Source organism: Mesorhizobium sp. AR10 (assembly GCF_024746795.1).
In the GTDB taxonomy this organism is placed as follows: Bacteria; Pseudomonadota; Alphaproteobacteria; order Rhizobiales; family Rhizobiaceae; genus Mesorhizobium.
Genome location: NZ_CP080524.1, coordinates 5,882,102 through 5,938,880, shown reverse-complemented (window position 1 = coordinate 5,938,880; position 56,779 = coordinate 5,882,102). Strand labels below are relative to the sequence as shown.

Genomic DNA, 56,779 nt, shown 5'->3' with positions numbered 1-56,779 from the left:
TCGAGGAAGCCCGGATTCTGCAGCCGCCCGTCCTTGCCGTAGATGTACTCTTCGTTGAGCGCCCAGCCGATGCCTTGCGCGGCACCCCCCTGGTACTGCCCTTCGACATAGGTCGGGTGCACCGCCTTGCCGGCGTCCTGGACGACGGTATAGCGCAGCACCCTCGTGGCGCCGGTCTCGGGATCGACCTCGATATCGCAGATATGGGTTGCGAAGGACACACCCGCGCCGTCGGCGACGAGCTCGCTATGGCCGGCGATCGGCCCGCCGGTCTTCCCCGACGCGGCCGCGATCTCCTTGAGGGACAGCGCAGCAAGGTTGCCGTACTTCTCGCCCCTGGCAATCGCGTGGCCCTTTTCCCAGACCACGTCGTCGACCGGGATGTCCCACGTCTGCGCGGCACGTTCCCGCAGGATCTTGATGGCGTTGCGGGCGGCCGAGATCGTCGCCATCGAGGACGAGAATGTGCCGCGGCTGCCGTCCGTCATGTCGTTGTAGCCGAGGCTGGAAGTATCGGCCACCACCGCCTTGACCTGCTCGTAGGCGATGCCAAGTTCTTCCGCCGCCACCAGCGACAGCGACGCGCGGGAACCACCCACGTCGACCGTTCCGACGGCAAGCGAGACCGAACCGTCCATGCCGATGTTGAGGTCCGTACAGGTCTGGCCGCCGAAGTTGAACCAGAAGCCGCAGGCCATGCCACGGCCCTGGTTTTTGCCGAGCGGTGCCTTCATGTGCGGATGGTTCTTCGCCGCTTCCAGCGTCGGGCCGATGCCGATCGGGCCGTATACCGGGCCGTAGGACGATCTGGTGCCTTCCTGGGCGGCGTTCCTGATCCGGAACTCGACCGGATCCATGCCGATCTCCTTGGCCAGCTCGTCGACGGCACTCTCCACCGCAAACGCCGCCATCGGCGCCGATGGCGCGCGATAGGCGGCGGTCTTCGGCCGGTTGACCAACACTTCGTAGCCGACCGTCTTGACGTTATCGAGCTTGTAGCAGGCAAATGCGGTCATGGCGCCAATCTCGGCCCACATGCCGGCATAGGGGCCGCAGGAATAGCGCAGCGTCGCCTCAGCCGCGGTGATCGTGCCGTCCTTGCGGGCGCCGATCCTGACGTCGATTGATGTGGCACTTGTCGGCCCCGAGGCGCGGAACACCTCGTCGCGGGTCATGACCAGCTTCACCGGCCGGCCGGCCTTGCGCGACAGCGCCAAAGCGACCGGCTCGGCCCAGACATGGGTCTTGCCGCCGAACCCGCCGCCGATCTCCGACGAGGTGACGCGCAGCTTCGAAGCTTCCATGCCCAGCAGCTGGGCGCAATGCTGGCGGTACACGAAATGCCCCTGCGTGCAGACCCAAAGGTCGGCGGTGCCGTCGGAACTGACGTTCGCCACGCAGGCATGCGGCTCGATATAGCCCTGGTGCGTCTGCTCGGTCTTGAAGGAGCGCTCGACGACGTAATCGGCATGGCCGAAACCCTCATGTACATCGCCATGGCCGTACTGCGTGCGCTTGGTAACGTTGGACGGCTTGACGGGCTTTTCCTCCAGGCCCTCGGTGAAGATGGTGTCGTTGAGCACGGGAGCGGAGTGCTTCATCGCCTCGTCGACATCGGTGACATGCGGCAGCACTTCGTAGTCGACCTCGATGAGCTTCAGCGCCTGCCTCGCCGTGCGGGCGTCGACCGCGGCCACCGCGGCAACCGCATGGCCGTCATAGAGCGCCTTCTTGCGCGCCATGCAATTGTCGAGGATGTCGTACATGGCGGCATCGCCATCGGTGAGGTCGGGCAGGTCGGCCGCGGTGATCACCGCCTTCACGCCGGCGAGCTTCTCCGCCTTCGAGGTGTCGATCTTCCTGATCGTGGCGTGCGCATGCGGGCTGCGCAGGACGCGCCCGACCAGCTGGCCGGCCATGTTGAAGTCCGCGCCGTAGCGGGCGCGGCCCGTCACCTTGTCGACGCCGTCGGGTCGGATGGGGCGCGTGCCGACGGATGTGAAACTGCGTCCCGAGTAACGCGGATCGAAATTCATGCGTGCGCTCCCTTCATCACGTTTGCCGCATCCTGGACGGCACGCACGATCTTGTCATAGCCGGTGCAGCGGCAGAGGTTCCCGGCAAGGCCGAAGCGGATTTCTTCCTCTGTCGGGTCGGGGTTCTTGGCCAGAAGGTCCTTCGCCGCAATCAGGAAGCCCGGGGTGCAGATGCCGCATTGCAGGGCCGCGTGCTCGAGGAACTTCTGTTGCAGCGGATGCAGCCTGTCGCCATGCGCCATGCCCTCGATTGTCTCGACGCGCCGGCCTTCAGCCTCCGCACCGAGCACGAGGCACGAGCACACCAGCCGGTCGTCGAGGATGATGCTGCAGGCGCCGCAGTCGCCGGTGCCGCAGCCTTCCTTCGCGCCCGTCAGCCCGAGGCGGTCGCGCAGCACATCGAGCAGCGTCTCGTCCGGTTGGCAAAGGTACTCGACGTTGTCGCCGTTGATTGTCGTTGAGACTGCCACACCAGCCATCATTTGCCTCCTGCACGTGCATAAGCGGTCGTAGCGGCCCGCCTGGCCAGCACACCCGCAACTTTTCTTCTGAACTCGACGGTGCCCCGCTTGTCGTCGATGGGGCGGCAGGCCCCAAAGCAGACCTTGGCGAGCCGCTCCAGGGCGGCTTCATCAAGCGTCCTGCCGATAAGGGCCTCGGCGGCCTCTTCCACCAGCAGCACCGTCGCCGCCACGGCGCCCAGCGCCACGCGGGCCGCTTTGACGACGCCGTGCTCGTCGAGCGTCAGGTTCACGCTGGCGCTGACCACCGCGATATCCATCTCCGTACGTGGAATGAAGCGCAGATAGGCATCGCCCGAGCGCGGTGCGCGCTTGTCGAGCAGGATCGCCTCGATGATCTCGCCCTTGACCAAGGACGTCTTGCCCGGCCCGGTCGGCACGCTCCCGACGGGAATCGTGCGCTTGCCTCCAGGACCGACGATCACTGCCCTGGCGCCGGCCGCGACCAACGCCGGCACGCTGTCGGCCGCCGGCGACGCGTTGCACAGATTGCCGACGATTGTGCAGCGTCCCTGGACCTGTTTGGAACCTATCAGCTTGGCCGCCTCGACGACGCCGGGCCATGCCTCCTTCAGGGTTTTGTTCTCTCCCAGTACGGCGCAGGGGACCGCGGCACCGATGCTGAAGCCCTCCGCCGTTTCCCTGATTTCGCTGAACCCGTCGATCGCCTTGATGTCGACGATCAGGTCGGGTTCGATGAAGCCGCCTTTCATCCTCACCAGCAGGTCGCTGCCTCCTGCGAGAATGGCGGCCGTGCCGTCTGAGCCGGCCAACTGGCCAACGGCATCTTCGATTGAAAGCGGACGTATGTAACGCATCGTCTCCCCTTGGATATCGCAATCTCAGCGACCGTTATAAACTGTCTCCTCATAATGGCCATCCGCTTCCTCGGTAGCGGCGATTGGGCCAGGCGCCCAACCTGGCTCCAGAATGGCAGCGACTGGCGCAAGGCGGCCAACGCAGCGCCGCAGTCGAGTGTCTGCTTGGGCCAACGGCAAGCAATGTCGTTGCGACCAAGTTGGGGGAGCGCCGGCGGAATGGCAGCTTCTGGCCAGATCGTCCCGGAACCAAACCGTCCGCGCGGGGGATCGAATGAACGTCCCTTATTGGCTTTAGGCCGGAAACTAACAGAATTTTGAGACATGTCGGCTAAAGTGCCTACTCCCTATGAAGGCTGTGGCGATGAACCTGCGCTGGCCGGGTCTTTTCAAATTGATGCTGATCCTGGCCTGCATGCTGGTGTTTCTGGCAGGCGGGCACTTTGTCGCGTCGGCTCTGATTGCAAGCCAGCAGGAAAGGCAGCTTGAAGACCTCACGCATGTCGCGCTGCGCAGATCGCAGACCGCCATCGATTTCGGGGCCGAGGCGATCGTTGAACTTGCGGCCAAGGGAGCCATGCATTGCGACCCCGGCTCGTTGCAAACGGTGCGCCTGCGTGTCTACGAGCATGGTGCGGTCAAAGATATCCGCGCCGTCGACGGCAACGGCACGGTGCTATGTTCAGCCTATTCCGAGACACTGGAATTCGACAATGGTTGGGCGACGCGCGATACGATGCAGCGGGCGGCTGACCCGACGCTCAGGGTTTTCAAGGTCGAGCAATTCTTTGGCGTCGCGCTGGGGGTGATGAAAGATGTCGATGCCAAGAACGGCATCGTGGCCATTCTCAGCATCGGCAATTCGCTGTTCGACATCATGCCTGCAGAGCTGCGGGATCGCAGCCAGGTGATGCTGGAGCTTGGCGATGGCCAAGTCATTGCGGACTCTCGTACTGACCCCCAACAGGCTCTGGCTGGCGATGTGATGACCATCTCGGTCGCCTCGGACCGCTATCCAATCCGCACAACATTGCGTGTCGAGCGCCAGGCGCTCGCGGGTTGGGACCAGCAGCCTTATCTCCCTATCCTGGCAATCGCCGCCGTGCTTGGCCTCGCCTTCAGCGCCATGCTGGCGCGTCTCATGGGCCGTCCGCCGAACCCGATTCAGGACATCGACCGGGCTATCGCCGCAAATGAATTCCGACCTTATCTACAGCCTATCTTCGATCTCGAAAGTCGCATGATCGTCGGCGCCGAGATCCTTGCCCGCTGGGTGAAGAGCGACGGCACGGTGCTTCCACCGTCACGCTTCATCGAGCTTGCCGAGGAAGTGGACCGCATCGAACCGATCACCTGGCAGTTGCTAAGTGCTGCCCTGCGCGACCTCCAGCAGACGCTCAAGCAGGACAAGGCTTTCAGGCTCTCGCTCAACATTGCCCCACGCCATTTCATGAAGTCGGATTTCATCGGCAATCTGCGCCGGCTGGTCAACGATGCCGGCGTGGCGACACGCCAGATAACGTTGGAGATCACCGAGCGCGAGGCTTTCGTCAATCTCGACGATGCGGCACGTGTCGTGGCGGAAGTTCGATACTTCGGCTTCAAGGTCGCCATCGACGACGTCGGCATCGGCCACAGCGGGCTCTCGCAGATCCAGCGCCTCGGCGCCAACACACTGAAGATCGACAAGTTCTTTGTCGACTGCATCGGCAAGGACGCCTCGGCGGCGGTGGTTGTGGAAATGCTGGCGCGCATGGCTGTCGGCATATCGATGGACGTCGTTGCCGAGGGCATCGAATTCGAAGAGCAGGCGCAAGCCTTGCTCAAATGTGGTATCACCCGCGGGCAAGGCTACCTTGTGTCTCCGCCGCTGCCAGCCCCGGCGTTCCTTGACATGTTTGCAAAACGCAACGCACTGGCAACTAACGGGCGGCCTGCCGCCAAGATCGCCTAAAGCACACCCAGGCATTGCTCCGCTTCACGTCCGAATTGCACGAAGAACAAACGCTTCGAGCGGTCGGCGGTTCAATCGAAAACTGAACCGCTCCGCACCGATCCCGGTCAGTTGGATTTGAGCAACTGGCCCCGAATCTCGCCACCCGGATGCATCATTGTGTGGATGTTGACGTATAGCCGCCCATCCTTCAAATACTGGATGCCCTGGTCATCGATTGGCGCGGACCCCGTGATTGGGCTCTTGTCCGGGGTTTGGAACGGGATGAGGATACCGGCGTTGGTGCCCGCTGCCGCAGGGCCATGTATATGCGCGCCCATCGCCATCCCACTAAGACCGGAATACTCGACCGTCCACGATAGGCGTTTTGTATCGGTGTCGAACCGGACCACGGCGTGGCCTTTGGCGCCGCTGTCATTGGTCGGGCTTTCCTGGCTGCCGGCAAGATCGGCCTGATAGGTGATCGTTTCAGCTTGCGCGGCCGCCGCGATCGTCAGTCCACTCGTCAGCACCAAGCAAGCAAAAACTGCATGTTTCAGTCGCATGAGCCTCCCTTTCGATCACTTCCGATTTGGCGATGGAACAACATAACCTAGCACCCGGTTCCGTTGCACGCGATGTCGGCATGCGGCTGTTGAACATGGCGCATAAAATCAGTTCGGAAAGAGCAGACGTCCCTGGCAGGTGAATTTTCCATCAACCGCCGCCGCCTGTCTCAACGCATAGATGGCGGCGGCGGTGACATCCAGCGGCGATTTTCGAGATGTATGACTATCGATAGCGTCCGGAATGTCGCGAGATCCGGCGAATGTCCGTTGTGGCGACTGCGTCCATTTCTTCCGACAGATATCCCAACTAGGCGACCAGGCCGGGTCTAATTTGGTTTACTTCTTCGATCGGGACGGGACGCCCCGTGAGGAAGCCCTGCATGGAATGAACGCCTATGCGCTGCAGCAACATCTGCTGCTCTTCGGTCTCGACGCCTTCTGCGAGCACGGCATGGTCGAGATTTCGTAGAAGTCCAACCATGTCCTGCAACAGGCTTAGGCCACGAGATGTCTGGCAATCGTGGAGGAAACTGCGATCGATCTTGACCACGTCGAATTTGAAACGGCGGAGCCATGTAAGGCCCGCAAATCCCGTTCCGAAGTCATCCAGCCAGATCTGAACGCCCAGGGTTCGCAGCCGCTCCATGTTTCTTACGGCTTGCGCCTCCAAAAAGATGTCACTGCCCTCGGTGATCTCGATGGCCAGTTTCTGTGGCGCAAGGCCATGCCGACCGAGGATCTCGGTGACCCGCAATGAAAAATTGGGGGCCTTGAGCTGAAGAACCGATACGTTCGCTGTAACGACCGAGCCCAATCCGTATTCCACCATGTCACTGCAGGCTCGATCAATTAACCACGTACCCAGTTCCACTATCGCACCGGTATGCTCGGCAACGGGTATGAATACGGACGGACTGATCATGGTGCCGTCGAAGTCGCACACGCGCATAAGCGTCTCATGACCGAGCACCCGTCCAGACGCCAGGTCACAAATTGGCTGATAGGCGACAGAAATGAGTTGGTTGGAAACTGCCAGCTTCAGCAGTTCTGAAAGATTTTCGCTGGAGCGGTCTCGGTCGGTAGCATGCGGGTCGTAAATTGTGAACGTGGCCCGACCCGCAAACTTGGACGCATAGAGTGCGCGGTCAGCTTCCTGCAGTAGGATTCGAAGTTCTATGCTCTGATCGGCGCGCGTCAACGAGGCTCCGGCGCTGATCGTGACAATGTTGAGCTTGTCGCCCCGATCAGGGTGGTAGATATGCAAATCCTCTATAGCGCGACAAAACTGCTGCGTTACCTCATGAAGATGAGGCCGTCCGGTGACCCGGCAGAGGACAACGAATTCTTCGCCGCCGTAGCGGGCCGCAATGGCATTGTTCGAAGCCGCCGTCTCGGAAAGGACGTGGGCGAGTTTGATCAGGCAATCATCGCCGGCCTGATGACCAAGTCCGTCATTGAATCTCTTGAAGTAGTCGACGTCGATCAGAATGAGACCAATCTCGTCGTCGTCTGCCGCCCAGTCGTTGCGCAAATCCGAGAATTCTCGAATGATCGCCCGCCGATTTTTCATTCCCGTGAGCGGATCCGTATCCGCTATTTCCGTCAGCTTTTGCCCCTTTTTAATGGCAGCCTGCTCCTGAATTTGTGCTCGAAGTGCGTGCAGGAAAGTTTGGTACCGCTCCAAGCTAAGTCGCCAGGAAAGATAAAGCGACAACACCAGGCAGTTCGCGAAATAGGCCGACAGCACGATCCGGCCCGCGATGTCGGTATGAAGGAAGAAAAGCGCGCCGCATATGAAGCTTACGGTCACCGTCGCCGATGAGATAGCTGAAAGCCAGAAACGGAAGTTGAAGAATAAATTCGCACCAAGAATAAATACTGTGCCAAAAACCATGAAGTGGGACAGCGCCGCCTGATGGTTTGTCCCGAGAGCGGCCACAAGCCATCCGACTGCGCCGGCTACAATCGCGAGCGCTGCCACGAGATGCAAAGTGGCAAGAGCGAAGCCTCGTCGGGCGATAAACTCGACAAGTCCCAGGGAGGCTATCCCTAGGGTTACGCGGGTCAAAACAAGCCGATCGGCGATATCCGGAAAAAGAAACCAATCGAAGAGGCCATATGCGACATAACTAAATACAGCAGCCCCGATACCCAATCGCACGAGCCTGCGATTTTCATCGACATCCTTCTGTAGGAACATTGCTAAAAGTGTCGGATCGGCCGAATGCCACCGCGGGCGCCCAATCGCTGCGACCACCTTCTGGGCAACGTCCTCGGTCAGTTGCATTGCAAGCTCCTTTGCGATCCACGGTAGTGAATGGAATAGCCGAGGTCGCTAACGGTCGGAGGATGAACGCATCTCTGTCCGCAACAAAAGCCGAATGTCGCTAACCGACGGTAAACAGGGCAGTTCGATTTTGCGCGGTCAGGGTGGAAGGCCACGCGATTGACTAAATTTTTATGAAAATATTTCGCATCATTCAGCGACGCATCTATAGTTGTTTGCCGTGGACCAGAGGGTTACGGCATGCCGCTCAACGCAGAATTGCAACTCGACGAATACAGCCTCGTCACTACGAGGCTGATGAAGAAGTATGCCGCGACATCTGACGAGACTGTCGATGCCGACGAGCTGAGGGACAGGACGGCCCAGCTCGCATTGGTGCTGGATCTCGCTTATCAAGCTTTTGTGCGGCACAAACCGCCCGGGTCAATCGTCGGTCGTTTGGCTGGGAGACTCCATAAGCTTCGTAGACAGGTTGCCCCCGCGGTCTGGCAAAAACTCATTCCTTTGGCTCAGCAACATCGTGTCGCCGAATACTTGATCCAAGATCCGTTCACGCGCTGGTCGGTCGAAAAGCCGCGCGGGTATTCGGGTGACGCAAGCCTGCTGGACATTTACTACAAGCACCCCATTGCCGACGAGATCGTAGCTTCGTCGACCGCGCTTGGCCGGCAGATTTACGCCTACACCACTGAAGCAGCCAGTTCGGTGGCGGGGCGCGAGCGGCGGGACGTACTAGCCAGGACGGTGGACGAAACGGCCAGTAGGGTGGAGAGAGCGGAGGTACTGGCGATCGCCTGCGGCCATCTGCGAGAAGCCGAACGCTCCGAAGCGTTAGCCAACCGTCAACTGCAACGTTGGATCGGCCTCGACCAGGATCCCGTCAGCGTAACCACGGTGAACCACGACTTTGCCGGCACGGCAGTAACAGCGCTCGACGGCTCGGTACGCGGCATTCTTCGCCGCGCCTACGCGCTTGGTACATTTGATCTCGTCTACGCATCGGGGCTTTACGACTACCTGCCGCGTGCCATCGGCGTCCGCCTGCTTCAAAGAGCCATGGAACTGGTCAAGCCTGGTGGCGAATTCCTGTTTGCCAATTTCAGCGATGAAATCACGACAGATGGCTACATGGAGACCTTCATGGATTGGCCACTCATTCTACGTTCGGCTGACGATATGTGGGACATCATCAATGCCGCCATTGGCAGGGGTTCCCTCGAAGTCCAAGTATCTTATGGATCGAACCGGAATATCGTTTACGGGAAAATCCGGAAGACCGATTTTTGAGGCGCGGGCGAAAACCAAGCGGAGGCGACTTCGCATCCGACGTTCGAGGGCACGCACGAACAGTATATTGCCAACGTCCCGGAGGAACGTGGCCGCGCATTTCGAGCGAAGGTTGGGAGGAGGATTGGCGGGTTGTGCGCTTGCCCGGCAAGGTGGACACGCAACGGCCCGGCGGCTACTGGGACAGTTGCTCAACTCCAATTCAGCCCTGTAGGTCCGCAGCAACCCGTTCGAGTACCTTGCGGGGTTCGTTGACGATCACTTCACCGTGGCTAACGACCACGCGTGCGAGGCCTGGTTCGTTCGCCCATTGGCGAAAAGCTCCGGCGAGCGCTCTTCGATCTTTCACAAACACCCACTACCAATATGCGGCATTCTTGGACCATTGACGCCGAAGCCTAGCACGCGTGCCATAATGTGAGCGCCAATCCCGTGCGGATGGCGCACATTGGCGAGGATGTCATTGATCACGAGGGTCGTACCACCTGTACGACGCACGAGCAGGGCAGCCTCCTTCTCGGCTACACCCGGCACTGTCTCCATGCGAACGGAGGGATCATTTAGAATATCTCCCGTGCCGTCGACTTTGACGACTTTCTCAACGGCGTCCACCGCACCAGGAGCACAGACAACCTTGGCCTTGGGATAGCGATGCTTCCAAGGCTTGATGTCGAGCCGGTGAGCTGAGCCTGGTACGATAAGGAAGGTGGGGTCGCCAAGGGCTTCGATTTCTCGCATTTCGGGCTCGGCGAGAGGGATGGCGCTCCAGATCGCAGTGCGTCGTCCTCTTAGCCTGACCACGGTCATTCGCCGGGGAAAGTTGCCAAGCGGCATTCGGATTTCGCCCGCAACAGTTAGAAGGCCCTCGTCTAGCCTTTCCAGCCGACCGTGCGGCGCGACCTTCCAATCATCATTGAATTTTGGCATGCGAACATTCTCGATTGGTTCGCATTCAACAATAGTTCAGCTCTAATTTCGTTCCGCTAAAGGCAGAAGCCTGAACGCGACCGATGCGTCTTGCGATCCTGGCCGGGATCAGCCATTTCGGCTGACATCTCGCTAGCCTTGTACAAAGCACTGGGCATTTTGACGTCTGGCTTACCGTTCAAACACGTTTCCATCGGGCGCACAGTACGCCCGACGTTGAGGAGCCAAATGCCACGGTGAAGGAACCGTCGGCAATCCTGCGAGAAACGTCAAAAGCGCAGACGCTTCCGACAAGCCTTGAATTTTCCAGGCGTATCAAGTGCGCCTCACGGAAAACGAGGCCAGCATCCATTTCCGGGCTTCCGGATTGCTACAGGTGTTCAAGGCCTCATCGGCAGGTATAGCCGCCATCGATGGGAAGCGAAATGCCGGTGATCATCGAGGCCGCGTCGCTGAGCAGGAACACGATCGGGCCAGCGATTTCGTCCTCCGTTGCCCATCGGCCGAGCGGCATCTGCTTCAGGAAAGGCTCGGCGACATGCGGCTGGCTCCAATGGCCGGATGAGATTGGTGTCATGACCACCGTCGGGTTGACGCTGTTGACGCGAATTCCGTATTTGCCCAACTCCAAGGCCGAACAGCGCGTGATGTTTTCGAGCGCCGCCTTCGAGGAGCCGTAGGAGATGTGCCCCTCGAGCGCGACCAGCGCCGCCTGGCTGGAGACATTGACGATCGCCCCGCCCTTGCCGATGCGGACCATTTGCTGCGTGGCATATTTGGTGACCAACAGCGCACCACGCGCATTGATGGTGATGACCTTGTCGAAGATGGCGATGTCGGTATCCATTGGCGTTGCGATCTCGCCGCCGAAACCGCCGCAATTGACCACTCCCCAGAGCTCGAGCCCTTCGAGCGCGCCGCGGATCTCGTCCTCCGACGCAAGGTCGAAGGTTACGGTGCGGCACCCCGTCTCCTTTGCGATGGCGTCGAGCGCCTCTTGCGAGCGACCGGCTGCGATCACATTGGCGTTGGCCCGCACCAGATGCCGCACGGTGGCGCCACCGATGCCGCCGCTGCCGCCCGTCACCAGAATATTTCGTCCGTGAAAATCCGTCATGGTTACCTCTTCGTGGTGTTCTTCAAGTTCGTGTCAGGCGGGCTCGGTGGCTGCCGCCGAATCGGAAATTCGTTGACCTGCCTTGTTGAAGAGATGGCAGGCGCGGGTTGGCAACGAGATCGCGATACGATCTCCTGCGCGTGCCATGCGGCCGCCGCTGTCGCGGATGACCAGGTTCTCTTCGCCGTCGCGCACATGAATGAACGTGTCGCTGCCCAACAGTTCGACCACGCTTGCCTTGACGACAAAAGCATCGGCCTGCCCCTCGGCGGACAGCACGATGTGTTCAGGCCGAATGCCGACTGTCACTTCGACGCCCGCGCGCGATGCCTTCGAAACCGGCATTGTGAGCGAAAGCCCGAGATCCAGGCTAACCGTCACCTGATTGCCTTGAACCTTGTCGACACAGCCTTTCAAGAAATTCATGGCCGGCGAACCGATGAAGCCGGCAACGAACAAGTTGGCTGGCTGGTGGTAGAGATCGAGCGGCGTGCCGACCTGTTCGATGCGCCCGCTGTTCATGACCACGATGCGGTCGGCAAGCGTCATGGCCTCGACCTGGTCGTGGGTGACGTAGACCATGGTGGACGCCAGCTCGGCCTTCAGCCGCGCGATCTCCACGCGCATGCCGACGCGCAGCGCCGCATCGAGATTGGAGAGCGGCTCATCGAGCAGGAAGAGTTTCGGCTTGCGTGTCATGGCGCGGCCGATCGCGACGCGCTGGCGCTGCCCGCCAGAAAGCTCTCGCGGCTTGCGCTTCAGATAGGAGCCAAGCCGCAATTTTTCGGCAGCGCGACCTACACGTTCGACGATCTCGGCAGCAGGCGTCCGTGCGATTTTCAGGCCGAAGCCGATGTTGCGGCCGACATCCATGTGGGGATAGAGCGCGTAGGACTGGAACACCATGGCCACGCCCCTTTCCGGCGGCTCGGCATCGCTCATATCGACGCCATCGACCAGGATCCGGCCGGAGCTGATGGGTTCCAGCCCGGCGATGATCCGAAGCAGTGTGGACTTGCCACAGCCTGACGGCCCAACCAGCACGCAGAATTCGCCGTCCTCGATTGTCAGCGACAGTTCCGGAATGACCGTGGTGTTGCCGAAGGCCTTGGTGACTTTGTCGATCGAAAGCGTCGCCATTGATCTAGCCTTTTACGGCGCCGGCGAGCAGGCCACGCACGAAGGCGCGCTGCACCAGCACATAGAGGAGGATGAGGGGAAGCGCGATCAGCGTCAGGATTGCGAAGAGGGCACCGGGGTTGGCCATATAGAGGCCGGAATACTGCATCGGCACGATGGTGAGTGTCTTCATCTCGCTTTTGGTGAGGACGATGAGAGCGAGGAAGAACTCGTTCCACGTCACGATGAACTGCCAGATCGTGACGAAGACCAGGGCCGGTCGCACGAGCGGCAAGGCCACGTGCCAATAGGTTTGCCAGGCGTTGCAGCCATCTACCCGCGCCGCTTCGAAGAGTTCGTGCGGGGCATCTTCCATGAAGGACTTGAGGATGACCATGGCAAACGGCACGCCGAGCGCCGCATAGGGCAGGATGAGGCCGATATAGGTGTTCACCCAGCCGAAGTTCTGGAGGAGGATGGCGAGCGGCAGGACCATGGAGGCGAGGGGCACCATCAAGGTCGTCAGCAGCGTCGTGTAGAGGAAGATCGAGCCCTTCAGCCTCAGGATTGCGCAGGCGAAGGCAAAGAGCGAGGAGACCGCGACCACGATCACCACCGTCGCGACGGTTATGATCAGGCTGTTCAGAAAGATGGACCCCAGCGGATTGTCGCGAACCACGGTGACGAAGTTGTCGAAGGTCACGGGCCAGGTGAACAGCTCGGCGTCGAAGGCCTGCGCCGGGGTGCGCAGACCGATCGAGAGCATGTAGATCTGAGGGACCATCCAGAAGCCGAGCACGATGAAGAGAACGGCATGGATGACCATGCTGCGGATCCGGGTGCGGGCGAGCGGCATCATCACGGGCGCTGCCTTCCCGCAGGAGTCAGGCGGGCACCCAGCGCGGCGATCTGGATCAGCGAGAGGGTGAGCGCGATGACCAGCACGATCACGGAGAGTGCGGCTCCGCTGCCGGTGTCGCCCAGCACGAAGCTCTGCTTGAAGATGAAGGTGCCGAAGACTTCGCTGGCCCGGTTCGGGCCACCGCCGGTCATCAGGTGCACGATGGGGAATGTCTGCAACGTGCCGATGACGCCCAGAAGCAGCAGGGATTTCGTTGCCGGTGCCAGCATCGGCACGATGACATGCACGGCAAGCCGCCAGCCCTTCGCACCGTCGATGCGGGCGGCATCGAGCACTTCGCTGGGCAGGTTGGCAATGCCAGCGATGTACATCAGCATCGAAAAACCGGTCCATTGCCAGATGTTGACGATGATCAGCGCATAGATCGCGGTCTTTGGGTCGCCGATCGGCGACGTCACCATGACGATGCCGACATCCTTTAGATACTCCTGGGCGATGCCATAGTAGGGCGCGTAAATTTGCACCCACACCAGGCTGATGACCGAAACCGAGGTCACCACCGGCAAGAAGAACATGGTGCGAAAGAAGCCGCGGAGGGCATGCGTATGGCGCTCGATGAAATAGGCGAGCAGCCCACCGATCAGCATCTGCACCGGTATGGTGATGACGCCCCACAGAAACATGTTGGCCACCACGGTCCAGAAGGTCGGATCGCCGAGAACCGTTATGTAGTTGGCAAGCCCGGCAAAGGCCGCTCCGCCACTTGTTCCAACATAGAGGCTCTGCCCGGCAACCCACAGAATCGGATAGGCAATGAAGACGACAAACAGAAGGGTCGCCGGAAGCACGAATAGATAGAGCCTCGAAGCTCTGGATGCCGATCGCCGTTTGACCGCCGCGATGGCGGATCCGGCTCGCATAGCCTCTGTGCTCATGATGCTCGCCACTTCAGACTGAAAAGGACCGGGCGCGCTTCGGCGCCCGGTCGTTCGTCTCAGTTTACTTTACAGCAAGTGCCTTGTCGGTCGCCGCCTGAACGGTGGCGAGCGCTGCTTCCGGTTCGATGCTGCCGGCTGCGACGCCGGCAAGCGCATTGTCGAGCGCCTCGGCGACTGCCGGCGAGGCAAAGCGCTGGTTTTCCGCCTTGGGCAGATCCGCCATGAAGCGGGCCGACATCTCCTTCACATGATCGGTGATGTCACCCTTCGGAGAATTTCCCTCGAAGGCCGGAAGGTCGTTGAGGTCGTTCAACGCCTCCTGCAGGCCGACGCCGTTGGTGAGTTCGGCCAGAAAGGTCCAGGCTTCGGGGTTCTTGGCACCGTTCTTGGTCAGGCCGTAGCCGATGTCGATGCCGCCGACGGGCGGACTTGCGGAATTGCCGTCCTTGACGGGAGGCATATAGAAGAAATCGAAGCCTTCCATGTTCTGGACATACTCGGACAGCGGCGGCGGGAACTTGCTTTCCTGCATCCACCAGGAGCCGAGCGCCATCATGCCGACCTTGCCCTGTGCAAAGAGCTGAGCGCCAGTCGGATAGGCATGCGCCCCGAGGGCTCCCTGCTGGAAGATGCCGTCGTCGAAGAGACCCTTCCAGGCCTTCATGGCCGCGACGAGTTCCGGCGCCGTCCACGGCGTATCACCGGCCTGGGCCTTGTCGACGATACCCGGCGAGAACTGGTTGGCGAGCATCAGGAAAACGTTTTCGTTCTGCCAGCCGTCGGCCGCGCCCTGGAACATCGGGATATAGCCGTTGTCTGTCAGTGCCTTGGCCGCCGCCTTCAACTCGTCATAGGTCTTCGGCGCTGAAAGTTTGAGCTTTTCGAAGATCTTGCGGTTGTACCAGATGCACAGGACCTGGGACTCCTGCGGAATGATGTAATAGTTCTCGTCGCCCTTCGGATTGCCCATCAACATCTGCTTGCGGTTGACGGGGAAGACCTTTTCCGCCCACGTGTCGCCCCACTGCTTGGCGGCACGTTCGTTCACCGCTTCAAGATGTTCGCGATACTGCTGGGTGAGCGAACCCGGCTGCAGGCCGATCACATCAGGCAGGCTCCCGGACGCCGCCGCCGCCTTCAGGGCGGTGATGTATTCGGGCGAGTAGTTGTAGTAGGTATACTTGACCTTGATGTCCGGATGGACCTTCTCGAAGGCGGCGATAGACTTGTCCATCGTACTCTGGATGAACCAGGACCAAACCGTTACCTCTTTCTGCTCGGCATTCGCCGAAGCAGAATAAAGAGCGGCGGCGAGGATCGACGTCGCAAGAAACAGCAGCTTCTTCATCATATTCCTCCCATTTTCTCCCACTTAGTGCGCGTCGCAAGCCTCCTACTGGCGGGCGCAGTGACCCGTTGGTGGGTCACGTTCCAAACAGAGCGGCCGGTCATGCTTCCGCCACTCATCAGTTCCGGCGTCAGGCGGCCTTGGCGGCCGCGACCGTCAACACGTCTTCTGTGACCACCCGATCGTCCGCGAGCGAGCGGTTCGGCGTCAGCCCAAGCTTCTGCAGGTCTCCGTGATAAGCGCGCACCGCTTCCTCCGGGCCGATCGTGCCGTCGGCAACCGCCCGCATCAAAACGATGAGGTGAAGTGGCGCTTCGGCGAGGTTTATCTTGCGGCCGAAGAGCGCCAGACGAGCGCCATAGCGTTCCGACTGGGCGACGAGCTCGAACGTGTCGCGCGTGGTGCCGGCACCGCCGCCGAGCACGCCGACGATCAGCTCGGAGTCGAAATTGACGAGTTCCTCCAGCGCTTTCGGCCCGTTATAGGGTGTCTTCAGGAAAAGCGGACGTTCGGCCTGGGGCACGCTCGCCAGCGACTTGATGATGTGGTCGTTAACGAATTCGCCGGTCTGCTCGCGGCTAAGACCGATGTCGACGCTCGGATTGAAGACCTCGTAGAAATATTTGAAGTTGGTCCGGGCAGCCTCCGCGCGGAATTCGGCAAAGGCATTCAGCGTGCGGATGTCGAGTTCGACATCGTTGCTGAAGGAAACCGAATAGAGGGCAAGGTCCGTGCCGCGCTTCGGATAGCTGGCAATGGCGCGCGCGAGATTGGTATCGCGGAAGGGCACTGACGGCTGCTGGGTATAGACGCCGTGGCGCACGGCGCCCCAGCACATTGTTTCCAGATTGCCGCGGATCGCAGGCTTCATCTCGCTGCCGAAGAAGGCGCCGCGCTCATCGAGAAGATCAAGGTTGGACTGCGACACCAGCATGAGGTCGACGACGTCCTGTTTGATGATCTCCTCGATCTGGGCGATGAATTCCTGGCGGCTGCGGCGGCGCGGCGGCTTGACCGAATAGTCGAACCCCGTAGCGGTCACGCCGGCGCCGACGTCGCTATCCTTGGCATCGGCAATGATGAAATCAGTCGGTTTGTAGCGGCCCGTGCGAATGTTCGCCAGCTTCCTGTCGAGTCTCGTTACCATAGGTGTTCCTCGGTAGAAATGTTGTACGGCTCTGCTGCCGGCGCTCTTCCTTCGCCGTTCCAAGCTCGATGCCATATGCGGATATTTCTCATAATCTGTCAATAGCTGTCTAAATCTTTCTAATTTTGCTTCAGCACGAGCCATCTGGCAGCACAACACCCATCTATGCGCCGCTGATCGAGAATCAAACTCGGAATAACATTATGTTTTTACAAGGAAAATTTAGTATGCGCATATCGTATGGAGCAATTTGAGCATTTGCACAAAATTTCTTGCTGCAATGCCAAAAGAAAGGGTTTTCCGCACCATTTTCGCGCAATCTTGGCACGGGACGAGCAAAAATCGCATTGACGATTTGGAAGATAATGATAGCAATTGGCAGCGTCGGTGAGGAGGATCGCGGCCTTGAGTGATGGTTTCGCCACGTCGTGCGCAGAACGCTATTCCGCCCTGATCGATCCACGGTCCGGTCCGCTTGGCACGGACGCCCTTTCGTCGGCGGGCCTCTTCTTGTGCGGCATCAGCGCATGCGTCGATGCACGGATCGAGATGCACCAGATCCAGCCGCTTCTGGACGCACCTGCCGATACCCCCGCGGCGCAACTTGCCAACCTCCTTCTTTCTCGAGCGGCGCGCGGTGTGGGCGGCGAGGTACGGTTCGACTGGCCGGAAGGACCGGCCTGGCTGCGCGAACGGCTGCCGGCGCGCTATGCACTGGGCGGAACCGGTCCTCAGGCGGCCTGGGTGCTCGCGCAACTTGGCGTTCGCTCCCTGGTCGCGCTAGAGGATCGCTATGCGGCAATGCTGCAGAAGATCCCGGCCGGCGTTCTGCTGGCGGAGGGGGGCACGCTCAGGACGGCGGACACGGTGTCGACCGCTGGCCCGCATATCCCCGAAATCTTCATCTTCGAATTCACAGCCGGCCGCGCGATCGGCGCCGTCGTGCCGACCCGTTCCTCTCGTGTCATCATCCGCTTTTGCGATCGCGGCATTCAGCACGACAAGGATTTCGAGATCATGTCGCGCCGGCTGGCGTCGTCGGCCGCCGCCGGGCTTCTTTCCGGACTGAACGACGAGGCGGTGGAGAATGTCGGCGCCGCCAGCCGGCACGTCTTTGCCCTCAGCCGCGACTGGAAGGCGGCCGGCCTCAGAACGATCCATTTCGAGTTGGCGGGCTATGCGACACAGCAGGCCGTCGAGGAGCTTCTTTCCCACGCCCGCGGCGCGATCACCTCTCTCGGAATGAGCCACTCCGAACTGCTCGCCATGAACCCGTCCGCCCATCACCCCATGGAGGCTCTTGTGACGCTCGGCGAACGGCTCGATCTCGAGCGGGTCTGCGTACACGCCGATACATGGGCCGCCGCTGTGACCCTGAACGATCCGAAGGAAGAGGAACGGGCGCTGATGGCAGGCTGCGCGATTGCCAGCGCCAGGGCGGCGAATGGAGAACCCGCACGAACCATCGCGATCGCGCCGATGGCCGAGTTCCATCCGCTCCCCTTCGAAACGCCTGTCCGCGGGGGTCGCTGGACCTTCGTTGCCTGTGCGTCTCCCTATGTGGAGAAGCCCGTGACGACGCTCGGCCTGGGCGACAGCTTCACCGCCGGCTGCCTGCTCATTCTCGGACGCAACCGCCACGCCGACGCCACCCTCCAACACGCCTGAAGGACAAATTCCATGTTTCTCGAACGGTTCCGCCTCGACGGCAAAACGGCCTTCATCACCGGCGGTGGCCGCGGCATCGGTCTGTCGACGGCTGAAGCGCTCGCCGAGGCCGGCGCTCGGGTCATCATATCGGACATGGATCCGCAGGTGCTGGAGGCAGGACGTGACGAGCTGAAGCGGAAGGGCCACGATGTCGAGGCGGTGCAGCTCGACGTAACCGATTCCAAGGCGGTTGCCGCGGCAGCGCGATCCGCCAACGAGCGCTGCGGCGCGGTCGATATCCTGATCGCCAATGCCGGGATCGCCTGGCCCGACACTGGCGGCGAGGAGATGAGCGACGAGGTATGGCTGAAGGTGGTCGACGTCGACCTGAACGGCGCCTATTGGTCCTGCCGGGAATTCGCAAGACCCATGCTCGAACGCGGACGCGGCTCGATCGTCACACTCGGGTCCATGTCCGGGCTGATCTCCAACAAGCCGCAACGCCAGGTGCACTACAATTCGGCGAAGGCAGCCGTCCACCACATGACACGCTGCCTTGCCGGAGAATGGGCCGAACGCGGCGTAAGGGTAAACTGTGTCGCGCCGACCTATGTCGATACCGTCATGTCGCGCGGCGGCTTCACCGACGACAGACTGATGCCGGTGTGGATGGAGATGACGCCGATGAAGCGCGTTGCGCGCCCGGACGAGATCGCCGCGCCCATCCTCTTCCTCGCCTCGGATGCCGCGAGCGCCATGACCGGCGCGGTCGTGGTTGTGGATTGCGGTTATACGATTTGGTAGAGATTGACTGATTTGGCCTGAAATCTGTCGACCTCGCTGTCGGCTACCAACCGGGTGAAGCATGGAGTCTCCAAGCAAGCGCGTCGATATCGTCCCTGCCAAGCGGCAGGCGCTTATTTTGGAGCACCTGCGCATTAGCGGCGCGGCCAGCATCCAGGAACTCGCAGACACGATCGGCGGATCGCAATCGACGGTAAGGCGCGATCTCGAACACCTGATGGAAAAGGGCTATCTCGAGCGCACCCATGGTGGGGCGCACCTGCTGCAGCCGATGCGCGCTACCTTCGAACGCGAAATGACCGTCAATGCAGAGCTGCAGCACGCCGAGAAGGTTGCGATCGGCCGCGAGGCCGCGCTGCGGCTCAGCGCTCGCGACAGTGTCATCTTCGACAGTTCCTCGACCGTCATGGAGGTGGTGCGTGCCGCCGCCGAACGGGACTTGCCGCTGACCGTGGTGACGAACAGTCTCGACATCGCCGACTTCGCGGCCGACATCAAATCCTGGCGCATCATCCTGCCGGGCGGCACCGTCCGCCCCGGCTACCGGCACCTTGCCGGCGAGCCGGGCGAGAGCTTCATCAAGACGCTCCATGCCGACCTCTGCATGACAGGTGCTTCGGCTGTGACGGGCACGCTGCTGACGGAAACGTCGCTGGAGGTGGCGTCGCTCAAGCGCGCCATGATCTCGTCTGCCCGCAAGACAATCCTGCTCGTCGACAGCTCGAAGTTCACCGCACCAGGTTTCTGTACGCTTTCCGATATTTCAGAGATCGACGAGGTGATCACCGACGAGGGCATCTCCCGAGACGCACTTTCATCGTTGCGCTCCGCCGAACGAAAAGTGACGGTGGTTAGCGTCAGCACTTTGTCGGCTTCAGGGCGTTTCAAATTGTGATGCCCGACGCCGGACGTTTCGTTAATTCGAGTGCGTCCGATGCCGGAGGGCTTGAACGGACTCACTTCTACGCTGGCGGAGACGCCTCTTAGAGTTAGGAGCATTCAGGCTTGGCCGGCCAGCGCCGACAGGCTGCCGAGAAGCTTCGTTTTGTCCTTGCCTATCATTAACACGCCGCTGTCCGGGGCCAACAGCGCCGAGAACGGCAACATGGCGGCGCCGATCGGCGAGGCCTCGGGGCCGAATTGTCCCGACACGATTTCCGGCGCCACGATGCCGATGGCGCTGATCCGGTTGAACTGGGTCTGCACCCTTGCCAGCAGCTCGAGATGGATCGGCCGCGGCAGGATGCTGTCGAGAACGATCGCCTCGATGTCGATGACGGAGGTAATGGCGATGATGGCCTCGACCAGCGCGTTGGCGCAATCGTCGATCCATTCGACCAACGGCTCGCGCGCACCCGGCGGCAGCGGATCCAGTTCCCGCACGCGATTGATCTCGATGCCACGCGATTTGAGATGATTGACCAGCACATAGATGGAGGCGCGATGCAGCAGGCTCTGATAGCGCGCCGGCTTGGCCGCCACGGAATCGAGGCTTGAAGGCGAGACCGGCAACGGACCAAGCGCGGCGCTGTTGCCGTGCGGTCCGGTATGGACCTTGCCGCCCTGCACAAGCCCACCGCCGACAAAAGTGTCGATCGAGATATGCATGAAGTCGCGGAACCGCGCGCCGGCCCCCTGGATGAGTTCAGCCAGCGCTGCCGACGACGCGTCGTTTTCCACGAAGACTGGCGTCTTCGGCCTTGTAGTGAAGAATGTCCTCAGGTCGATTGCCTCCCAGCGGCTGCCAAGATCGTGGGGGAAGCCGAGCTCCTCGCTCCAGCCGCCGAGGAAATAGGGCGAAGCGATGCCGACGCCGACAATGCTGGCATCGCCAAGCCCGGCCACCACCTTGTCGAAGCTGGCGAGCGACATATTTCCGGCCCTGAGCACCAGATCGGGATCCGGAAACCGGTATTCGTGCGACTCGCGGGCGCGGACCTCACCGGCGAAGTCGACAAGCACGGCTTCCAGCGCACGCCGGCCGATCTTGATGCCGATGCTGTAGATCCGCTCCGGCGTAAGCCTGTAGAGAGTGGACGGAGATCCGCGTTGCCCGAACCTTTTTCCCACTTGCTTTACAAATCCAGACGACTCCAGCCCGTCGACAATGGTGGCGACAGCGGCCGGTGTCAGATTTGCGGCGCGCGCCAAGTCGGACTTGGAAGCCTCCTTCAGCCGGCGGATGGCATCAAGCACGAAACGCTCATTGTAATGCCGAACTTTGACAGAATTGCTGCCTTTTCCAGACAAAACCGGCGCCTCCATCTATTTCTCGCGGAGCTACTCTGGTCGCCTGCAGCTGTGAAGCTGCTGCGATCGTGGCACTCCGTCTGCGCCCTTGCGCGACGCGACAGTGCCTCTCGGGGCCATCGAAGTCAATTTTCTTGTTGCAGCTTGTGCCTATTTAATATAGCAAATTGAATAAATAACTAAGACCAGGGAGGGAAGGTGCTGGACTTGGGCGCATATGGCGAAGCCGGTGCTGCGGTGAAGAGGGATGTGGCAGTCCCTGTTGCCCTGGTTCAGGCGACGAAGGCCTTCGGCGGCACAATTGCCCTCAAGGACGCGTCCTTCGAATTGCGCTCCGGCGAGGTGCTGGCGCTGCTTGGCGAAAACGGCGCCGGCAAGAGCACCTGCGTGAAGCTGCTGGCCGGCGTTCATTCACCTACCGGCGGTTATGTCGAGGTCGACGGCAAGCCTGCGCACTTCCATTCGCCGCACGACGCCCAGGCCGCCGGTATCGCGGTCATGCACCAGCATCCCGGCCTGTTCCCGGATCTTTCGGTGGCGGAAAACATCTATCTCGGTCATATGCCACGCGACCGCTTCGGTGGCATCGACAACGCCGCCATGCTTGCTGGCGCTGGCAAGGTACTGGCCACGGTCGGCCTCGACGTCTCCGCCGAAACGCGATTGGGAACGCTGCGGACGTCCGAACAGCAGTTGGTCGAAATCGCCCGCGCCCTGTCGCTAGACGCGCGGGTGCTGATCATGGACGAACCCACGGCGGCGCTGTCGCAGCGCGAGGTCGAGCGGCTGTTCACTGTCGTTGCCGATCTCAGGCTGCACGGTGTGGCGATGATGTTCGTCGGCCATCGCATGGACGAAATCTTCCGCATCGCCGACCGCATCGCGGTGCTGCGCGACGGGCGCCTCATCGGCGTCAAGCCAAAGGCCGAGCTTGGTCGCGCCGCTGCCATCAGCATGATGGTCGGCCGCGAAGTGACCGACCTCTATCCGGAACGAAGCCACGCCATCGGCGCGATGGTGCTGGAGGCGAGGGGACTATCGCGCGTCGGCGGCTTTTCCGACATCGATCTCAAGCTCCACGCCGGAGAGGTGCTCGGGCTTGGCGGCCTGGTCGGCAGTGGGCGGACCGAGATTGCGCGCGTGCTGTTCGGCATCGACCAGCCGGATGCCGGCGAAATCCTGATCGACGGCAATGCCGTGCGCTTCGCGTCGGCGCGCAAAGCCATGGATGCGCGCATCGCCTACGTCTCTGAAGACCGCATGGGCCAGAGCCTGGTGATGGATTTTTCCATCCTCGACAATGCGGTGCTGCCGGTTCTCGACAAGGCCGCGCCCTCCGGCTTCTACGGCACGGATCGCGCAATCGATCTGGTTGCGGACTGGCTGAAGCGCATGAAGCTGCGCTTTTCCGGTTATGGGCAGCCGGTCAAGGAATTATCCGGCGGCAATCAGCAGAAGGTGGTGCTGGCCAAATGGCTGCGCACCGAGCCGCGCGTCCTCATCCTCGACGAGCCGACGCAAGGCATCGATGTCGGCACCAAGGCGGAAGTGCACGCGATGATCGCCGACCTTGCTGCACAAGGCATGGCAAACCTCCTGATCTCCTCCGAGATGCCAGAGCTCATCGGCATGTGCGATCGTATCATCGTCCTTCGCGAAGGCCACCGGACGGCCGAATTCGCCAGGGGTGAAGCCACCCAGGAAAAGGTGCTCGAAGCGGCGACGAAGACCGACGAGCGCGTCGATCCGGCAGCGCAGGCGGAGCGTGCTGCCATCATGGAGCAGAAAAAAGGACCGCTCGATTTCCTGAAGCGACGAGAGTTCGGGCTGCTCGCCGCGATTCTGGCGGTGGCCATTCCGGTCACCATCATCAACCCGCGCATGGTGAGCGCGGCAAACTTGACCGCCGTCTCGATGGACGCAGCCCTGCTGGTGGTCGCGGCACTCGCCCAGATGCTGGTGCTGATCACCCGCAACATCGACCTTTCGATCGCCGCCGTGATCGGTCTTTCGGCCTATATGGCGGCCAGCATGGTTCAGGCCTATCCCTCGCTCGACATCGGCATCGGCCTGGCGACCGCTTGTGCGGTCGGCGGCGTCGCCGGTCTGATCAACGGCCTTGTCGTCACCAGGGGAAAGATCCCGGCCATCGTCGTCACGCTGGCCTCGATGTCGATCTTTCGCGGTTTCAATTCGATCTGGGCGGCCGGCGACCAGGTCAGCGCCGACGAGGTCACGCAAGCCTGGCTCGATATGACCGGCCTGAAGATCGCAGGCGTGCCGCTGATCGTCGTCATCGCCATCGTCATTCTGTGCGCCGGCTACGTGCTGCTCTATCGCACGGCGATCGGGCGCGAGCTGTTCGCCACCGGCTCCAATCCGGATGGGGCGCGTCTCATCGGCATCCCTGTCGACCGGCGCATCCTGCTTGCCTTTGGCGTGGCCGGCCTGCTCGGCGGCCTGTGCGGGGCGCTCTGGGCATCCCGCTACGCTACCATCGATGCTCGCGTCGCGCTCGGCTTCGAACTCACCGTGATCGCTTCGGCGGTGGTCGGCGGCGTCGCCATCCGCGGCGGTTCGGGCACGCTGCTCGGCATCATTCTCGGCGCGCTCACCCTGCTGGTCATCAAGAACGGGCTGACGCTGGTGCGCGTCGATCCGCTGTGGCTGCAGGGCGTCTACGGCCTGGTGATCCTGGTCGCCATCGGTATCGACACCTTCATCGTGCGGCGCGCGGAACATGCGAGACAGGCGAGGGCGAGATGAGAAAGTTCCTGCGCTCCATCGACTTCTGGGACCTGCTGCTGGCGGGCTCTTGCCTGGCCATCTTCCTCTACGCGGCGATCTTCGTGCCGAATTTCGTGTCCGGCTTCAATCTCTCGCAACTGGCCGCGAGTGCCTCGGAAAAGGCGTTGCTGATCCTGCCGATGACGCTGCTCATCATCACCCGCGAGATCGACCTGTCGATCGCCTCGGTGTTGGCGCTGACGTCCGTGGTCTTTGGCCTGCTCGTCCAGGCCGGTGTGCCGACGCTGGCGGCAATCCCGCTGACGCTCGTCGCCGGCGGCGTGCTCGGCGCCTTCAATGGCTATCTGGTTTCGGGTCTGGGGCTACAGTCGCTGGTGGTGACGCTCGGCACCATGGCGCTCTATCGCGGTATTGGCTACATCCTGCTCGGCACCGGTTCGGTCAACATCCTGCCGCCTGCGGTCGTCGATTTCGGCATCAACAACTTGCCGGGCACCCAGATACCGTGGACCATCGTGCCCTTCCTGGTGCTGGCGCCGATCTTCGCAGTCGTTCTGCAAAAGACGCCGACCGGCAAGCGCATCTATGCACTCGGCGGCAGCCCCGAAGTGGCGCGCTATTCCGGCATCGACACGCGTCGGATGGTGCTGAAACTGTTCGTCGTCTCGGGCGGCGTCGCGGCAATCGCCGGCATCGTCTATACCGCGCGCCTCTCCAATGCCCGTGCCAACAATGCGCTCGGCATGGAGCTCGACGTCATCACCATCGTGCTGCTTGGCGGCGTCAGCGTCTTTGGCGGCAAGGGCCGCCTGACCGGCGTCATGCTGGCGCTGGTCCTGATCGCCATCATCCGCAACGTGCTGGCGCTCAACCAGATCGGCGGCGATGCGCAGGGCATGATCATCGGCATGCTGCTGATCGGCTCTCTGCTCGTCGGCAATTACTGGCGCTCCACACAGGAGCTGCTCAGCAGATCCCGCGCAATGCGCGAGACAAAGGGGTGATCTCGGGCCCCTTCCTTCAAGCCCGATCTTTAAACGGAGGAGTCACAATGAAAGCGTTTAGATTAGCCCTGCTCGCATCCGCGGTTCTGCTCGCGCCAACGTCGCTGGCCTTCAGCCAGGAGTGCGCCAAGGAACCCGTAACGGTCGGTTTCCTGCCCAAGCTAGACACGGACCCCTACTTCAAGGTGGCTTTTGGAGGCGCCGAAGAGGCGGCGAAGGAAATTGGCGGCACCGCTACCCAGGTCGCCCCATCGCAGGCGACGGCCGAGGCGCAGATCGAATTCATCAACAGCCTCGTGTCGCAGAAGGTCGGGGTCATCGCAATTGCCGGCAATGACGCCAATGCCGTCGCGCCTGCGCTGAAGCGCGCCGTTCAGCAGGGCGTCAGGGTGATCTCGTATGACTCCGACGTGGCGGCCGATGCCCGCGCGGTGTTCGTGAACCAGGTGAAGGGCGACAGTCTTGCCGAAATGATGCTGGAAAGCGCATTCAACCTCAGTGGCGGTGAAGGCGAATTCGCAATCCTGTCGTCGACGCCCACGGCGACCAACCAGAACGCCTGGATCGACTTCATGAAGGCGAAGATGGCGGCCGAGCCGAAGTTCTCCAAGATGAAGCTGGTGCAGGTCGCCTATGGCGAAGAGAGCGAACAGATCAACCAGCAACAGGCGTTGGCGCTGGTGCAGGCGTTTCCGGATCTCAAGGTGATCATCGTTCCAGCAGGCATTGGCCTTCCGGCGGCCGCGCGTGCACTTGAGGAGGCGGGCATGATCGGCAAGGTCAAGCTGACCGGCCTCGCGCCGGCCACTTTGATCTCGAAATACATCAAGGACGGCGCCGCGCAGGATATCTGGTGGAATGTCACCGATCTTGGCTATCTTACCTATCAGACTGCCCAGGCGCTTGCGCAGTGCAAGATCACCGGCAAGGAAGGTGAAAAGTTCACGGCAGGCAGGCTCGGCGAATACACGATAGGGACCGGCGGCGAATTGATCCTCGGGCCGGCGAAAATTGTGACCCCCGAAAATCTGGCCGAGTTCAAGTTCTGATCCGACGATCTTGAACCTTGGGGGCGCTGGTTTTGCCTGGCGCCCCTATCTCAGCTCTCTCAATCCCGGTCGATCGGACAGTGCAGGTGCGACGATGAACGTGTTGCTTGCAGGTGAAACCTTTGCGGCGACGACCTCGGTCGCCGTCGGCGGCGATGTGTTGACAAGTGCGACCTCGACGAATGGCGCGACGGCCTTCAACGCCGCACTGGCCGCAGAGGGCATCGCTGTCACGCAGATCGGCGGTGATCGCTGCGCCGCGGAGTTTCCCTATGACCTCGATGCGCTTGCCCGGTATCAGGCGGTGGTGATCTCCGATGTCGGCGCGCTGACATTGCTGGTCACGCCTGATGCCCGCGCCGGGCATGTCGGCGTCAACCGCCTCGAGGTGTTGAAAGCCTATGTCGAAAGCGGTGGCGGGCTGATGTTGGCCGGCGGCTATATGGGCTTTCAGGGCATGTTTGGGACGGCGCGGTTCCACGACACCCCGGTCGAAGACGTCCTGCCGGTGCGCTGTTTGCCGTTTTGCGACGGCATGGAGGTGCCGCAAGGCCTGCAGGCCTCCATCCTGCAGCCGTCCCACCCGATCTTTGCCGGGATGGAGGAAGCGTTGCCGGCGATCCTCGGCATGAACAAGCTGGATTTCAGGCGCGACGGTTCATCCCGGCTGCTTGCGACCTGTCATTACCGCGGCACGGACTGGCCGCTCCTTGCTGTTCGCAACCATGGCCGCGGCCGCACGGTGGCCTGGGCGACCGATATCGGCCCGCACTGGCTCTCGCAGGATTTTCTCGCATGGCCGCTCTACGGCAAGCTGATGGCGAACATGATCCGTTGGCTCGCCGGCAGCGAATAGAAGGCTCTGGAATACCGGGTTCAACCAGTGCCGTTGCCCGGCGCCCTGACCTTGTCACTCAGGATCGTCGTCCAAAAGGATTCTCTGCGCTGCGCCGTCGAGGTCGTCATACTGACCGGACCGCAGGGTCCACATGAAGGCCGCAAGTCCGGCGAGCCCCATCAAGAGTGCGACCGGCACCAGAATCGTCAGGTAGCTCATGGTCCAGAACCTATCGGCTGCAGGTCTGGATGAATGGATGCGGCTTGCCTGGCCGGTAGGTTTCCAGCGGAGGCATGACCTAAGCGCATCGCATTGGCCACCACCAACACGGACGAGAGCGACATTGCGGCTGCCGCCACGAGCGGAGTGATATAGCCGCAAACGGCAAAAGGGACCGCAATGGCGTTGTAGCCGACTGCCAAGGCGAAATTCTGCCGGATCAGTTTTCCTGCATTGCGCGAAATCTCGTAGGCGTCCGCGACGCTCGCAAGGCTTTCTTTCAGGAACACGAAGTCGGCTGCATTGCGGCCCACATCGGCCGCCGTTGCGGGGGCCATGGAGACATGCGCGGCCGCGAGAGCTGGCGCGTCGTTCAGTCCGTCTCCAACCATCAGCACCTTGGACTGGGCGGTGGTGAGACCCGCGATCCGCTCAACCTTGTCGGATGGAAGCATTTCCGCGGTGAAGTCATCGATGCCGAGCTTCGAAGCCAGATCGGCCACGGCAGATCTGCGGTCACCGGACAGGATCCCGACACCGAGGCCTCGCTGGCGCAATCGATCGATCGTCGAACGCGCGCCTCTTCGCATGGTGTCTTCAAATACCAGCCGCGCCAGCTGCTGCCCGTTCTGGACAAGCAGCGACACCGAGAACCAACCGTCCATGCCTTCCGGTATTTTGCGGCCAAGCGCCCAGTCCGGCCGGCCCAGGCGATAGACGGTGGTTCCCATCCTGGCTTCGAGGCCTCGGCCGGGGTATTCCGCGAGATTCTTCATCGGAGAGGTTCCAACAGAGCCTGGCGATGCGGCAGCCAGAATTGCGACGGACATCGGATGCCTTGAGGCCGACGCCATTTTGGCCGCAAGCGCCAGCGCACTGGGGTCAACATCAGTCCTATTGACGAGAAATGGCCGGCCGAGCGTCAGCGTGCCAGTCTTGTCGAACAGCACAGTGTCGACTTCGGCGAGGCGCTCGAGAGCAGAGCCATCCCTGACCATCACGCCTTTTTCGAAGAGGCGCCGGGCGGCGACGACCTGCACGATCGGAACGGCAAGACCGAGCGCGCACGGGCAGGTTATTATCAGCACGGCGATGGCAATCGAAACCGACGCGTGCCAGTCCCTCGTGATGAACAGCCACCCCAGAAAGGACAGCAGCGCGATGGTATGCACGACTGGCGAATAGAGCGCCGAGGCACGATCCGCCAGTCTGCGATAGCGTGCTCTGCCGCCCTCGGCGGCTTCCATCATTCTGATCATTTCCGCCAGAAATGAATCCTTTGCCTCGGCTGAAGCTCTTATCGTCAGCGGCCCCGTCAGATTGAGAAGCCCGGCCTGGACCAGGGTTCCCGGAATGGCGGGCCTGGGCGCCGATTCTCCGGTGACGACAGAACAATCGAGTTCCGAAGCACCTTCCATGATGATCCCGTCGACAGGGACTCTGTCGCCGGCGGCAATGAGGATGGAGGTCCCCGGCCTGATCTCGGCAATCGGCACATAGCGCCGGCCGTCGGCATCCACGATGATCGCACCCCTTGGCGCGAGGCTCGCAAGCCCTGCCACGGCGGAACGGGCCTTTTCTCGCATCACATGGTCGAGCGTGCGGCCGATGAGCAGAAAGAACAAAAGCGATGTCGCCGCGTCGAAATAGGCATGCGGCCCGCCATGAATCGTATCGTAGAAGCTGAGCCCGAACGCCATCAACACGCCGATGGAAATCGGCACATCCATGTTTGTCCTGCCGTTTCGCAAGGCGGCCCATGCCGAGAAAAAGAATATCCGCCCCGAATAGACAATTGCGGGCACGGCGAGCGCTGCGGAAATCCAGTGGAACGCCTGACGGGTTCCGCCCTCGGCTCCGGACCAGACCGAAACCGACAGCAGCATGATGTTCATGGCGCAGAAGCCCGCGACCGCGAGCGCCTTGATGAGCCGGGAATATTCGGGACTGCGCTGGTCGGCGTCCGTGGTGAAGACATGCGACTGATAACCCGCAGCTTTTAGCGCGCCAATGAGATCGGGCGCCTTGTCGGCGCGCGGGCGCCATTTCACGATGGTCCGTTTCATCGATAGGTTTGCCCGGGCATATTCGACCTCGGGCAAGGCTGACAAAGCGCGTTCGACCGTGGCCATGCAGGAGGCGCAGTGGATTTCGGGCACCGACAGGTCGGTTTGAAAAAGGCCGCCACCGAGGTCGCGGCTCAGAAGGACAAGCTCGTCGCGCGGGCTGGAAACCCGACCTGCCGGGCCGATCTCCAGAGCGGCCTCGGCCCCGGGCGCGCAGCAGCTCATGACCGCTACTCCTTCAGCCCCGGCTCAACCGATATCGTCCGGTAGGCATGCCATGTGGCATGTCCCAGCAGAGGAAAGGTGACAATCAATCCGACCAGGCCGGTTCCAAGGCCAACAAGGGTCAGCAGCAGCACGATTGTACCCCAGGTGATCATCACCGGGCGATTGTTCCAGACGAGCGAAATACTGGTGCCCATTGCGGTAAACGCATCCGTTTTCTGGTCAAGGAGCATGGGAACCGAAAAGGCACTGATGGCGAAGGAGAATGCGGCGAACACCCCGCCAACCGCTGTACCGACAGCCAACATTGCCCAGCCGATGGTGGTTGTGAAAAGCATTGGCGCAATGTGGTCGAAACCGAGAAACGGTCGCCAGCCGAAGAACAGGGCGTAGATGATGACTGCGGCACGCATCCACAACAGCGCCAGGCCGAGCATGATGAAGCCGACGAAGAGAATCTGGCCGCCGGAGGCCGGCCGCACGAAGATCATCCTGGCAAGAGAGATGGCCTTGCCCTGTTCCAACGACCGGCTTTTTTCATAGAGGCCGACCGCAATGAGCGGGCCGACCACCATGAAGGCCGCGGTTGCAGGAAACAGGATGTAGTCGAGCTGAAACAGGAAAAGCCCGCCGACGATCAGCGCGGACACTGCAAAGACGGCCACCCCATAGGCGAGACTGGGGGCCGGCGTCGACATCAGGTCGTGCCAGCCGGCGCGCAGCCAACCGAACGCGGCATTGGCCGGGAGACCACGGTTGCGCGATCCGACGCGGACGAATTCTTCGTCATTGGCTAGATGGAGATCACTCATTTCCATGATCCTTCGTGTCGTTTCGCCACGCCACGTATCTCGAACTTCAGCAAGACGAACTGGCCGCAGCGTAGCTGTTCGTTGCGGGGTCGCCGGGTTCCTTCAAATGCGGCACGCAATCCGCTCGCGACGCGAAGGACACGTACACCAGATGGACATTGGCGGCGGCGACCAGCGCCAATCCGGCCGTGACCAAAATGAGCGCGACAGTTCGCGATCGCGATTTCGACGTCAGGGCGGGATCCAGGCTCACTGGGGCGTCTCCCGGAGAGAAAGCACATAGAGGGCGAGTATCTTGCGCTGGGTCGCGGAGAGGCGCTGTTCCCAATGAGGCATGGTGCCTTGCCGGCCGCCATAGGTTGTCGTGGTGACGGATTGGAGGTCGCCGCCATAGATCCAGTTGCTGTCGGTCAGGTCAGGCGCGCCGAGGTCGTGTTTGCCCTTGGCATCGTCGCCGTGACAGGCAATGCAATTCTGTTTGAACACGTCCTGTCCGGCAGCAATGCTTTGCGGATCGGCATCATGGCCGTCGGCGGTGCCGCCGAGAGACCGCACATAAGCGACCACGTCGGCCAGTTGCTTGCTGTCGATCACCCCATCGCGGCCAAAGGCCAACATCTGAGCGGTGCGCGTATCGGGATGGGTCGAATTGATGCCGACGCGCAGTGTTTCAACGATCGTTTCCGGATCACCGCCCCAGAGCCAGACGCCGGCGGTGAGGTTGGGAAATCCGGGACCGCCCGTGGCTTTGGTCCCATGGCAAGCCGCACAATTGTCGCCAAACAGCGTGTGGCCGGTTTCGCGGACGATCGTCATCATCGAAGGATCGGCCTGAATTGCCGCAAAATCCATTTGATCGATCTTTTGGGTCCAGTTGGAACGCTGTACCGTCGCGTCCTGGACCAGGCGGTCAACACTGGTTTTCTGGTCAATTCCAAGCAAACCCTTGGTGTAGGTGCTGCCCAGCGGCCAGGCGGGCATGAGGACCCAGTAGCACACGGCAAAGAGGGTGGTGATGGCCAGGAAGAAGAACACAATACGCGGAACCGGCGTGTAAAGCTCCTTGATGCCATTCCACTCGTGACCGGTCGTGGCCTGTCCCGTGACGGGATCGCGCTCGCCTATTTCCATGGCTTGTCGTCTCCGTCGAGAATGCTGTCTTTCGCCCTTTCAAACCGCTTCCTGTTCGACGGCCAGAACGTGTAGACGAGGACGCCTACGGCCATCGCAATAAGGTAGAAAAGGCCCCAGCTTTTGGCGAAGGCGACGACGGCGTCGTGTTCCCAGCTCATTGCGTGGCCTCCGGCTGCGCGGCAACCTCCGCCTTGGCGGCGGTGGTCAGGTGACCAAGGATCTGCAGATAGGCGACCAGCGCATCCATTTCGGTAATGGTCGCCGGATTGCCGTCAAAGGCCCTGACCTGCGTTGCTTCCCCGTAACGTTCGGTAACGCCGGCGGCGAAATCACCGTCCGGCGCGGCCTGGCCGAGCGCATCCTGGGTCGCATTGGCGACCATGTCGTCGGTGTAGGGAACGCCGACGTCCCTGAGAGCAGCCAGATGCTCGCCGAGGTCGTCGATGCGCAGTGGGTTATCGCGCAGCCAGCCAAATTTGGGCATGACCGACTCCGGAACAACCGCTCGCGGGTTGATGAGGTGAGCGACCTGCCAGGCGTCGGAATATTTGCCGCCAATGCGGGCCAGATCCGGCCCCGTGCGCTTTGATCCCCACAGCATCGGATGATCATATTTCGATTCAACGGCGAGCGAATAGGGTCCGTACCGTTCGACTTCGTCGCGCAATGTGCGGATCATTTGAGAATGGCAGGCGTAGCAACCCTCGCGGATGTAGATGTCGCGCCCAGCTTGCTCCAGCGGGGTGTAGACCCTCATGTCCGGCGCGTTCTCGACCGTATCGTCGATCGTGAACAGCGGGGCGATTTCGACGAAGCCGCCGATGCTGGAGACCACGACGATGGCAAGCACGAAGCCGATGGCGCTGCGTTCGATCTTGCGGTGGAATTCTGGCATGATCCTCACTCCGCCGGCTGGGCGACAGGCGCCAGTTTGCGTTCTGGCGCGTCCTCGCCCGGTTGCAGTGCTGCTTGCGAATGGCCGCGGATCGTCATCCAGATATTGTAGGAGCCGGTGATGGCGCCGAGTAGAAACAGCAGCCCGCCGAAGGCGCGAGCAATGTAATAGGGATGCATCGCCACCATGGATTCAATGAAGGAATAGGTAAGCGTTCCGTTCTCGTTGTATGTCCGCCACATCAAGCCTTGCAGGATGCCGGAATTCCACATCGCAAAGACGTAGATGACGGTTCCCGAGATCGCCAACCAGAAATGCACCTCGACCAGTTTGGCCGAATACATCCGTTCACGCTTCCACAATGCCGGGACCAGAGTGTAGATCGAGCCGAAGGTGATCAACGCCACCCAACCCAGGGCGCCCGCATGAACGTGGCCGACGGTCCAGTCAGTGTAGTGGGAAAGCGCGTTGACCGGACGGATCGCCATGAACGACCCTTCAAAGGTGGTCAGGCCGTAAAAGACCGCCGCCGCCATCATGAAACGCAGCGTGGCGTCGTCGCGCACCTTGTGCCAGGCGCCGTTCAGCGTCGCGAGCGCGTTTCCGGCCGAGGCCCAGGATGGCACCAGGAGGACCAGCGAAAACGTCATCCCCAGCGTTTGCACCCATTGGGGCAGGGCGGTGTAGTGCAGGTGGTGTGACCCCGCCCACATGTACATGAAGGTAATGCCCCAGAAGCTGATGATCGACAGCCGGTAGGAATAGATCGGCCGACCCGCCCGCTTGGGCAGGTAGTAGTACATCATCCCCAGGAAGCCGGAGGTGAGGAAGAAGGCGACGGCGTTGTGGCCGTACCACCACTGCGTCATCGCGTCCTGGACGCCGGAGAATGCCGAATAGCTCTTGGCGTGGCCGAACGACACGGGCATGGCCAGATTGTTGACGATATGGAGGATCGCCACGACCAGGATGAAGGCCATGTAGTACCAGTTGGCGACGTAGATATGCGGCTCCTTGCGGCGAGCCAGCGTGCGAATGTAGATCGCGAAATACACCACCCAGACGAGGACCAGCCAGATATCGGCGTACCATTCCGGCTCCGCATATTCCTTCGATTGTGTGACACCCATGAAATAGCCGGTCGCGGCCATGACGCAGAACAAATTGTAGCCGAGCAGGACGAACCAGGGGCTGAACTGGTCGGGGAGCCGGGCGCGCGAGGTCCGCTGCAGCACATGGAAAGACGTGGCGATAAGCGCATTGCCGCCGAAGCCGAAGATCACTCCGCTCGTATGAACCGGCCGTAGGCGCCCAAAGCTTGCCCAGGCCGCGTCGAAGGTCAGATCTGGCCAGGCAAGCAGGCTCGCGACCCAGACGCCGAAGAACATACCGACCATCGCCCAGATCATGGTGAGGATGACGCCCACCTTGCTCGGGTCGTCATAATAGTGATCCAGACGTTCGGCAGAGGGTTCGGGGGCATAGAGTGCCGAAAGCATGGGAAAGATCATCGCAACGCTTGCAACAACGACGATAAAGCCATGCACGCCCATCGGATCGCCGCGACCGGCTGCAGCCATGGCCAGTCCGACCATAGCCATAAGGGTCAGCACGACGATTGAAAGTTGGCGTTCGCCGGATGTGAGTTGAGCGAGCATGTGCGTCCACCGTCAGGTGCCCGTCAGGGCGAAATCGTCCCCGATTTTCGCATGGGTGCGCAGCGGTTGGTTTGATCTGGCGCAAACGCGAGCCTGATTTCACCAGAAGAGGTTGTCGTTTCGAGCGGGCGTTCTGGCGGGAGTTTGCCGGTCCGGGGCCGGCTCAGTCGTCCTCGGCTGTCGCAATGTTGGTTGCCGATGAACTGGGAATTGGAAGGCGAAAGAACATCGCCAGCTTCAGGCTTTTCGCAATGCGTTCGGCTCGATCGACAAATACCGCAGCCGTCTGCGGGGCAAAGAGCGCCGCCGCGGTCTCGCCAAACAGCCCCAGCCAGATGTCGAAATCGGCTTCGGTCACGTCTTTCAGCTTCAGATGTGCAGGCACCGGGCGTCCGTGATAGTCGCCCGTCTTGAGAATGACGGAACACCAGAAGTCGGTCATTTTCTCGAGGTGCGGCTCCCAATCGCCGGTGATCTCACGCGCGAAGATCGGCCCGAGCCGTTCGTTTTTCCGTAGTCTGGAATAGAACTCGCGGACCAGCGCACCAATGCTTGCCCGGTCAACTCCCGGATCGGCCAACGGCCGCTCGGCGGCCGGGCGCGCCTGATCGATGGCAGATGTGTTCATGTTGATCCTTTCGGCGATCGTGCCCATTCCCTGACTTCGAAGTCGGCGGCCAAGCTCAGGAAAATCCGAGGCGCTGAAGGGCGGCTCGCATGACGGTGAGGCGTTCACGGACGAGGCGGAAACCCAGATTGTCTGGTGGCGTGCCGACCGCGCAACCGCCACTTTTCCCGTCCCGGATGAAGTTCGACATATATGTGCGGTGGTAGCCCTCCACGACATGCACCCCGCAATTTTCAATCGAACTCACGATGCTGGCGCCGTCGGCAGCTACCGTTGCATGGACGTAGCAGGTCGATGTCCACTCCCAGACATTGCCCGCAACGTCCGCCAACCCCATTGAGTTGATACCAAACGCCCCTTGAACCCTTGGCTCGGGATCGGATTTCCGCCCAAGCGAAGCCTCGGTGCGATACCGGGCGAGCCAGCGCATCGCCGGATTGTTGGGGTCGCCGGCGCCGCCCTCGATGTCGCTGCGGAACCGCTCGGCGGCGGCGTAGGCCCATTCCGCATCTGTCGGCAGCCGCCATGTCGCGCCCGTCTGGGCCGAGAGCCAGCCCGCATAGGCCTCGGCGTCGATGTGGCTTACGCCGGTGACAGGAAAATTGCCGCTATCCAGGCTGTCAGCCGCCCTGCAGCTGCCGGCCGTCACGCACCGTCCGTATTCCGCTGCACTCACCTGGTGCTTCATGATTTTCAGCGCAGCACCGACCGTTGTCAGGATCCGCGGCGCCGCGGCAGGATGGCCTTCCCCGAGGAATTCACCTGGCTGAGGATGGTCGAACGATCCGGGCGCAAGGGTCACGAGTTCTGGGCTCGCCACGAGCCGGCCAGCCACAGAGAACCTGTCAATCGCACTGGTCGCGCCCATGACGATCAGCACGGCAGTTGCGATACTCCCGAGGGCTACGAGTGGGTTGAAAGACATGGCATTTCGTCCGGGCGTACGTAACCTTGCGCAGAGGGCGCAAGGTCACGTCAATGTTCAGGATCGGATCCTCGTCACTGCGTCGCAATGGCCCTTGGGGCTTCGACCTGCGTCATCAGGTCGTCATCCCAGGTTCCGTCGACCGTAAAATGTGCGGTCGCGCCGAGTTCCACGGCCTCGATCAGATTGTGGTTCACATAGGCGTAGATGCCCGGCTGCAGGAATGTATAGAGGGCCGAGCCGGCAGAGCCGCCACGAATGAACCAGGTTTCCAGGTCCTTTGCGGGAGGGTTGGCGAACTTGCCCTGTTCCCAGACATAATCGCCGTGGCCGCCGATCAGATGCGGCCGCGTATCGCGATTGGCCTGCGAATGGACGATCAGGACAGTCTCGCCGACCTTCGCCTTCATGGCGTTCTCGCCGGTCAGCGATCCTGCCTTGCCATTGAATACGACGTGGGTCGGAATCAACCCGCGCATGACCTTCATCATGTCATCGAAATTGTCGCCGGCCGTTTCGTACTTCTTGAATTTCCCCTGCTCGTCGCGGGGGACGTAAAAGTCGTTTTCGCCGATGTAGTAGATTCGGTCATAGCGGATAGGTTTGCCCTTGTCGTCGCGGAGGCCGTCGCGCGGCAGCACCATCACCGCACCGCTCATGCCGGACACGACGTGCCACGGGATCATCGGTCCGCCGGGGGCGCAGTGGTAGACGAACGTCCCCGTGCGCGTTGCCTTGAAGCGGAGTGTTACCTGCTCGCCTGGATTGATAAGTGTCAATTCGCCGCCGCCGAGAGCGCCGGTGGCAGCGTGGAAGTCGATGTTGTGCGCAAGCGTATTGGTGTCGGGATTGACGAGTGTGAGCTCGAGATAGTCGCCTTCATGGACAACCATCAGGGGGCCGGGGATCGAGCCGTTGTAGGTCATCGCATTGAGCTGCGTCCCATCGGCATCGATGACAACGGGCTTTTCCTCGACTGTCATCGTGAACTCGACGACTTTCGGACCGCCTTTGGCCACCTGGTCGTGAGCATGGACGAACGGCGGTGCAACGAGGGTGACCTTTTCGCGCGGCAGTCCAGCAACTTCCTTCGCGCTGGCCACAGCCGGCATTGCGACCATCGTTGCCGCTGCGGCGGCGGTAAGGACAGATCCCAACAGAGCTTCACGTCGCGTAAGCATTTCAATCTCCTTGTGCGTCAACCACTTGATGCCCCGAGAGTAGCCTGCTTGCGGGGTCCGTCTTTGCGCTGGCGCAAACCGCAAACATTTCCATGCGACTGCAGCGTTTGCGGAGTGTGAGCGGATCGTGTTCCCGAGCGCTCCATATGAAATAGGCCGGACTGGACCTCCCCCGGTCCGTCCGGCCGTTTTCCCTCCGGCGATCGCCAATCGGAGGGTATCTATGTCGAAAGGTGTCAGTTGGAAGCGGCTTTGGTCACCTCGCCGAACAGCCCAGCGAAAACTGTCTTGGCCTTGCCGGTCTGTTTGACGGCTTGTGCCGCATCCAGGTTCACAGGCTTGCCGACGACGATCAGCGCCACCATGCCCATGCCGTAGTGCGGGGCGCACTTCACGCCATAGACGCCTTCCTGGGTCACGGTCACGGTTATCTCCGCGTTCGGCTTTCCCTTGAAAGCTTCAGCACCGTCCGGCAGCATTCCCTTGACGCTTTCGGCATTGTGGGACTTGTCGGTGGGCACAAACTTGATCGTGTCGCCGGGCACCGCGCGTATGTAGGCGGGCTCGAAGACCATCGAACCCTTCTCACCCTTGTTGAGCATCTGCACGAGGTGTTCTTCAGCGTTTGCTGCGCCGGCCAGAGACAGCAATGCGATGGCAGCGGCGATCAGGGGCAATTTCATGGGATAGTCCTTTCCTGGGTTCATCACGGCATCAACCGTTGCGGCTTTCTACGTCACGGGAGGGCGTTGCCATTTGCGCTGGCGCAAACTGGCGCACGAAATATCGAAGGCGATGAGGGTGAAGGAGTTGAGCCGTCCCCTAGTCTTCGCGCAGCGAGCGCGCACGCTTTCTCAATTCTGTTCGGGATCGAACGGAAAAAATGCGCTAAGTGACAAACGTTCAGTTACGTTGGCTGAGCTTGGCGGCATCCTTTCAGCTCAGCGGTAACGAATTTCATGCCAGCGCGGGCCATTACCGGTATCAAAGGACGCTTTCTGCAAGCGGTGCTGTCTCGCCGCTTCGAAGGACGCAATGGTTATTTGCTGGCGATTTTCATGGTCGCAGCCGCTGTCCTCCTTCGACTTCTGTTGGAAGGACTGCTCGCGGACCGAGCGACATTTACCCTCTTTACGCCTGCTATCCTCGTCGCATCGATCGCTGGCGGTATCTGGCCTGGGCTATTGTCCGTAGCACTTTCGTTAGGCGGAGCGTTCTGGCTGGACAGTCTACAGTCCGACCGTGCCCAAAATCCGGTTGAGCTCGTCGTATTCGCCCTTGTCGGCCTGGCGATCGCCTGGATGGGCGAAATGCTGCATCACGCCAGCAAGGCAATCGATCGGGCTGAAAGCGCGCTCGACAGCCGGGAGGCCCATCTTCGCTCCATTCTTGATACGGTGATCGACGCAACAGTCGTCATCGAAAAGGACGGCACCATCGTTTCCTTCAACGCTGCCGCGGTACGGCAATTCGGCTATGCCGAAGCAGAGGTCGTCGGAGAGAATGTGCGCCTGTTGATGCCGGAGCCATACCGCCACGAGCATGACGGCTATATGCACAGGTACCTGACCACCGGGGAAAAGCGGATTATCGGGGTGGATCGTGTCGTTATCGGACGACGCAAGGACGGGTCGACCTTTCCGATGAAACTGGCGGTTGGCGAGATGAAGTCGGCTGGCAAGATCTATTTTACCGGCTTCATCCGAGACCTGACGGAGCGTGAGGAATCGGCGGCACGTCTGCATGAAATCCAGGGCGAGCTTGCAAGGTTGGCACGCCTCAACGAACTTGGCGAAATGGCCTCGACGCTCGCTCACGAGTTGAATCAACCGCTTTCGGCGATCGCGAATTACGTTCAAGGCTGCGCCCGGCTGTTGCGCGACATGGATGACGCCGTGGCAACAAAGATGAGGGCTGCACTGGAAGAAACCGCAAGGCAGTCGCTGCGCGCGGGGCAGATCATTCGCCATCTTCGTGAATTCGTCACCAAAGGCGCCACCGACAAAGCACCGGAGAACATTCGCAGCCTGGTGGAAGAGGCAGGGGCTCTGGCATTGGTGGGATCGCGAGAGCGGGGGGTGCGGACGGTGTTCGAGTTCGCGCCTGGACCGGCAACCGTGATGGTCGACCGCATACAGATCCAGCAGGTACTGACCAACCTGATGCGAAATGCCATGGAAGCCATGCGCCACAGCGCACGCCGTGAACTTGTTGTCCGCACCCATGCCGCGCAGGGTGGCGAAATCGCCGTCGTGGTCGAAGATACGGGACCAGGTATTTCCGACGAGGTTTCCGCCCAGCTTTTCAAACCCTTCGTGACGACAAAGCCCGGAGGAATGGGGGTTGGATTGTCGATCTCCAAGCGGATCGTCGAGGCGCACGGCGGAACCATGACGGTGAGCCAGAACGACGCCGGAGGCGCGACGTTCAGGTTCACGCTCCCTGCATTCAAGGAAGAGGACGCACATGGAGACGGGTGACTACATCGTTCACATCGTCGATGACGAGGAACCGGTCCGGAAGTCGTTGGCTTTTCTGCTTACGATGTCCGGATTCGCGGTCAAGATGCACGAGAGCGCAACCGACTTTCTGGTTGCGGCATCCGGCATCAGAAATGGCGTTCTGGTGACCGACCTGCGCATGCCTGACATGACGGGGGTAGAGCTCTTGCGAAATCTCGTGAGCGCAAATGCCTCGCTTCCGGCGGTTGTCATCACGGGTCACGGCGATGTCCCCATGGCGGTTGAGGCGATGAAGGCCGGCGCCACGGATTTCATCGAGAAGCCGTTCGAGGACGTTGTCCTTATTGAGGCTATCCAACGCGCGGCTGAACAACTTGTCGATAAACCGTTGGATCTGGACGATGTCGCGTCGATCCAAACAAGGCTTGGGCGGTTGAGCGACCGCGAGCGCCAGGTTCTCTCTGGTGTGGTGGCTGGATTGCCGAACAAGTCGATTGCGTATGATCTGAACATCAGCCCACGCACCGTCGAGGTGCACCGCGCCAGCGTTATGGCCAAGATGCAGGCAAAAAGCCTGCCGCAGCTTGTCCGGATGGCATTGGCCGCAGGTTTTGGTCCAGCCTGAATTTCACAAGGCTCGGTTTCACAAGGATTGATCTGGCGCAAGGCGTGAAGCGCCAGATTACCGCTTGCTGTGTAATGACTGGCGGGATGACCTCGCTGGCGTATCCGGAAGCTATGATCCTTGCACGCCGCCAACACCATCTTAGTCGTGGCGCCCGACCCCGGGCTCAGGCGTTCGCTCGAGTTCGCACTCGAAGTCGAAGGCTTCCCGGTTGAATCGCATGAGTCGCTTTCGACAATAGAGGCTTCGCCTGAGGCAAACGCCGCGGCCTGCATCATCGTCGATGAAAGTGCGATCCGGCTCAGTCCTGCCGGACGTCAGCCGCTTGCCCGCTTCGCCGGGCGGGTGATACTGCTGGTAGAGGAAGTTGATCCAACCGCTGGCCCCGATGGGTTCGCGGTCCTGACAAAGCCGGTCGAGGGAAATGACCTGATTGACCTGGTGCAAACCATTTTGGCCCGTCGCCTCTCGCTGACTAAGTAGAACCCCTTAGGACATAACCCAATTTCGCAGGCCGGCATTCTGCGCGATTGCTGTTTCACCGAAACCAGGGAAACAGCCATGAACGCGATCGTCGACACTCGGGTGCCCTTCGAGATCCTCACCGCCCTGGCCCCGCAACTGGACGTGTCGAGAGATGGCCGGCCGGTGCCGCTCTCGTTCTTCAACGCAGGCTCGGAGATCTACGCACAAGGCGAAAAGGTCACTTCCCATTACCAGATCGAGTTCGGCGCTGTCCGTATTTACCGGCTGCTTGCCGATGGGCGCAGGCAGATCACGGCTTTCCATCTGGCGGGAGAGATCTTTGGGTTTGAAGCTGACCTTGCCCACCATTTCTTTGCCGAGGCCATCATTACGACAGGGCTGCGCACATTCCGCCCGGTGGCCGGCCTCGACATATCGCGCGAACTGTTGCCGCTTGCTCTTCGCTGCATGGTGCGGGCCCAGGAACATTTGCTGGTGGTTGGGCGGCAGACAGCGATCGAACGCATCGCCGCTTTTTTGATCGACATGGTTGACCGCCAGGGAGAGCTCGCTCAGATCGAGCTGCCAATGTCCCGCCAGGATATCGGCGACTACCTCGGTCTCACGATCGAGACGGTATCGCGCGTGCTGTCGAGATTGCGCGACAAGGGTGTCCTAAGGTTTCATGGACTTCGCACCCTGGAAATCCGCAAGCCTGAAACGCTCCGTTCCATGTGCGAGTGATCTCGCCGCATGTGCGACAGAGCCGCAGAGCACCCACTCAGAGCCGCTCTTCGGGTATTGCCCGAGCAAGCTTCGGAATAAGGCATGTCCCCGCAACCAAATACCAAAACGGCCTGCCTTGTGCGGGCCGTTTTCGTTTGTAATCATGCAAAAGGGAAAGCTGCGGGAGCTCGGTGAAGGGCAGGAGACAGTTCCCCAGTGTGACCCCCGTGTAGACAGGAGCCGTCGTGGACGCCAGACCCAATTCCCCTGAAGCCCGTGACATCCGCTACCATCTGCATGCTTATACCAATGCCCGCAAACACCAGGAGTCGGGTCCGCTCATCATCGAAAAGGGCGATGGCATCTATGTCGAGGACGTGGCCGGCAATCGCTACATCGAAGCGATGGCGGGCTTGTGGAGCGTAGCCGTCGGCTTCTCGGAAAAGCGGCTGGTCGACGCCGCCACCCGGCAGATGGCGAAGCTGCCCTATTATCACGACTTCGGTTCGAAATCGCATTCGCCGCTGATCGACCTGGCCGAGAAGCTGGTCCAGATGGCGCCGGTTCCGATGAGCAAGGCGTATTTCACCAATTCGGGCTCCGAGGCCAACGACACGGCGATGAAGATGATTTGGTATCGGTCGAACGCGCTCGGCCAGCCAGCTCGCAAGAAGATCATCAGCCGCAAACGCGGCTATCATGGCGTGACGATTGCCTCGGCAAGCCTGACCGGGCTGCCGAACAACCATCTTTCATTCGACCTGCCGATAGCCAACGTGCTCCACACATCGACGCCACATTACTGGCGCGATGCGGAGCCGGGCGAAAGCGAAGAACAGTTCTCTAGCCGTCTTGCCGATGATCTCGAGAAGCTGATCCTCGCCGAGGGACCCGAGACCATCGCCGCCTTTTTCGGCGAGCCGATCATGGGCGCCGGCGGCGTCATCGTTCCACCCGCCGGCTACTGGGAGAAGATCCAATCGGTGCTGTCGAAATACGACATCCTGCTCGTCGCCGACGAGGTCATTTGCGGCTTTGGCCGGACAGGCGAGATGTTCGGCTCACAAACCTTCGGCATCAAGCCCGACATCATGGTGCTGTCCAAGCAGATCTCGTCGTCCTACCTGCCGATCTCGGCCCTGCTCATCAATGAGAAGGTGTTCGAGCCGATCGCGGACGAGAGCGACCGCATCGGCACGTTCGGGCATGGCTTCACGGGCGGCGGCCATCCCGTCGCCGCGGCCGTGGCAGTGGAGAATCTCAAGCTGATCGAGGAGCGCGACCTTGTTGGCAATGCGCGTACGGTCGGGGCGCACATGCAGGCACGGTTGCGTAAGCTCGCTTCGCATCCGCTCGTCGGAGAGGTGCGCGGTGTCGGCCTGATCGCCGCCGTCGAACTGGTCGCCGACCAGGCCAGCAAGGCGCCGTGGGGGAAGCCCGGCGCGCTTGGCGGCTTGGTGAATGGGTTCCTGCAGCAGAATGGCGTCATCTCGCGCAACATGGGCGATGCGATCGCCTTCTGCCCGCCGCTCATCATTACCGAGACCCAGGTCGATACGTTGATCGATGCTTTCGAGCGCTCGCTCGCCGCCGCCCTGCCGCAGGTTCGGCCGCAGGGCTGAACCAGGACTGTGATGGCCGCCATCTGGCGGCCTCCAGCGTCCGCACGTCACTGGGACATCATTGGCGCCGATCCAGCAGGATCATCTCCGCCGCCTTCTCGGCAATCATGATGACCGGCGAGTTGGTGTTGCCCGAGACGATGGTTGGCATGACCGAAGCGTCGACCACACGCAGGCCGTCAAGGCCATGCACGCGCAAGCGATCGTCGACAACGGCCATGGTGTCGGAGCCCATCTTGCAGGTGCCGACGGGGTGGAAGATCGTCGTGCCGATATCGCCGGCCTTGCGGATAAGGTCTTCGTCGCTGTCATACTGCGCGCCGGGCAGCATCTCTTCTGGCGCAAAGCGCGCCACTGCCCGAGCCTTCATCAGGCTGCGCACATGGCGCAGCGACGCGACGGCGACGCTGCGGTCTCGCTGGGTGGAGAGATAGTTCAGCTGGATCTTCGTGGCCTCATGCGGATCGGGCGATGCCACATGCACCGTACCGCGGCTTTCCGGACGCAGATTGCAGACCGAAACGGTGACCGCGGGAAAGCGATGCAGCGGCTCTCCCAGCCGGTCGGTGCTCAACGGCTGCACATGGTATTCGAGATCGGGCGTTGCGAGACGCGGGTCGCTGCGAGCAAAGATGCCGAGCTGGCTCGGCGCCATCGACAACGGCCCGCTGCGCTTGAGCGCGTATTCAAGCCCCATCGACGCGCGGCTGAGCAGATTGTGATAGCGCTGGTTGAGCGTGGCGGCGTTTGAGACCTTGAAGACTGTGCGGATCTGCAGATGGTCCTGCAGGTTTTCGCCAACGCCGGGCAAGGCATGGCGGACATCCACACCAAGGCCTGAGAGCAGGTCCGGCCGGCCAACCCCGGAGAGTTCGAGGATCTTCGGCGAGTTGATGGCCCCGGCTGCAAGGATTGTTTGTCCGGCGCGCACACGATGCAGGCGGCCGTCCTGGCGGAACACAAGCCCGGTGGCGCGCCGGCCTTCGAACTCAAGCCGTGCCGTCTCGGCGCCTAGCACAACGCGCAGGTTCTTGCGTGCCGCTATGCCGCGCAAAAACGCCTTCGATGTGTTCCAGCGCACGCCCTTCCTCTGGTTGACCTCGAAATAGCCCGAGCCTTCATTGGTACCGGTGTTGAAGTCGTCGGTGCGGGGAATGCCAAGTTCCTCGGCCGCGTCCCGGAATGCATCAAGGATCGGCCACGACAGGCGTTGCCGTTCGACCCGCCATTCGCCGCCGCTGCCATGCATGGCGTGATAGTCTTCCGATTTGAGGAAGTAGGGCAGCACGTCATCCCAGCCCCAGCCGGCATTGCCGGCTTGCCGCCAGCCATCATAGTCGGCGGCCTGGCCGCGCATGTAGATCATGCCGTTGATCGACGAACAGCCGCCAAGCACCTTGCCGCGCGGATAGTTGAGGCTGCGCCCGTTGAGACCGGCATCCGGCTCGGTCTTCATCATCCAGTCGGTGCGCGGGTTGCCCATGCAGAAGAGGTAGCCGATCGGAATATCGACCCAGTGATAGCGGTCGCTGCCGCCGGCCTCGAGCAGCAGCACCGTGTTGCGCGGATCGGCTGAGAGCCGGTTGGCCAGCACGCAGCCGGCGGAGCCGGCGCCGACGATGACATAGTCGTAATTGCCGAAGGGAGAGGGTGAAGCTTCGGTCACGTGCGTGCCTGCTGTCCGGCAATGCGCTCCCACATCGGGGTCATCGCCTGGTTGATCTCGCCGTACAGGCGATAGCGCCGGGCGTATACGTCGGCAACCGCTGCATTCGGTACAAAGTGTCGTGCGGCCGCCGTCATGGCCGCGGCGCCGGCGCTGTAGTCCGCGAAGATGCCGATCCCGGTACCCGCGGCGATTGCCGCTCCCAGGGCTCCGGTCTCGCGGCTGCGCGCCACGGTGACGGGCACGCCGAGCACATCGGCGAAGATCTGCGGCCAGACGCTGCTGCGCGAACCGCCGCCCGACAGCACCACATGGTCAAAATCGGCGCCTGCTCTGTGCAACGTCTCGATATGGCGCCTGTGCTCGAAGGCGACGCCCTCGAACAACGCGCGCAACAGATGCGCCCGTGTGTGCCAGCCGGCGATGCCGTAGAAGCCGGCGCGCGCGCGGCCATTCTGCTGCGAGCCGTAGAGGAAGGGATGGTAGATCGGGATGTCGCCTTCGGCATCGACCGACGCGACGAGTTCGCTGCACAATTCGAACGGCGACTTGTCGGCGTCGCCGCCATGCTCGAGGAATTCGCGGACGATCCATTCGAGATTGGCGGCCGAGGTCGCGCTGGATTCGATCGCCAGATAGCGTCGGCGATCGAAAGTCGACAGCATGAAGATCGAAGGATCGCGGATCGGTTCGTCGGTGATGACCTGGTTGATGCTCCAGGTTCCGGCAATGACCGAGGCAGCACCCGTTTTGGTGACGCCGGAGCCGACCGCGCTGGCGACGACATCGAACAGTCCAGCCACCACGGGGGTGCCGGCGCGCAGCCCGGTCAGGGCCGCCACCGCTTCGCTGACGTGGCCGGCAATGTCGGCCGATTCCAGCACTGGCGGCAGCAGGTCCATGCAGTCATCGAGCCCGTAGGCGGCAAGCAGGTCCGCCTCGTAGCGCCGGTCCCGCATTTGCAGCAGGCCACAGCCCGACATGTCCGAGGTGTCGGTGCTGCGGGTACCGGTCAGGCGGTTGACGATGAAATCCTTGCACAGGAAGACCGTGCCGATGCTGGCGAACAGCGCCGGCGAGAAGCGCTTGAGCCAGGCAAGCAGCGTCGGCGTCTGCGCCGCCCACGGCCGTTGCAGGCAATGTGCATAAGTGCGGTCGCCGACATTTCCTTCGGCCCATTCGGCAACGATGCCGACCCCGCGCGTGTCGAGCGACTGGATGCCGATCAGTGGTGCCCCGTCGCGATCGAGCGCATAGAGCCCGTTGCCGTGGCCGGCACAGCCGATGGCGACAATGTCGCCGGCGTCGATGCCGGCCTCAGCGATGCATTGGCCGATGACCGAAATCGCATTGAGCCATAGTTCGTCGAGGTTGCGTTCGACATGTCCGGGCTTCGGCATGGTTGAGTGGCCATCGCGGACTGCAAGAGCCAGCTCGCGCCCCGACAGGTCGAAGAGGATGGCCTTGATGACGGTGTTGCCGGCGTCGAGGCCGAGAATGTAGCTTGCCATTGGCGCCTCCCGAAGCCGCTGCCTATGCCGATGCCTGCTTGTACAGGTCCCAGGCTGCGGCGCCATCGGCATCGTCATGAATGATCGCCATCAGCCCGCGCACGACAGCGCTCGGATTGGCATGCTGATAGATGTTGCGGCCGTAGACCATGCCAAGCGCGCCTTGCGCCATCAAGGCAGCCGACTTGTCGAACACCGCAAGCAGATCCTCCTTGCCGCCGCCACGCACCAGCACCGGGCAGCGCGCGGCCTCGACGACGCGGTGGAACTCGTTGGGATCGGTGGTCGGATCGGCCTTGATGATATCGGCGCCCATCTCACGGGCAAGCCGCGTCAAGGTGACGATCTTTTCGGCGTCGCCGTCGACCATGTAACCGCCATGTTCGGCGACCGGCAGCATGGCCAGAGGCTCGATCATCAGCGGCAGGCCGTATTTCTCGCAATCGCTGCGCACACGGGCGATGTTCTGCACGCATTGCCGGAACAGGTCGGGTTCGTCGGGCAGCATGAACAGATTGACCACGACGCAGGCTGCATCCATTTCGATGGCGCCGAGCAAGGGCTCGGCTTCGTTCTGCAGCACCGCCCACATCGCCCGGTGACGTGTCCTGTTGTAGGGATTGCCCATGTCGATGCGCATGACCAATGCCGGCTTGTCCTTGCCCGGAACGGACTGCAGCAGGTCGGCCTGGCCGTAGTTCATCTGGATGGCATCTGGGCCGGCCTTGACCAATTCAGTGACCACGCCAGCCATGTCTTCGAGACCGGCAAGAAAGCTCGGTTCGTTGCAGACCCCATGATCGATGGCGACGTCGAGGCAGCGGCCGCCGCCGAACAGCCGGTTCATGCGGACTTTCTTGTTCACGCGCATAGGGCGCTCCTTTGATGAGTCTGGAGGTCGATGCCGTGCCGGTCGGCCAGCAAGGCGAGGAAGGTCGAACGCTCGTCGGCAGCCTGGCTGGCGCTCCAGCCTTTGTGTGCCGCAAGGATGTCGAGAACAGCGTTGACCAGGTCGCGGCTGAGGCTGCCCGAAATGGCAATGGTGGTGCGGCGCAGGAACAGGTCGGCAAGGCACTCGACCTGCTCGCACTCGACGATGTGGCGTATCTCGCCTGCCGAATAGTCAGACTGTGGCAGAATCTGTTCGACCGCCGGGGGCGAGATGAAATCTACGGCCGATGTGCCGTAGCGCTGCAGCAGCGTGCACGCGCGCTCGATGGACACGCCATGCTCCGCGGCGAATGACGCGCACCAGGCCTCCGGATCGGTCGGGAAGTCGCGGCCGCCGCCTATGGCCATGTCCTGCGTGCCTCTGCTGCGTTTCAATCCGAGCCGTTCCAGCGCACCATCGGCCGCCAGTGCACCGAACGAGCGGAAGGTGGTCCACTTGCCGCCAATCATGCAGAGCGTGGCCGGCAGATGGCCGCTCGCTTCGATGAATTCGCAAAAATGATCGCGCGGTATGCGGCCGGTGAAGCTGTCATCGCTGGCCGGCAAGGGGCGCACGCCGGCGAAGCGGAACACGATCTGGTTTTCGGCTACTCTGATCGACGGGAAGACGAAAGCGAGCGACTGCAGGATGTAACGCTGTTCGTCCTCCTCGCAACGGATCTGGTCGGGATCGTCGACGCGAATGTCGGTCGAGCCGATCAGTACCTTGCCGAGATAGGGGAACAGGATGCAGATGCGCCCGTCCTCGTTCTCGTAGTAGACCATGTGGCCGCCAAGCGCATCGAACAGTTCGCTGTTGTCGACGATGAGGTGTGAGCCCTTGGTGCCGCCAATCATCCCTGGCGCCGTGGCCCCGATCGCCTTGTTGGTCAGGTCGATCCAGCCGCCGGTGGCGTTGACGACCAGTTGTGCGCGCACCGGCAGGTGCTCGCCGGTCAGCGTGTCGGTGATGGCCAGGCCGTCGCCGGTCGAGGACACCCGAGCATAATTCAAGGCGCGCGCTCCGTTCGCCGTGGCACCCAGCAGCATCTCGAGGCCGAGGCGCTCGGGCCGGCTCACCCAGGCGTCGTAATAGGTCGCCGAATTGCGGATGGCTGGATTGATCGCCGGCCATGTCTTCAGGGTCTCGGTGCGCCCCCTGAACCTGTGCGTCGGCATCAGTCGGCGTGCGGAACTGAACAAATCATACATTGCAAGCCCGGTCTTGATGACCAGCGCACCGCGCCGGCTAGGCCGCCGCGTCAGCCCCAGGAAGCGCACCGCGCCATTGGCGAGACCGGAGAAAATGTCGAAGATCGGCACCGTCGTTGGCAATGGCGCGACATAGTGCGGCGCGTTCCTCAGCAGCCTGTCGCGCTCGAGCAGGGATTCGCGCACCAGTTTGAATTCGCCGTTTTCGAGGTAACGCAGGCCGCCATGCACCATGCGCGACAGGGCAGCACTGGCGCCGCTGCAATAGTCGCCTTTTTCCGCCAGCACGACATCGACGCCCTGCAAGGCCAATTCGCGAAAGACGCTGATGCCGTTGATGCCGCCACCGATGACGAGCACGGCAATGTCCGGCCGGTCGCGCAGACCGGCGATTGTATGGCTACGGTTCATCGGGGCTGTTGCCTTTTTTGCTTAGGCATCCATCGTGGTGAGATGCGCTGCCGCCGCGGCATCGATTGCCGCAAGCTCGCCTGCCTCGAGCGCGATCGCGCCGGCTCGTGCATTGTCGAGCGCCTGTTCGGGAGTGCGCGCGCCACACAGGGCAAAGGTGATGCCGGGCTGCGCAAGCGTCCAGGCGATGACGATCTGCGCCATTGATGCCTGGTGGCATTCGGCAATCGGCGCGATGGCCTGCTTGAGCTGCGCCACCTTCTGCCGGTTGGCCATGGAGAAGCGCGGATTGTCCTTGCGCTGGTCGTCGCCACCGAATGTGCGTGCAGGGTCGACCGTGCCGGTAAGCAGGCCCAGAGCCAGCGACGAGTAGCTGAGGGTGGCGATACCGTGCCGGCGGGTGATCGGCAGCAGGCTGCCTTCGATCTCGCGATCGATCATCGAATAGCGTTCCTGGATCGCATCGAGCTGGCCAGCGTCGATATAGTGGCCAAGATCCTGGGCACTGACATTGCTGGCGCCGATGGCCCGGATCTTGCCGGCTGCCTTGAGCTTTTCCAGTACCTGCACCGTCTCCGCGATGGGGGTTGTCGGATCCTGCCAATGGGTGATGTAGAGATCGATATGATCAGTGCCGAGACGGCGCAGGCTTTGCTCGACCTCATAGGCGATGCCGTCGGCGCCGAGATAGCGATGCACCGCCTTGCCGTCCTGGTCGAAGAAATAGCCACCCTTGCCGGAATGCCAGTTCAGTCCGCATTTGGTTGCGATCACCACTCTGTCGCGTTTGCCCTTGATGGCAGCGCCGACGATCGCCTCGCTGCGGCCAAGGCCATAGGCCGGTGCCGTGTCGATCAGGCTGAGGCCAGCGTCGATTGAGGCTTCTATCGCTCGCACCGACTCGCGCTCGTCAGTGCCGCCCCACATCCATCCGCCAATCGCCCAGGTCCCCAGTCCCACAGCCGACGCTGAAATGCCGGACGTGCCGATCTGTCGCTGGATCTGTCGAGAATTCATGCTGCCTCCTGTTGGGCCAACTCGAGTATCTGGAGCCCGGTGGCCTCGTCCGTGACGATGGTGTCGAGATGGTTTCCGCGCATGGTGCTCAGGATCGGCGCGACCTTGCTAGGCCCGCTCGCGATGCCAATCGAGCGCGGGATCGTCGCGAACTCGTCAAGCGTCAACGAGACCAGCGAACGGTTGAGCGAGTAGTTGCAACGCTTGCCCTCGCGATCGATGAGATGCGCAAGCAATTCGCCTGTCGCTTCGGACTTCTCGATCGCCTGGCGATCGGCGTTCGAGGACGGATGGAGATCGTAGTAGCTCGAATCGTCGGTCAGGATGGAGCCGACCCCCACTACCGCGACATCGGCCTCGCGCGCCTTGCGAAACACGTCGGCGACGGAGCTGATGCCCATCAGCATCTCGCGCTGCTGCGCGGTGTCGGCAAACAGCGGCGCATGGATCTGATAGGCGCGGCCGCCGAGCTTGTCGGCCATCAGCGAAGCGACATGATTGACGTCGGTGTAGTGCTTGCCCTGCACCAGCCCGGTGGCGGGGATGATCTCAACATCGTAGCGTCGACCCGGCTTGAGACCGGCGACCAGTGCGCTGACACCCTTGCCCCCGGTGATCGAGATGGTGTCGCCATCCTTGATGGTGTCGAGCAGCAACCGCGCCGCCGCCTCGCCGACCCGCTGCAGGGCAGTGTGAGGATTGTCGGAGACCGACGGCACGACGACCGCCCGCTCGATACCGCCGAGCGCCACGAGCCGCGCTTCCAGCTCGACCAGATGGTCGATCGGCGACTTGATCTTGATCTCGACGAGGCCGAGCTGGTGGCCGCGCTTGATCAGCCGGTTGACGGTGGCATGCGAGATGCCCAGTTCCCTGGCGATCTCGGCCTGGGTCTTGCCTTCGACATAGTGCAGGACAAGCGCCTGGTGCATCTGGCGGACAGCGGCAATGTCGTCGCGAGTGTTGGGAGGGGCCATGGTCTTGCTCGGTGCCTTGGAGTTCAGGACTTCTTGCGGTGCAGGAAGTGATCGATCGATACGGCTGCGAGCAGGATGCATCCCTTGATCATGTCCTGCCAATAGACGGATATATCGAGCAGGATGAGCGAGCTCGTCACCACCGAGAGCAGCGCCATGCCGAGGATCGCCCCGAAGATGGTGCCCGAGCCGCCGTTGAGCGAGGCGCCGCCGATGACGGCCGCGGCGATGATGTTGAGTTCCATGCCGGCGCCGAAGGTCGGCGTCGCCGCGCCGAAACGCGCCATGTAGATGACGCCGGCCAGCCCGGCTAGTGTCGAGCACAGCACCGTCACCCAGAACTTCACCTGCTTGGTCCTGATACCCGAGAACTGCGCGGCCTTCTCATTGGAGCCGGTGTAGAACACCTTGCGGAAAGCCGTGGCACGGCGCAGCAGGAAGTCGAAGATCGCCACCACGACGACGAAAATCAGGATGACATAGGGGATGTTGTTGAAACTGCCCTGGCCGATGGCCTTGAAAGCCGGCGGCAAGGTGAACAGCGACAGTGGGGTGCCCTTGGTGACGACCAGGCACATGCCGCGCACGATGACCATTCCCGCAAGCGACGTGATGAAGTGGTTGAGCCCTATCACCGTGACGAAGAAGCCCATCGCCGCGCCGATCAGTGCGCTGACGCCGATGCCGATCAGGCTTGCCGTCCACGGGTCGAGCCCGGCGAGGAACAGCGCGCCGGAGACCACCATCGAGAAACACACGACCGAGCCGACCGAAAGGTCGATGCCGCCGACGATGAGCAGGATGGTCATGCCGACGACGACGATACCCTCGATGGAAAAGCTCATCAGCATGGCGCGGAAATTGCCCCATGTCAGGAAGTGCGGCGAGGCAAAGCTCATGGCCATGCACAGCGCCAGGATGATGACGATCAGCCCGGCCTCGCGCATAGATGCGAGCTGAGCAAAATTGATCCGCCGCACGTCGCCGGCGGCCCCGATCTCGGCATTCACGAGCGCTTCTCCTGATTCCCTAGGCGACATTCTGAGCCTGCCTTTGGTTTGAGCTGTCCCGGACGCCCGAGGCGAGCATGATGATGGCTTCTTCGCTGAGCTCGCCGGCAGCGAGTTCACCGGCGATCCTGCCTTCGCGCACGACCATGACGCGGTCGCAGAGGCCGATCAGTTCCGGCAGTTCCGATGAGATGACGACGACGCCGACGCCGCTGCCGGCAAGCTGGCGCAGCAAGCGATGAATCTCGACCTTGGCGCCGACATCGATGCCACGCGTAGGCTCATCCATGATGATGACCTTGGGATCGACGGACAGCTGCTTGGCGATGGCGACCTTCTGCTGATTGCCGCCGCTCAGCGTCGAGAGGGCAGCCTCGATGCCGGCCATGCGCACGCCGAGCCTGCCGGTCAGATCCCACGCCTGACGATCCTCGGCCTTGCGGTCAAGCAGGCCGAGCGGTCCGGTCAGCCTGGCGAGGTCGAGCACCGAAATGTTTGCTGCGATGGGCAGATCGAGGAACACGCCGGAGCCCTTGCGGTCCTCCGAGAGGTAGACCAGCCCCGCCTTGACCGCATCGCCATAGCCGCGCAAGCGAAGCTGCTTTCCGTCAAGCGCGACGGTTCCGGATGCCGTTGGCCTCAGGCCGCAGATCGTTTGCGCGATCTCGCTGCGGCCGGCGCCGATCAGGCCGCCTATGCCGAGAATTTCACCGGCCCGAAGCTGCAGATCGACATCGGCGAATCGGCGGCCGTCGGAAAGCCCCTCGACCGACAGGATCAGGCGCCCCGGCTCTTGTGGTGCTAGCTTGTCGGGATAGAGCTGGGTGATCTCACGGCCCACCATCTTGCGCACGATGTCATCAGTCGAAACGGCGGCAATCGGATCGGTCGCCACGTAGCGACCATCGCGGAACACGGTGACGCGGTCGCACAGCGAGAAAATCTCGGCCATGCGGTGGCTGATATAGACCACCGAAATGCCGCGGTGCTTGAGCCCGCGCACGATCGAGAACAGGCGCTGCGCCTCGCTTTCGGTCAACGCCGCGGTCGGTTCGTCGAGCATGAGCACCTTGCAGTCGAGTGTCAGCGCCTTGGCGATTTCGACGAGCTGCTGGTTGGAAATTGAGAGGTCCGCGACCCTGGTGCGCACCGGAATTGGCGCCAGCAGGTCCATGACCTTCTGGGCATCGGCATACAGCTTCTGGAAGTTCATCAGCGGCGCACGCCGGCTGTTTATTGCCGCCATGTAGATGTTTTCGGCAACCGTCGCGTCCTGGCAGAGCGCGATCTCCTGATGGACGAGCGCGATGCCGAGACGCTGGGCGACCGCGGGTGAGAGGATCGAGGCACGCTCGCCATCGATCAGTATGTCTCCCTCATCGGGCTGCAGCACGCCGGCGATCATGTTCATCAGCGTCGACTTGCCAGCGCCATTCTCGCCGCACAGCGCATGGATTTCGCCCCGCCGCAGCTCGAACTGCACGTCACTCAGCGCCTTGACCGGGCCAAACGCCTTGGAGAGGCCACGGATTTCAAGAATGGGCGCCTGGGTCACGCCATGCTCCTGCGGTGGGTGCTTGCGGGGGAGGAAGGAGGCCGAAGCCTCCTTCCGGTTTGGTCCGACCCTGCGGAGGTCGGCGCAGAGGTATCGAGATTATTCCTCGATGCCCTTGGTGCCGCGACGCTTGAGGTACTTGTCCCAGTAGAAGTCGTCGGCGTTGTCCTTGGAGACGATGGAGAAGCCATTGTCGACGAAAGGCACGCTCATCGGGTTGAAGCCCGAACGTTTGGCATCGTTCATCGGGTCGATCAGGTCGGGATGCTTGGCCATCCACAACAGCATGAAGCCCATATAGCCCTGCATGCCCTGGTTCGGGTTGACCGATCCGAAGATCTCGCCAGCCTTGATCATGTCGAGGATCTTGGCGTTAACGTCAGCGAGCATGACGCGGATCTTGCCGCCGCCTTCCTTGGCAGCCTGGGCAGCACCAATCGCCGAATTGGCCTCCGGCATGAACACGGCGCCGAGGTTGGGGTGCGCCTGGGCCAGGCTCAGAACCGCCTGATAGGCTTTGGTCGGATCCTGGTTCGAGGCGGCGCGGCCGACGAGCTTCATGTCCGGCCATTTGGCCTCCATGCGGGCTACGAAGGCATTGACGCGCTTGTCGTGATTGTCCTGGCCGGGATTTTCCAGCACGGCATATTCGCCCTTGCCGTCCATTGCCTTGGCAACGGCGTCGGCGGCATAGGTGCCTTCGGCATTGTTGTCGGAGGTGATGTAGGAGACGCGCTTGGAATTGGGCGAGTCGGCGGCGAAGGTCACCACCGCGGTGCCCTGTTCAATAGCGCGGTTGATCGGCTCGATGAACGGATCGGAGTTCATCGGATGCACCAAAATGCCGGCGGGCTTCTGCGCCAGCGCCTGGTCGAAGGTCGCGATCTGCTTGTTGACGTCGTATTCAGGCGTGCCGGTATAGGCGGTCTCGCAGCCGAACTGCTGGCCGGCCTGCTTGAACATTTCATAGACCGGGAACCAGTATTCGACGCCCGAGACCATGACGTTCATGACGTATTTTTCACCCGGCTCGCATTTGAACGGGTTGGGGGTTTCGGCAAGCGCCTGAGCCGAACCCAAACAGGTCGACGCAGCCGCCGCGATCGCGAGCGTGCTCAGAAATTTGCGCAAGTTTCCTCCCTTGGCCGAAGCCATCCTCAATGACGTCGCGGGCGCCGAGGGCGCGCCGCTATGTGGTTTGATTGACGCCGGACTTCCTCCCGAAAGCCGACGATCCGGACATTACAGGCTCTTCACGGGGAGTCAATAAAATTCATATAGTGAAATATATTTCATCAATATGGCCTGCAGGATACTCGGTGTTGGAGCCGCGATGCCTGAGCCGGCGAAACAAACGCCGACGCGGGTTTCATTGTCCAGCCAGGGCATGAGTGTCGGCAGGGGCCTCAGCTGACGGCCAGTCGAAGCCTATGGCTTACGCGATCGGCGTCTCGCCGCGAAACAACGGCTGGTGCGCCCGCATCAAGGCGGCAATCCGGTCGGCGACTTTTCGCACCGGCGGGGAGTGACGTTCCTCGTGATGGGTGACGATCCATTGGTCGGTTTCGAGTTCGGGGATGGGCTGAGCGACGCGAACCAGCCGCGGATCGCTGTCGCCAACGAAGCACGGAAAGATCGAAAGGCCGGCGCCGGCGGCCACCAGTTCGCGCACCGAATGGGTGTTGTTGCCGCGCACCGCGATGCGGTCGCCGTGATGGGCTTTCAGCCAGCGTGCCGAGGCAATGTTTGCCCCATCGCCGGTCACGCCGACGAACAACCCGGCGGCAATGCCGTTGATCAAATGGCGTCCGGAATAAATGGCGTGGGCGACCTTGCCGCTCTGACGGCCGGCCAGCCACTGCTCCGTCGGGCGCTCGCTGCGGATGCCGATGTCGGCCGCACGGCGACCGATGTCGACCCGGTCGGTGGTGGTGACGAACTCCACCCTTATGCCGTCATCGACCGTCCAGATCTCGCCGATACGGGCGGAAATGAAGGCCGAGGTCCATGGCCCGGCCGAGACGCGGACAATGCGGTCGGGCAGGTTTCCTTCGCGCCAGCGGGTCAGCGACTGCATTGCCGCCTCGACGTCTTCGGCGCGCCGCAGCAGTTCTTCACCGACCGGGGTCAGCCGGTAGCCGGTCTGCAGACGCACGAACAGCGGTTCGCCGATCTGCTTTTCAAGCGCGGTGACGCGTCGTCCAAGGGTGGCTGCGCTGAGGCGCGTGGTTTTGGTCGCTGCGCTCAAGCCACCCAGCCGCGCAACGTCGAGAAACAACCTCAGATCGTCCCAACCGATATCCATTTTGCAGAAATGAAAAACTCCTTGCGACCCTGGCTGTAGCGCGAAGCGGGCATCACGCGCAAGTATGCAGGCATTGGAAGCGTTGGACAATCCTGCCTGGCGGGACAGTGACAAGCGCCTCGGCTGGCAGGAAACCAGCGCAATCCATTCGACCACGCAAGCGCTTTGCGCAGATGTTTTGCGTTTTCAAGCAGCCCAAGCGCGTGGGCATTTTTGCGCGCCAAAAGGAGACGATCATGCTGCATGAACTTCGACACCGTTTCGCTCGCTGGCTTGTCTATCGCCAGACGCTTGCGAGCTTGAGGCAGGCCCCGGACAGCACACTGGCGGATGCCGGCATTTCTCGCGACGAGATCCGCGAGCGTGCCCGCCACGCCAGCGAACTTCGTTGAGACAATGGAGGCGGGCATGCAGATGATGGAGCTTTGGGATGGCCGCTCGGTACCGCGCATCGGGATCGGCACCTGGGCGGCGGGTGGTGCCGCGCGCTGGGGTGACACGGGGCGACCATCTATGGCGAGGTCGACGACACTAGGTCGCAAGTCGCGTTTAGCGATGGCCGATGGCCTATGATATCGGGGCGCGGGTGTTCGACAGGGCTGCCGCCTATGGCGCCGGCAATGCCGAACTGATCCTCGGGCGGGCGTTGAAGGGCAAGGACGAAGCCGTCATCGTCACCAAGGTAGGCTATTTCGGCGATCCGGAAACGCGCAAGATCGCTCCCGAGGATGCCTCTGCCGCGGCGATCCGGACTTCGATCGACAATTCGCGGCAGCGCCTGCAGCGCGATTGTATCGACGTCGCGCTGCTGCATATCAACGAGTATCCGATCGAGCGGGCCGGCGAGGTGTTCGATACGCTCGGCCTGCTGCGCCAGGAGGGCAAGATCGGCGGCTTCGGCTGGAGCACCGATCATCGCGAACGGCTTGCCGCCTACGCGCCGCGCGAGGGTTTCGTCGCCGTGGAGAGCGACTTCAATGTGTTTACCCCGGCGAACCAGTTGATGGCCGTTGCGGCGTGCGAAGACGCAGCCGCTCATTTCGGGAAGACCGGGATCAGAGTCCGCGGGCGGTCGATCACCTAATAAATCCGTCGAGCAATGATGGACCGAATGGTGCGCGAACGCGTTGGTGTCCATTCACCGCGCGTCGACAAACACAGGCATACGTAGCGGTCGCGCCGTTCGCAGACAAGGCAAAGGGAGCCAAGCATGACCGAACACATTACAATACCAGTCCCCGGCGACCGGCTTTCAGAGCGCCAGTTGCGCGACATCGATGCCTACTGGCG

Annotated in this window: 52 protein-coding genes (2 of these 52 cut by a window edge); 17 read left to right on the top strand and 35 right to left on the bottom strand. The window is 61.8% G+C overall.

What is annotated here, in order from left to right:
* The 3 genes in view from LHFGNBLO_RS32440 to LHFGNBLO_RS32430 are tightly spaced (each overlapping or abutting the next) and all read right to left on the bottom strand, a layout consistent with a single transcriptional unit that may run on beyond the window.
* Positions 1–2,036, bottom strand: the 5' portion of a protein-coding gene (locus tag LHFGNBLO_RS32440) for a xanthine dehydrogenase family protein molybdopterin-binding subunit (RefSeq protein WP_258604158.1). 229 nt of this gene lie to the left of the window's left edge; the window shows 2,036 of its 2,265 coding nt (coding positions 1–2,036); its start codon is at positions 2,034–2,036; its stop codon lies off the left edge, out of view.
* Positions 2,033–2,515 (bottom strand): (2Fe-2S)-binding protein, encoded by a 483-nt coding sequence (locus LHFGNBLO_RS32435; protein WP_258604157.1) that lies wholly within the window; start codon positions 2,513–2,515, stop codon positions 2,033–2,035. Before LHFGNBLO_RS32435 ends, LHFGNBLO_RS32440 begins: the two co-directional genes overlap by 4 nt.
* On the bottom strand, positions 2,515–3,375 hold the full coding sequence (locus LHFGNBLO_RS32430) for an FAD binding domain-containing protein (protein ID WP_258604155.1): 861 nt from the start codon (positions 3,373–3,375) through the stop codon (positions 2,515–2,517). The genes LHFGNBLO_RS32435 and LHFGNBLO_RS32430 overlap by 1 nt, the downstream gene beginning before the upstream one ends.
* Positions 3,376–3,739: 364 nt before the next feature.
* Here LHFGNBLO_RS32430 and LHFGNBLO_RS32425 point away from each other — a divergent pair, with 364 nt between their 5' ends.
* The gene (locus LHFGNBLO_RS32425) at positions 3,740–5,329 is read left to right on the top strand and encodes an EAL domain-containing protein (RefSeq protein ID WP_258604154.1); all 1,590 of its coding nucleotides are present in this window, start codon (positions 3,740–3,742) and stop codon (positions 5,327–5,329) included.
* A 107-nt stretch (positions 5,330–5,436) separates the two neighbouring features.
* Here the strand turns inward: LHFGNBLO_RS32425 and LHFGNBLO_RS32420 are convergent, their stop codons facing one another.
* Complete coding sequence (locus LHFGNBLO_RS32420) at positions 5,437–5,874, bottom strand: CHRD domain-containing protein (protein WP_258604153.1); 438 nt, start codon at positions 5,872–5,874, stop codon at positions 5,437–5,439.
* Between the two features lie 310 nt (positions 5,875–6,184).
* On the bottom strand, positions 6,185–8,164 hold the full coding sequence (locus LHFGNBLO_RS32415) for a putative bifunctional diguanylate cyclase/phosphodiesterase (RefSeq protein WP_258604152.1): 1,980 nt from the start codon (positions 8,162–8,164) through the stop codon (positions 6,185–6,187).
* Between the two features lie 240 nt (positions 8,165–8,404).
* Between LHFGNBLO_RS32415 and LHFGNBLO_RS32410 the strand changes: the two genes are divergently transcribed.
* Positions 8,405–9,451 carry a class I SAM-dependent methyltransferase gene (locus tag LHFGNBLO_RS32410; protein ID WP_258604150.1) on the top strand — a complete coding sequence of 349 codons (1,047 nt, stop codon included), beginning with the start codon at positions 8,405–8,407 and terminating at the stop codon, positions 9,449–9,451.
* 345 nt (positions 9,452–9,796) lie between these two features.
* On the opposite strand, the gene LHFGNBLO_RS32405 is transcribed toward LHFGNBLO_RS32410, so the two are convergent.
* The 7 genes from LHFGNBLO_RS32405 to LHFGNBLO_RS32375 form a co-directional block, all read right to left on the bottom strand.
* Complete coding sequence (locus LHFGNBLO_RS32405) at positions 9,797–10,378, bottom strand: DUF4336 domain-containing protein (protein WP_258604148.1); 582 nt, start codon at positions 10,376–10,378, stop codon at positions 9,797–9,799.
* Positions 10,379–10,766: 388 nt separating this feature from the next.
* Positions 10,767–11,495, bottom strand: a complete 729-nt coding sequence (locus LHFGNBLO_RS32400; RefSeq protein WP_258604147.1) for an SDR family oxidoreductase — start codon at positions 11,493–11,495, stop codon at positions 10,767–10,769.
* 33 nt (positions 11,496–11,528) lie between these two features.
* Positions 11,529–12,635 (bottom strand): ABC transporter ATP-binding protein, encoded by a 1,107-nt coding sequence (locus tag LHFGNBLO_RS32395; protein ID WP_258604145.1) that lies wholly within the window; start codon positions 12,633–12,635, stop codon positions 11,529–11,531.
* Between the two features lie 4 nt (positions 12,636–12,639).
* Positions 12,640–13,473, bottom strand: a complete 834-nt coding sequence (locus LHFGNBLO_RS32390; protein WP_258610007.1) for a carbohydrate ABC transporter permease — start codon at positions 13,471–13,473, stop codon at positions 12,640–12,642.
* A complete protein-coding gene (locus tag LHFGNBLO_RS32385; RefSeq protein ID WP_258604143.1) occupies positions 13,473–14,411 on the bottom strand; it encodes a carbohydrate ABC transporter permease in 939 nt (312 codons plus the stop codon). The genes LHFGNBLO_RS32390 and LHFGNBLO_RS32385 overlap by 1 nt, the downstream gene beginning before the upstream one ends.
* Positions 14,412–14,475: 64 nt before the next feature.
* Entirely contained in the window at positions 14,476–15,762 is a 1,287-nt protein-coding gene (locus tag LHFGNBLO_RS32380; protein WP_258604141.1) for an ABC transporter substrate-binding protein, read from the bottom strand.
* A gap of 130 nt (positions 15,763–15,892) precedes the next feature.
* The gene (locus tag LHFGNBLO_RS32375; protein ID WP_258604140.1) at positions 15,893–16,909 is read right to left on the bottom strand and encodes a hypothetical protein; all 1,017 of its coding nucleotides are present in this window, start codon (positions 16,907–16,909) and stop codon (positions 15,893–15,895) included.
* Between the two features lie 405 nt (positions 16,910–17,314).
* On the opposite strand from LHFGNBLO_RS32375, the gene LHFGNBLO_RS32370 reads away from it, so the two are divergent.
* The 3 genes from LHFGNBLO_RS32370 (at position 17,315) to LHFGNBLO_RS32360 (ending at position 20,258) form a co-directional block, all read left to right on the top strand.
* A complete protein-coding gene (locus LHFGNBLO_RS32370) occupies positions 17,315–18,577 on the top strand; it encodes an ADP-dependent glucokinase/phosphofructokinase (protein ID WP_258604139.1) in 1,263 nt (420 codons plus the stop codon).
* Positions 18,578–18,589: 12 nt separating this feature from the next.
* The gene (locus LHFGNBLO_RS32365; RefSeq protein ID WP_258604138.1) at positions 18,590–19,363 is read left to right on the top strand and encodes an SDR family NAD(P)-dependent oxidoreductase; all 774 of its coding nucleotides are present in this window, start codon (positions 18,590–18,592) and stop codon (positions 19,361–19,363) included.
* A 61-nt stretch (positions 19,364–19,424) separates the two neighbouring features.
* Positions 19,425–20,258: a DeoR/GlpR family DNA-binding transcription regulator gene (locus LHFGNBLO_RS32360; RefSeq protein ID WP_258604136.1), complete on the top strand. Its 834-nt coding sequence runs from the start codon at positions 19,425–19,427 to the stop codon at positions 20,256–20,258.
* Positions 20,259–20,362: 104 nt separating this feature from the next.
* On the opposite strand, the gene LHFGNBLO_RS32355 is transcribed toward LHFGNBLO_RS32360, so the two are convergent.
* Positions 20,363–21,559, bottom strand: coding sequence for an ROK family transcriptional regulator (locus LHFGNBLO_RS32355; protein ID WP_258604134.1), 1,197 nt, complete (start codon positions 21,557–21,559; stop codon positions 20,363–20,365).
* A gap of 252 nt (positions 21,560–21,811) precedes the next feature.
* Here LHFGNBLO_RS32355 and LHFGNBLO_RS32350 point away from each other — a divergent pair, with 252 nt between their 5' ends.
* From LHFGNBLO_RS32350 to LHFGNBLO_RS32335, 4 genes are all read left to right on the top strand, one after another.
* Positions 21,812–24,379 carry an ATP-binding cassette domain-containing protein gene (locus LHFGNBLO_RS32350; RefSeq protein WP_258604133.1) on the top strand — a complete coding sequence of 856 codons (2,568 nt, stop codon included), beginning with the start codon at positions 21,812–21,814 and terminating at the stop codon, positions 24,377–24,379.
* Positions 24,376–25,365, top strand: a complete 990-nt coding sequence (locus tag LHFGNBLO_RS32345; protein ID WP_258604132.1) for an ABC transporter permease — start codon at positions 24,376–24,378, stop codon at positions 25,363–25,365. Before LHFGNBLO_RS32350 ends, LHFGNBLO_RS32345 begins: the two co-directional genes overlap by 4 nt.
* A gap of 47 nt (positions 25,366–25,412) precedes the next feature.
* The gene (locus LHFGNBLO_RS32340; protein WP_258604131.1) at positions 25,413–26,414 is read left to right on the top strand and encodes a rhamnose ABC transporter substrate-binding protein; all 1,002 of its coding nucleotides are present in this window, start codon (positions 25,413–25,415) and stop codon (positions 26,412–26,414) included.
* A gap of 94 nt (positions 26,415–26,508) precedes the next feature.
* Positions 26,509–27,270, top strand: coding sequence for a glutamine amidotransferase (locus LHFGNBLO_RS32335; protein ID WP_258604130.1), 762 nt, complete (start codon positions 26,509–26,511; stop codon positions 27,268–27,270).
* A gap of 54 nt (positions 27,271–27,324) precedes the next feature.
* Here LHFGNBLO_RS32335 and ccoS read toward each other — a convergent pair whose 3' ends face one another.
* The 12 genes from ccoS to LHFGNBLO_RS32275 form a co-directional block, all read right to left on the bottom strand.
* On the bottom strand, positions 27,325–27,471 hold the full coding sequence (gene ccoS / locus LHFGNBLO_RS32330; protein ID WP_258604127.1) for a cbb3-type cytochrome oxidase assembly protein CcoS: 147 nt from the start codon (positions 27,469–27,471) through the stop codon (positions 27,325–27,327).
* Positions 27,468–29,762: a cation-translocating P-type ATPase gene (locus tag LHFGNBLO_RS32325; protein WP_258604126.1), complete on the bottom strand. Its 2,295-nt coding sequence runs from the start codon at positions 29,760–29,762 to the stop codon at positions 27,468–27,470. Before LHFGNBLO_RS32325 ends, ccoS begins: the two co-directional genes overlap by 4 nt.
* Positions 29,763–29,767: 5 nt before the next feature.
* On the bottom strand, positions 29,768–30,574 hold the full coding sequence (locus LHFGNBLO_RS32320; RefSeq protein ID WP_258604125.1) for a DUF2189 domain-containing protein: 807 nt from the start codon (positions 30,572–30,574) through the stop codon (positions 29,768–29,770).
* 46 nt (positions 30,575–30,620) lie between these two features.
* Positions 30,621–30,827 carry a hypothetical protein gene (locus LHFGNBLO_RS32315; protein WP_258604123.1) on the bottom strand — a complete coding sequence of 69 codons (207 nt, stop codon included), beginning with the start codon at positions 30,825–30,827 and terminating at the stop codon, positions 30,621–30,623.
* The gene (ccoP, locus tag LHFGNBLO_RS32310; protein ID WP_258604122.1) at positions 30,824–31,705 is read right to left on the bottom strand and encodes a cytochrome-c oxidase, cbb3-type subunit III; all 882 of its coding nucleotides are present in this window, start codon (positions 31,703–31,705) and stop codon (positions 30,824–30,826) included. The genes LHFGNBLO_RS32315 and ccoP overlap by 4 nt, the downstream gene beginning before the upstream one ends.
* Positions 31,696–31,866: a cbb3-type cytochrome c oxidase subunit 3 gene (locus LHFGNBLO_RS32305; protein WP_258604121.1), complete on the bottom strand. Its 171-nt coding sequence runs from the start codon at positions 31,864–31,866 to the stop codon at positions 31,696–31,698. Before LHFGNBLO_RS32305 ends, ccoP begins: the two co-directional genes overlap by 10 nt.
* A complete protein-coding gene (gene ccoO / locus LHFGNBLO_RS32300; protein WP_258604119.1) occupies positions 31,863–32,603 on the bottom strand; it encodes a cytochrome-c oxidase, cbb3-type subunit II in 741 nt (246 codons plus the stop codon). The genes LHFGNBLO_RS32305 and ccoO overlap by 4 nt, the downstream gene beginning before the upstream one ends.
* Positions 32,604–32,608: 5 nt before the next feature.
* Positions 32,609–34,261: a cytochrome-c oxidase, cbb3-type subunit I gene (gene ccoN / locus LHFGNBLO_RS32295; RefSeq protein WP_258604118.1), complete on the bottom strand. Its 1,653-nt coding sequence runs from the start codon at positions 34,259–34,261 to the stop codon at positions 32,609–32,611.
* Positions 34,262–34,424: 163 nt separating this feature from the next.
* Complete coding sequence (locus tag LHFGNBLO_RS32290; RefSeq protein WP_258604117.1) at positions 34,425–34,916, bottom strand: group III truncated hemoglobin; 492 nt, start codon at positions 34,914–34,916, stop codon at positions 34,425–34,427.
* 28 nt (positions 34,917–34,944) lie between these two features.
* Positions 34,945–35,769, bottom strand: a complete 825-nt coding sequence (locus LHFGNBLO_RS32285; protein ID WP_319944195.1) for an SUMF1/EgtB/PvdO family nonheme iron enzyme — start codon at positions 35,767–35,769, stop codon at positions 34,945–34,947.
* A 119-nt stretch (positions 35,770–35,888) separates the two neighbouring features.
* Positions 35,889–36,995 (bottom strand): copper-containing nitrite reductase, encoded by a 1,107-nt coding sequence (gene nirK, locus LHFGNBLO_RS32280; RefSeq protein WP_258604114.1) that lies wholly within the window; start codon positions 36,993–36,995, stop codon positions 35,889–35,891.
* 236 nt (positions 36,996–37,231) lie between these two features.
* Positions 37,232–37,678 carry a pseudoazurin gene (locus LHFGNBLO_RS32275; protein WP_258604113.1) on the bottom strand — a complete coding sequence of 149 codons (447 nt, stop codon included), beginning with the start codon at positions 37,676–37,678 and terminating at the stop codon, positions 37,232–37,234.
* Between the two features lie 276 nt (positions 37,679–37,954).
* On the opposite strand from LHFGNBLO_RS32275, the gene LHFGNBLO_RS32270 reads away from it, so the two are divergent.
* The 5 genes from LHFGNBLO_RS32270 to LHFGNBLO_RS32250 all read left to right on the top strand — a co-directional run bounded on the left by LHFGNBLO_RS32270 (position 37,955) and on the right by LHFGNBLO_RS32250 (position 42,895).
* Entirely contained in the window at positions 37,955–39,475 is a 1,521-nt protein-coding gene (locus LHFGNBLO_RS32270) for a PAS domain-containing sensor histidine kinase (RefSeq protein WP_258604112.1), read from the top strand.
* Positions 39,462–40,082 carry a response regulator FixJ gene (gene fixJ, locus LHFGNBLO_RS32265; protein WP_258604108.1) on the top strand — a complete coding sequence of 207 codons (621 nt, stop codon included), beginning with the start codon at positions 39,462–39,464 and terminating at the stop codon, positions 40,080–40,082. The genes LHFGNBLO_RS32270 and fixJ overlap by 14 nt, the downstream gene beginning before the upstream one ends.
* Positions 40,083–40,202: 120 nt before the next feature.
* Entirely contained in the window at positions 40,203–40,565 is a 363-nt protein-coding gene (locus LHFGNBLO_RS32260; RefSeq protein WP_258604107.1) for a transcriptional regulator, read from the top strand.
* Between the two features lie 78 nt (positions 40,566–40,643).
* On the top strand, positions 40,644–41,291 hold the full coding sequence (locus tag LHFGNBLO_RS32255) for a helix-turn-helix domain-containing protein (RefSeq protein ID WP_258604105.1): 648 nt from the start codon (positions 40,644–40,646) through the stop codon (positions 41,289–41,291).
* Between the two features lie 227 nt (positions 41,292–41,518).
* Positions 41,519–42,895 carry an aspartate aminotransferase family protein gene (locus tag LHFGNBLO_RS32250; protein ID WP_258604102.1) on the top strand — a complete coding sequence of 459 codons (1,377 nt, stop codon included), beginning with the start codon at positions 41,519–41,521 and terminating at the stop codon, positions 42,893–42,895.
* A gap of 58 nt (positions 42,896–42,953) precedes the next feature.
* Here the strand turns inward: LHFGNBLO_RS32250 and LHFGNBLO_RS32245 are convergent, their stop codons facing one another.
* The 10 genes from LHFGNBLO_RS32245 to LHFGNBLO_RS32200 all read right to left on the bottom strand — a co-directional run bounded on the left by LHFGNBLO_RS32245 (position 42,954) and on the right by LHFGNBLO_RS32200 (position 55,432).
* Positions 42,954–44,561: a GMC family oxidoreductase gene (locus LHFGNBLO_RS32245; protein WP_258604100.1), complete on the bottom strand. Its 1,608-nt coding sequence runs from the start codon at positions 44,559–44,561 to the stop codon at positions 42,954–42,956.
* Positions 44,558–46,072, bottom strand: a complete 1,515-nt coding sequence (locus LHFGNBLO_RS32240) for an FGGY-family carbohydrate kinase (RefSeq protein ID WP_258604098.1) — start codon at positions 46,070–46,072, stop codon at positions 44,558–44,560. Before LHFGNBLO_RS32240 ends, LHFGNBLO_RS32245 begins: the two co-directional genes overlap by 4 nt.
* 22 nt (positions 46,073–46,094) lie before the next feature.
* Positions 46,095–46,919 (bottom strand): class I fructose-bisphosphate aldolase, encoded by an 825-nt coding sequence (locus tag LHFGNBLO_RS32235; RefSeq protein ID WP_258610006.1) that lies wholly within the window; start codon positions 46,917–46,919, stop codon positions 46,095–46,097.
* Between the two features lie 14 nt (positions 46,920–46,933).
* Complete coding sequence (locus LHFGNBLO_RS32230) at positions 46,934–48,625, bottom strand: glycerol-3-phosphate dehydrogenase/oxidase (protein WP_258604096.1); 1,692 nt, start codon at positions 48,623–48,625, stop codon at positions 46,934–46,936.
* Between the two features lie 21 nt (positions 48,626–48,646).
* Positions 48,647–49,642: an aldo/keto reductase gene (locus LHFGNBLO_RS32225; protein ID WP_258604095.1), complete on the bottom strand. Its 996-nt coding sequence runs from the start codon at positions 49,640–49,642 to the stop codon at positions 48,647–48,649.
* Positions 49,639–50,619: a sugar-binding transcriptional regulator gene (locus LHFGNBLO_RS32220; RefSeq protein WP_258604093.1), complete on the bottom strand. Its 981-nt coding sequence runs from the start codon at positions 50,617–50,619 to the stop codon at positions 49,639–49,641. The genes LHFGNBLO_RS32225 and LHFGNBLO_RS32220 overlap by 4 nt, the downstream gene beginning before the upstream one ends.
* Before the next feature lie 23 nt (positions 50,620–50,642).
* Positions 50,643–51,566: an ABC transporter permease gene (locus LHFGNBLO_RS32215; protein WP_413774738.1), complete on the bottom strand. Its 924-nt coding sequence runs from the start codon at positions 51,564–51,566 to the stop codon at positions 50,643–50,645.
* An 82-nt stretch (positions 51,567–51,648) separates the two neighbouring features.
* A complete protein-coding gene (locus tag LHFGNBLO_RS32210) occupies positions 51,649–53,184 on the bottom strand; it encodes a sugar ABC transporter ATP-binding protein (RefSeq protein WP_258604090.1) in 1,536 nt (511 codons plus the stop codon).
* 99 nt (positions 53,185–53,283) lie between these two features.
* Entirely contained in the window at positions 53,284–54,315 is a 1,032-nt protein-coding gene (locus LHFGNBLO_RS32205) for a substrate-binding domain-containing protein (RefSeq protein WP_258604088.1), read from the bottom strand.
* A 304-nt stretch (positions 54,316–54,619) separates the two neighbouring features.
* On the bottom strand, positions 54,620–55,432 hold the full coding sequence (locus LHFGNBLO_RS32200) for a LysR family transcriptional regulator (protein ID WP_258604086.1): 813 nt from the start codon (positions 55,430–55,432) through the stop codon (positions 54,620–54,622).
* Between the two features lie 230 nt (positions 55,433–55,662).
* On the opposite strand from LHFGNBLO_RS32200, the gene LHFGNBLO_RS33735 reads away from it, so the two are divergent.
* The 3 genes from LHFGNBLO_RS33735 to LHFGNBLO_RS32185 all read left to right on the top strand — a co-directional run.
* A complete protein-coding gene (locus LHFGNBLO_RS33735) occupies positions 55,663–55,881 on the top strand; it encodes a DUF1127 domain-containing protein (RefSeq protein WP_413774661.1) in 219 nt (72 codons plus the stop codon).
* A gap of 170 nt (positions 55,882–56,051) precedes the next feature.
* Entirely contained in the window at positions 56,052–56,573 is a 522-nt protein-coding gene (locus tag LHFGNBLO_RS32190) for an aldo/keto reductase (RefSeq protein ID WP_258604084.1), read from the top strand.
* A gap of 126 nt (positions 56,574–56,699) precedes the next feature.
* Positions 56,700–56,779, top strand: the beginning of a protein-coding gene (locus tag LHFGNBLO_RS32185; RefSeq protein ID WP_258604083.1) for a phosphoketolase. It continues 2,344 nt past the right edge of the window; 80 of the gene's 2,424 nt are visible here — the first part of the coding sequence; its start codon is at positions 56,700–56,702; its stop codon lies beyond the right edge, outside the window.

What these genes read in the sequence shown, in the direction of transcription:
- LHFGNBLO_RS32435 (WP_258604157.1), bottom strand. Translation starts at nt 2,515, where the DNA reads ATGGCTGGTGTGGCAGTCTCAACGACAATCAACGGCGACAACGTCGAG.
- LHFGNBLO_RS32430 (WP_258604155.1), bottom strand. Translation starts at nt 3,375, where the DNA reads ATGCGTTACATACGTCCGCTTTCAATCGAAGATGCCGTTGGCCAGTTG.
- LHFGNBLO_RS32425 (WP_258604154.1), top strand. Translation starts at nt 3,740, where the DNA reads ATGAACCTGCGCTGGCCGGGTCTTTTCAAATTGATGCTGATCCTGGCC.
- LHFGNBLO_RS32420 (WP_258604153.1), bottom strand. Translation starts at nt 5,874, where the DNA reads ATGCGACTGAAACATGCAGTTTTTGCTTGCTTGGTGCTGACGAGTGGA.
- LHFGNBLO_RS32415 (WP_258604152.1), bottom strand. Translation starts at nt 8,164, where the DNA reads ATGCAACTGACCGAGGACGTTGCCCAGAAGGTGGTCGCAGCGATTGGG.
- LHFGNBLO_RS32410 (WP_258604150.1), top strand. Translation starts at nt 8,405, where the DNA reads ATGCCGCTCAACGCAGAATTGCAACTCGACGAATACAGCCTCGTCACT.
- LHFGNBLO_RS32405 (WP_258604148.1), bottom strand. Translation starts at nt 10,378, where the DNA reads ATGCCAAAATTCAATGATGATTGGAAGGTCGCGCCGCACGGTCGGCTG.
- LHFGNBLO_RS32400 (WP_258604147.1), bottom strand. Translation starts at nt 11,495, where the DNA reads ATGACGGATTTTCACGGACGAAATATTCTGGTGACGGGCGGCAGCGGC.
- LHFGNBLO_RS32395 (WP_258604145.1), bottom strand. Translation starts at nt 12,635, where the DNA reads ATGGCGACGCTTTCGATCGACAAAGTCACCAAGGCCTTCGGCAACACC.
- LHFGNBLO_RS32390 (WP_258610007.1), bottom strand. Translation starts at nt 13,473, where the DNA reads ATGATGCCGCTCGCCCGCACCCGGATCCGCAGCATGGTCATCCATGCC.
- LHFGNBLO_RS32385 (WP_258604143.1), bottom strand. Translation starts at nt 14,411, where the DNA reads ATGAGCACAGAGGCTATGCGAGCCGGATCCGCCATCGCGGCGGTCAAA.
- LHFGNBLO_RS32380 (WP_258604141.1), bottom strand. Translation starts at nt 15,762, where the DNA reads ATGAAGAAGCTGCTGTTTCTTGCGACGTCGATCCTCGCCGCCGCTCTT.
- LHFGNBLO_RS32375 (WP_258604140.1), bottom strand. Translation starts at nt 16,909, where the DNA reads ATGGTAACGAGACTCGACAGGAAGCTGGCGAACATTCGCACGGGCCGC.
- LHFGNBLO_RS32365 (WP_258604138.1), top strand. Translation starts at nt 18,590, where the DNA reads ATGTTTCTCGAACGGTTCCGCCTCGACGGCAAAACGGCCTTCATCACC.
- LHFGNBLO_RS32360 (WP_258604136.1), top strand. Translation starts at nt 19,425, where the DNA reads ATGGAGTCTCCAAGCAAGCGCGTCGATATCGTCCCTGCCAAGCGGCAG.
- LHFGNBLO_RS32345 (WP_258604132.1), top strand. Translation starts at nt 24,376, where the DNA reads ATGAGAAAGTTCCTGCGCTCCATCGACTTCTGGGACCTGCTGCTGGCG.
- LHFGNBLO_RS32340 (WP_258604131.1), top strand. Translation starts at nt 25,413, where the DNA reads ATGAAAGCGTTTAGATTAGCCCTGCTCGCATCCGCGGTTCTGCTCGCG.
- LHFGNBLO_RS32335 (WP_258604130.1), top strand. Translation starts at nt 26,509, where the DNA reads ATGAACGTGTTGCTTGCAGGTGAAACCTTTGCGGCGACGACCTCGGTC.
- ccoS (WP_258604127.1), bottom strand. Translation starts at nt 27,471, where the DNA reads ATGAGCTACCTGACGATTCTGGTGCCGGTCGCACTCTTGATGGGGCTC.
- LHFGNBLO_RS32325 (WP_258604126.1), bottom strand. Translation starts at nt 29,762, where the DNA reads ATGAGCTGCTGCGCGCCCGGGGCCGAGGCCGCTCTGGAGATCGGCCCG.
- LHFGNBLO_RS32320 (WP_258604125.1), bottom strand. Translation starts at nt 30,574, where the DNA reads ATGAGTGATCTCCATCTAGCCAATGACGAAGAATTCGTCCGCGTCGGA.
- ccoP (WP_258604122.1), bottom strand. Translation starts at nt 31,705, where the DNA reads ATGGAAATAGGCGAGCGCGATCCCGTCACGGGACAGGCCACGACCGGT.
- LHFGNBLO_RS32305 (WP_258604121.1), bottom strand. Translation starts at nt 31,866, where the DNA reads ATGAGCTGGGAACACGACGCCGTCGTCGCCTTCGCCAAAAGCTGGGGC.
- ccoO (WP_258604119.1), bottom strand. Translation starts at nt 32,603, where the DNA reads ATGCCAGAATTCCACCGCAAGATCGAACGCAGCGCCATCGGCTTCGTG.
- ccoN (WP_258604118.1), bottom strand. Translation starts at nt 34,261, where the DNA reads ATGCTCGCTCAACTCACATCCGGCGAACGCCAACTTTCAATCGTCGTG.
- LHFGNBLO_RS32290 (WP_258604117.1), bottom strand. Translation starts at nt 34,916, where the DNA reads ATGGGCACGATCGCCGAAAGGATCAACATGAACACATCTGCCATCGAT.
- nirK (WP_258604114.1), bottom strand. Translation starts at nt 36,995, where the DNA reads ATGCTTACGCGACGTGAAGCTCTGTTGGGATCTGTCCTTACCGCCGCC.
- LHFGNBLO_RS32275 (WP_258604113.1), bottom strand. Translation starts at nt 37,678, where the DNA reads ATGAAATTGCCCCTGATCGCCGCTGCCATCGCATTGCTGTCTCTGGCC.
- LHFGNBLO_RS32270 (WP_258604112.1), top strand. Translation starts at nt 37,955, where the DNA reads ATGCCAGCGCGGGCCATTACCGGTATCAAAGGACGCTTTCTGCAAGCG.
- fixJ (WP_258604108.1), top strand. Translation starts at nt 39,462, where the DNA reads ATGGAGACGGGTGACTACATCGTTCACATCGTCGATGACGAGGAACCG.
- LHFGNBLO_RS32255 (WP_258604105.1), top strand. Translation starts at nt 40,644, where the DNA reads ATGAACGCGATCGTCGACACTCGGGTGCCCTTCGAGATCCTCACCGCC.
- LHFGNBLO_RS32240 (WP_258604098.1), bottom strand. Translation starts at nt 46,072, where the DNA reads ATGGCAAGCTACATTCTCGGCCTCGACGCCGGCAACACCGTCATCAAG.
- LHFGNBLO_RS32235 (WP_258610006.1), bottom strand. Translation starts at nt 46,919, where the DNA reads ATGAACCGGCTGTTCGGCGGCGGCCGCTGCCTCGACGTCGCCATCGAT.
- LHFGNBLO_RS32230 (WP_258604096.1), bottom strand. Translation starts at nt 48,625, where the DNA reads ATGAACCGTAGCCATACAATCGCCGGTCTGCGCGACCGGCCGGACATT.
- LHFGNBLO_RS32225 (WP_258604095.1), bottom strand. Translation starts at nt 49,642, where the DNA reads ATGAATTCTCGACAGATCCAGCGACAGATCGGCACGTCCGGCATTTCA.
- LHFGNBLO_RS32220 (WP_258604093.1), bottom strand. Translation starts at nt 50,619, where the DNA reads ATGGCCCCTCCCAACACTCGCGACGACATTGCCGCTGTCCGCCAGATG.
- LHFGNBLO_RS32215 (WP_413774738.1), bottom strand. Translation starts at nt 51,566, where the DNA reads ATGCGCGAGGCCGGGCTGATCGTCATCATCCTGGCGCTGTGCATGGCC.
- LHFGNBLO_RS33735 (WP_413774661.1), top strand. Translation starts at nt 55,663, where the DNA reads ATGTTTTGCGTTTTCAAGCAGCCCAAGCGCGTGGGCATTTTTGCGCGC.
- LHFGNBLO_RS32190 (WP_258604084.1), top strand. Translation starts at nt 56,052, where the DNA reads ATGGCCTATGATATCGGGGCGCGGGTGTTCGACAGGGCTGCCGCCTAT.